Origin of the sequence: Microbacterium ureisolvens (genome assembly GCF_015278315.1) — a bacterium.
Taxonomy (GTDB): Bacteria; Actinomycetota; Actinomycetes; order Actinomycetales; family Microbacteriaceae; genus Microbacterium; species Microbacterium ureisolvens.
Map to the genome: position 1 here is coordinate 1 of NZ_JADIJE010000018.1, position 48,136 is coordinate 48,136.

A 48,136-nucleotide genomic window follows, 5' to 3' on the forward strand; every position below is an offset into this window, starting at 1 on the left:
GATCGCCCGGATCGCCGAGTACGGCGAGGAGCGCGAGCGTCTCCTGGCCGAGCTGACGGCGGCGCAGAGCGAGGTCGAGGCGCTCAGCCGCGGCGGGCGCAGCCGGAGCAGCCGGACGGGCCGGGCCGGGCTTCGCAGCCGGACCGGGCCGGGCCGCGGGCGCGCCGGGCTTGGCCGCGGGCGACGCAGCCGCGGGCTTGGCCGAAGCGGGGGCCGCGTCAGCGGACTTGGCCGCGCCGTCGGCCTCGAGCGCGGCGCGGAGCTTCCGCGCCACGGGGGGTTCGATGGTGGACGAGGGGCTCTTGACGTATTCGCCGAGCGCCTTCAGCTTCTCGAGCGCGACCTTGCTGTCGACTCCGAGCTCGGAAGCGATCTCGTGCACGCGTGGTTTGGCAGCCACAAATTCTCCTGTCTGGGTCTACCCAGGCAGGGCAGACCGTTAATTGCGGACGGGTCTCATTTCGAGCCGTTCACTTTGTTTCCATAGCCGTTCAGCCTTTTCGCTGGATGTGCTTTTCGATGGTCTGCGTGTCAAGCGGGCCTGACACACGCAATGCCCGCACGAAGGCGCGACGCCGGATGGCGGCATCCACGCACTCCCGCGTCTCGTGCACCCACGCGCCTCGTCCGGGCATCGACGCACGCTCGTCGGGGACGAGGACGGAATCGATGGAGACCACCCTGAGAAGGGTGGACCGGGGAGCACGCGTACGGCATCCGACGCACGTTCGTACAGGCTCCATTCTACATGCCGGGGCGCTATGCCCCGGACCCCCTTCTTCTACATGCCCCGGCTGAGGACTCGGCGACAGCCGGTCAGCTGTCTTCGAGGATCGAGTCGGGCTGGATGTCGATCTTGGCGCCGGTCAGCTTGGCGGCCAGGCGGGCGTTCTGCCCCTCCTTGCCGATGGCCAGCGACAGCTGGTAGTCGGGCACGAGCGCGCGGACGGCCTTGTTCGAGGCATCCAGCACGAAGCTCGACGTCACCTTCGCCGGCGACAGCGCGTTGGCGACGAACTTCGCGAGTTCGGGGTCGTAGTCGACGATGTCGATCTTCTCGCCGCCGAGCTCCTCGGTGACGGCGCGCACGCGGCGGCCGAGCTCGCCGATGCACGCGCCCTTCGCGTTGATCGACGGGTCGTTGGCCTTCACGGCGATCTTCGTGCGGTGCCCCGCCTCGCGGGCGAGCGACACGATCTCGACGAGGCCGGCCGGGATCTCGGGCACCTCGAGCGCGAACAGCTTGCGGACCAGTCCAGGGTGCGTTCGCGACACGGTGATCGCCGGTCCCTTCGCGCCCTTGGCGACCGAGGTGACGTAGACGCGCAGGCGCGAGCCGTGCGCATAGTCCTCGCCGGGCACCTGCTCCTCGGGGGGCAGGATCGCCTCGACCGTGCCGAGATCGACGTGGACCATGCGGGGGTTCGGCCCCTGCTGCACGACGCCGGCGACGATGTCCCCCTCCTTGCCGCGGAATTCGCCCAGCACGGCGTCGTCGGCGATGTCGCGGAGCCGCTGGCTGATGACCTGCTTCGCAGCGAACGCGGCGATGCGGCCGAAGTCCTCGGGGGTCGACTCCTCTTCGCCGATCACGGCGCCCTCGTCGTCGAGCAGGGGGATGAACACGGCCACGTGACCGGTCTTGCGGTCGAGTTCCGCGCGGGCGCCTTCGGGCAGCTCGCCCGTGGGCGAGGTGTGCTTCGCATAGGCGGTCAGGATCGCCTGTTCGATGATCCGCACGAGCTCGTCGAAGGGGATCTCCTTCTCGCGCTCGACGGTCCGCAGCAGTCCGAGATCGATGTCCACAGTGGCCTCCGTATTCAGCTCTCACCAGCGCGTCGCCGCGCGCCGGAACCCTCCAACATTACCGGATGCCCCGTCCCACGGTGCTGTGCAGTCCCCGAGGCCCGATCGTGAAGGGCCCCGCTCGGTGGGGCGGCGGCGACTACGACGACGCGCAGTCGTCGACGTGGGTGGCGGCACGGCCGAGCCGCGCATCCGTCCAGTCGATGAGGACCGGCACGAAGTGCGAGCCGGGCAGCAGGGTCCGCAGATGGTCGTAGCCGCGGTACTCGAGGCTGCGCACCTGATTGCCCTCGGCGCAAAGCCGCTCGACGAACTGGCGCTGCAGGTGCGGCGGGATCACCTCGTCCTCGTCGCCCCACGCGATGAGGATCGGCTGCGACCACGGGCCGGTCGGCGTGTTGTCGGCGAGACGGCGGCCGAGCGCGCCGGCAGTGAGGTCGCCGACGAAGAGCGGGCGGTCCTCCGAGACGCCCAGCGCCGTGGCGACGGAGACGATCACGCCGGGCTCGGTGGGACAGCGCTGCGTCATCTCCCGCACGATCGCCTCGGAGCCCGGCGCGATGTAGCGCGCCAGGTCGACGTCGGCGTACGTGTCGGCGTACGGCACCAGCACCCACGAGATGAGGATCGACAGCAGCGCGTTGGCGTCGCCGCTGGTCAGCTCCTCCGCGAGCTCCACAGGCTCCGCGGCCGGTGCGAGCACCGCGGTGCCGCGCACGTCCAGTCCGGGCGCGTAGTCCTCCGCGATCTGCGAGGTCCACAGCGCCGCATGCCCACCCTGCGAGTGGCCCCACACCGCGGTGCGGCTCGACAGCGTGACCCCCTCGAGTTCACGCGCCGCGATCGCGGCGTCGAGGGATGAGCGCGCCTCGCCGCGACCGATCAGATAGGGGAAGACGCCCGGCGCTCCCTGGCCCGAGTAGTCGGACGCGACGACCACCCATCCGCGCGAGATGGCCTGATCGAGGCCCGGGATCGCCCACCTCGTGGCGGACGCGTCGCGCAGGCTCGGCGCGCATCCGCGCGCGACCCCGGTCGTGCCGTGGTTCCACACCACGACGGGCCGTGGGCCGGGCGGGGGGTCCTGCGGCACGATGACGAGTGCGCTCGCGACGGCCGGCTGGCCGACCGCGTCGCGCGTCGTGTACAGGATCCGGTGCACGTCGGCGCCTGCCGGCTGCTGGCCCGAGAAGTCGTCGGCGCGGATCAGTCGTCCATGCTCGTACGGCACCACAGCCGGCGGGTCGTAGAACGCGTCGACCACCTGCGCGCCGTCCTGGAGCCACGCGTTCGCCCACCATCCCCCCGCTGCCAGCGCGATCAGCAGCGCCGAGAGCGCGTACCGCCCCGCGGCGAGCCACGCGGCGCGAGCCCTGCTGCGCCGAGGCGCAGCATCCGCCCCTCCTCCCTCGCCACTCGGGCGACCCGCGGCCGGCACCGACCGCCTGCCCTCCACGAACGCGCGGACGGCTCGCATCAGCAGCGTCGCGCCGAAGACGATGGTGCGCACTCCGAAGATCACTGCGACCACGAGCACGGTCACGTCGGGCCAGGCGTACGACAGGATGGCGAAGGTGACCTGCGTGGCGCCCCACACGCCCGCCAGCACTCGCTGGCTCACCGTGCCGCCCGCCACAGCGTCGTAGAACGATGCCAATCCCCCGAGCACGAGCAGGATCGCGATGATCTGCGGCAGGAGCTCGAGGGTGCGGCCGAGACCGAGCAGGATCGCCAGCCCCAGCACCATCCACGCCACGCCGAACGCGACACGGGACCACAGCGGCGTCTCCGGCGCGGCGAACATGCGCGCGAAGCCGGAGAAGACCGCGCTGAGTCCCACGTAGACGGTGAGCAGCACGAGCGACGTGAGCGGCCGCGTCACGATGAGCAGTCCCACCAGCAGCGAGAGCGCACCCACCAGGACCAGCACGACCGGCGGTGCCCCGCGCACGAGGCGCGGCACGATGCTCCACCCGGTCGCGGGCTGGCGAGGGGCCTGCCGGATCATCCGCCCCATGATAGGCGCGCGTCCTGTGGCGCGACTGAGCCGTCCGCTCGGCGCAGTCCGTGTCGCGATCGCGCGCCGGGGTTGCCAGCCGACCGCCGGCGCGTCAAGTCCGTGCCCACCGGCCGCTCGCGGTCTACCGTGAGGGGGTGAAGAGCCGGGAGAGCGTCAAGGCGAATGCGAAGCAGTTCGCCCGCGACGCGGAGTCCAACTCGGCCTTCGAAGTCCTGGCGCGCGCAGGGTATGTGGCGAACGGCATCATCCACGCGCTGATCGGGATCATCGTGCTGGTGATCGCATCCGGCGGCCGCGGCGAAGGCGATCAGGCGGGCGCCATGAAGGCGGTGGCCGGCGCTCCTGCCGGTTTCGTGGTGCTGTGGCTGATCGCCATCGGCCTGTGGGCGCTCGGCGTGTGGCACGCGGCGGAGGGGCTGCTCGCGCGCGACCGCTCCGGCGACACGAAGGGCGCGGCACGCAAGTGGGGGCGGCGGCTCGCCGAATGGGGACAGGCCCTGGTCTTCGTCCTCCTCGGATTCATCTCGGCCGCGGTCGCCATCGGCGCACGACCGGATGCGGAGCAGACGGCCGAAGACGCGAGCCGCAGCCTGCTCCAGCTTCCCGGAGGTCCGATCCTCCTGGCCCTCATCGGCGTGGGGATCGGCATCGGCGGTGTCGCCTTCATCGTCATGGGCGTGCTGCGCAGCTTCCGGAACCGGATCGAGACTCCGGACGGCAAGCTCGGGCGCGCCGTCGTGGTGCTGGGCATCGTGGGCTTCGTCGCGAAAGGGGTGGCGCTCACGATCATCGGCGTGCTCCTCATGGTCGCCGCGATCGGCGACGACGCCGACACCGCCGGCGGTCTCGACGGCGCCGTCGACGCGCTGCTGGATCTGCCGCTGGGTCCCGCCTTGGCATGGATCGTCGGTGTGGGCTTCCTCGCCTACGCGGTCTTCACCGTCGCCCGCGCGCGCTTCGCACGGATGTGAGCACGGGACGGCCGCCCCGCGCGGCTCGCTGCCAGGCGCCACAGCGGAGATAGGTCGCGGCATCCGTCCTGTCAATACTCTGGCGAAGGCGACCGTCCGCGACGAGCCTGAATTTATGACGAACACAGAGGAAGATCTCGTGACGGGACCCGAGGCGATCGCGCGGGTCAAGGAGCTCGTCGAGGACATCGACTTCACCATGCTGACCACCCGGGATGCGGAGGGGAACCTCGTCAGCCGCCCGATGAGCACACGGCAGATGGATGACGCCGGCGACATCTGGTTCTTCACGCTGGCGGGCACCAGTAAGGTCGCCGAGTCGCAGGCCGATCCGCAGCACGATGTGGGGCTGGCGTACCTCGACTCGAAGGGCCACCGCTACGTCTCCGTGGCCGGGCGGGCCGAGGTCGTTCGCGACGAAGCGAAGATGAAGGAGCTCTACTCCCCCGACCTCGACATCTGGTTCGAGGACGGTCTTGACACCCCCGGCATCGTGCTGCTGCGCGTCACACCGGTGGAGTGCGAGTTCTGGGAGCCGAAGCACGGCAAGCTTGTGACGGCCGCGGGCATGCTGAAGGCTCTCGTCACCCGCGACACGCCCGACGACACCATGTCGCACGGCAAGGTGCACTGCTGAGACGCCGAGGCGCCGCGCCCCCGGAGACAGGGGCGCGGCGCCTTCGTGCGTATCGGCGGGTCAGGCGCGGTACACCTGGACCACCGACGGGCGCGGCGCGTTCGGCACGTCACCCGGCTCGGCCGAGCCGTAGTCGGGGAACAGCGACGTGGGCGCTGCGAACGAGCCGCCCTCACCCGGATGCTGCACGGCGACGAAGACCATGCCGTCCTTGTCGTGGATCACCGGGCCGCAGGTCTCGGCTTCGCGGGGCACGGCCAGGAACTGCTGGACGTGACCGCGCTCGGCGCCCTCCAGGGGCACCAGGAACAGCCCGTCGTTGTAGCCGATGGTGCTCGGGGCGCCGTCGGTGGAGATCCAGAGGTTGCCCGCCGAGTCGAACGCGACGTTGTCGGGGCAGGAGATGGGCGACACGAGCTCCTTCGGGAAGCCCGCGAAGTACGAGTTCGCGAACACGGCGGGGTCGCCGCACAGGAGCAGGATGCTCCAGCCGAAGGTGGTGCCTGACTGCCCGGCCGTCTCGGTGAGCTCGATGACGTGGCCGTAGCGGTTGCCGGTGACGGGGTTCGCCTCGTCGAGGGTCGCCGCCGACCGGGCCGAGTTGTTGGTCAGCGCGAGGTAGACCTTGCCCGTCTTGGGGCTGGGCTCGACATCCTCCGGACGGTCCATCTTCGTGGCGCCCACCGCGTCCGCCGCCAGACGGGTGTGGACGAGCACCTGCTCCGTCGTGAAGCCGGGGACGACGGACTGGCCGTTCTGCGTGAGCGGCTCCCACGTGCCCGAGCCATCGAACAGCCCGTCGGAAGGAAGTGCGCCGGTGCCGGTGATCTCGCCCGTCGAGTTGCCCTTGAACTTCGCGACGTACAGGTCGCCTTCGCTCAGCAGCTCGAGGTTCTTCTTGCGCGAGCCCGAGATCTTGTTCTTCGAGACGAACTTGTAGAGGTAGTCGTTGCGCTCGTCGTCGCCCATGTAGGCCACGACGCGGCCGTCCTCGCCGACGATGACGTTCGCACCCTCGTGCTTGAAGCGACCCATCGCCGTGTGCTTGCGCGGCGTCGAGGTCGGGTCCTGCGGGTCGATCTCGACGATGTAGCCGAAGCGGTTGGGCTCGTTGACGTAGTCGGGGTTGTGCGCGTCGAAGCGCGGGTCGTACTTCTCCCAGCCCGTCTCGGTCGAGGTCGACGCCGTCGACTGGTAGCGCCGCTGGGCGGGGGTGTCGGCCGCCCACGCGAAGTAGCCGTTGAAGTTCTCCTCGCCCGAGAGGATCGTGCCCCACGGGGTCGTGCCGCCGGCGCAGTTGCCGAGCGTGCCGTGCACCCACCGGCCCTCGGGGTCGGCGGCGGTCTTGACGAGGTCGCTGCCGGCGGCGGGACCGGTGAGCTCGAACACCGTCTCGACGGTGATGCGCCGGTTGCGCTTGCCGTCCACGACGTACGACCAGGGCGCTCCGGTGCGCTTGCGGGTGATCTCGACGACCGACATGCCCTGAGCCGCCTTGAAGATGTCGCCGCGGCGGCGGAGCTCGGCCGGGTCGGACGACGGCGGGAACATGATGCCCGGGTTGCAGTACTCGTGGTTGTTGACCAGCACGCCGGTCTTGCCGCTCGGGTCGGCCACGATGTCGAGGTAGTCGCTGTTGTAGCCGAACTGCACGGCCTGGGCGGCGGGCGACTGCGCGTTGATGTCGAAGGCGGGAGCGTTCGAGAACAGCGGGTCGCCCCAGCGGATGATCGGCTGCCACGTGTAGCCGGAGGGGACGACGAAGTCGTCGACGAACCGGTTCACGGGCGAGATCGCGTCGAACGGGAGGCTGCCGTTCACCGGACGCGCGAAAGCGGCGCCCGCTCCCCCGATGCCCGACGAGCCCGGCCCCGAGAGCGGCGTCTGACCGCGCAGGCCGCCGACCGCGATGGCGACGGCGCCCGCGGCGCCAAGCCCGAGGAGCGCGCGGCGCGACAGCGCGGCCGAGGCCACCTCCTGGAACGTCTCGTTGTGCGACGAGTTGCACTCCGGCCCCAGGCACGCGTTCGCGCACTTGAGCTGGCACGTCACGGCGAGGCGCTTGCCTCGCGCGTGGTCGGCCAGGGGAAGAGTACGGCGGAATCCTTCGACGATGCTCACGGGCGTCCTCTCTGCGTGCACAACGGCATGTGTGTCGGGGTGGCGCCAGCCTGATCCCGTGCCGCGACGGCGGAGGTAACCGCAGGTGAACGGCGGGCGACGAGAACATGAGAACGACCTCATGAGCAGAACGGATGCCTCGCCACACGCCGTGCGCGTGCGGCGGCGTCTGCGAACCCTGGGCACGCCCATGGCCCGGGCGGCGGCTGCGAACCCCGGGCACGTCCCATGCCCGCCGCGACCGCGGACGCTTGCTCCGACCGCGCGAGGCGACCGCGCCAGGCGACCGGGCGAGGCGACCGCGCCCGGCGACCGGGTCAGGCGACCGCGCCCGGCGACCGGGTCAGGCGACCGCCGGAGCCGACTCCAGCGCGTTGATCGCGGCGATGAGCCGGTACAGCTCGCCCACCCGGAACTGGTTGAGCCGGAGCACCAGCCGCGGCAGGTCGACGCGGTCGTCCGCCTCGCGCTCGACGGTCAGCGGACCCCGCAGCTCGATCTCGCCCTCGGTGAGCAGGAACCCGAACTCGGCGTTCAACGCCGCGACCTCGGCATCCGTCGGTGTCGCCTTCAGTCTCAGGACCAGACGCTTGCCCACCCACCGCAGCGAGTCGTAGTTGCGGTAGAAGCCGATGAGCTCCTGCACCGCGGCCTCGACCGAGTCGGTGACGAGCACACGATCGAAGTCACCCTCGGAGATGACGCCGGAGGGCAGCAGGTGGTCGTCGACGAAGCGGCGCAGGCCCGACCAGAAGTCGCCGCCGGGCGCGTCCAGGAGCACGATCGGGGTCGGGTCGGCCTTGCCCGTCTGCTGGAGGGTGAGCAGCTCGAACATCTCGTCGAGCGTGCCGAATCCGCCAGGGACGCACACGAAGCCGAGGGACTCCTTCACGAGCATGAGCTTGCGGGTGAAGAAGTACTTCATCGCGACGTTGCGCGCGTTCGACCCGACGATCGCGTTGGGCTTCTCCTCGAACGGAAGCCGGATCGAGACCCCGAGCGAGGCGTGCGCGCCGGCGCCTTCCGCGGCGGCCTGCATGATGCCGGGGCCGGCGCCGGTCACCACCATCCAGCCGTGCTCGGCCAGCGCCGCAGCCACCTCGGACGCCTGGCGGTAGAGCGCGTCGTCGGCACGGGTGCGCGCCGAGCCGAAGATCGTCGCCTTCGGCACGTCCTCGTAGGGGTCGAAGAGCTGGAACGCGGCGCGCATCTCCGTCAGCGCCGCGCTCGTGATCTTGAGGTCGAGCCGGGCCGCTCCATCGAGCCCGAGTCCCACGCCGGTCGCAAGGATGCGCGCGACCAGGTCGGCGTTCTCGGTGATGCCCGCGTCGGACAGGATCCGGCGCAGGTCCTCGGTCACTTCCGGCGGCACCGCGGCGCTGTGGGTCATGACGCCAGCGTGCCACGTCGGAGCGTCACACGGGACGAACGGCAGCGGAACGTCCGCGTGCCGCTGCTCAGCGCGCGCTGAGGCGGGCCACCACGTCGGCGACCGGAAGTGTCTCGCGGTCTCCCGTGCGGCGGTCCCACAGCTCGGCCTGACCCTCCGCGGCACCGCGGCCGACGATCACGATCTGCGGCACGCCCACGAGCTCGGCGTCGCCGAACTTCACCCCCGGCGACACCTTCGGGCGGTCGTCGTAGAGGACGTCGAGACGTGCCGCCTCGAGGTCGTTCGACAGCTGCTCGGCGACCTCGAACACGACCGCCTCGCGGCCCGTCGCGACGACGTGCACGTCGAACGGCGCGACGGAGGGCGGCCAGATGAGGCCCTTGTCGTCGTTGTTGAGCTCGGCGATGATCGCGAGGATGCGCGTCACGCCGATGCCGTACGAGCCCATCGTGACGGTCACGAGCTTGCCGTTCTCGTCGAGGACCTTCAGTCCCAGCGTCTCGGCGAAGAAGCGGCCGAGCTGGAAGACGTGCCCGATCTCCATGCCCCGCGCGAGCTCCACCGGCCCCGATCCATCGGGCGCCGGGTCGCCGGGTCGCACGTTGGCGACCTCGACGAAGCCGTCACCGGTGAAGTCGCGGCCGGCGACGAGCGTGTGGACGTGCTTCTGGTCGATGTTCGCCCCGGTGACCCACGCGGTGCCGTCGACGACTCGCGGGTCGAGCAGGAAGCGGATGCCCGTCGCCGACTCCTCGCCGAGCACCGCACCCGTCTCGGACCACGGACCGATGTAGCCCTTCACCAGGAGCGGGTTGTTCTCGAAGTCCTGCTCCGTCGCGGCCTCCACGGCGGCCGGGGCGAAGGCGACCTCGGCACGCTTGTCGTCCACGTCGCGGTCGCCGGGAAGACCGACGACGACGAGCTCGCGAGTGCCGTCGAGGTGCGTCAGGGCGAGCACGACGTTCTTGAGCGTGTGAGCCGCGGTCCACTCCGTCGCCTCCGCGGTCGCAGGCCCCGCGATTCCCGGGGCGGGGGCGTCGAGATGCGCGTTGGAGTGGTCGACCAGCGTCTGGATGGTGGGGGTGTTCGGCGAGTCGAAGATGACCGGCGCACCCTGCCCGTCGAAGGAGATGGCGTCGGGCGCGGTCGTCGTGTAGGCCTCGACGTTCGCGGCGTAGCCGCCGGCAGAGCGCACGAACGTGTCCTCGCCGACGGGCGTCGGGTGGAGGAACTCCTCCGAGCGGGCGCCGCCCATCAGCCCGTTGTCGGCCGCGACGATGACGTACTCGAGACCCAGCTTCTGGAAGATCCGCTCGTACGCGTCGCGCTGCGACTGGTACGAGGCATCCTGCCCCTGGTCGGTGTAGTCGAACGAGTACGCGTCCTTCATCGTGAACTCGCGCCCCCGCAGCAGCCCCGCGCGCGGGCGTGCCTCGTCGCGGTACTTGTCCTGGATCTGGTAGATCGTCAGGGGCAGATCCTTGTACGAGGAGTACAGATCCTTCACGAGGAGCGTGAACATCTCCTCGTGCGTCGGCGCGAGCAGATAATCGGCACCCTTGCGGTCGTGCAGGCGGAAGATGCCGTCGCCGTACGACGTCCACCGGCCGGATGCCTCGTAGGGCTCACGCGGCAGCAGCGCCGGGAAGTGCACCTCGTACGCGCCGGCCTTCGTCATCTCGTCGCGGATGACCGCCTCGATCTTCGCCTTGACCTTCAGGCCCAGCGGCAGCCACGTGAAGACGCCCGGCGCGGCGCGCCGGATGTAGCCGGCGCGCACGAGCAGGCGGTGGCTCGTGACTTCGGCGTCGGCGGGGTCTTCACGGAGCGTGCGGAGGAAGAAGTGCGACAGACGGGTGACCACGAGGGTCAAGTCTAGGACGAGCGGATGCCGCGCCCCCTCCCCGCGCTCGCATCAGTACGGGTCACGGCAGGCGCCCGCGACGTCGTCGCTGGCGGCGATGGTGCCCGGAACGGCATCGGCGTCGATCACACGGATGAAAGCGACGGTGTCGGCGGCGTCTCCCCAGTACGACACGTCCGAGTTGGCGACTTCGATGATCAGCTGACCGCCCGGGCTCGCCCCCGGCACGATCCAGATGTTCGAAAGCGCGCCTGGCTGCTCCACGGCATCGGGGTGAAGGCGAGCCACATCGGCCCCGGACATCCCGATACGAAGGCCCGCCTGCGTCGGGATGCTCGGCGTCAGCACGTCGATCCGCTGGATCGCGCCGGACTCGTCGCCCGACAGCGTGAATGCCGGACCGCCCGTGGAACCGTAGCCGCCGTCCGCGACGACGTACCGATCGGCAGTACGCCAGTAGGTCGTGAGGCAGTCCTCGTTCGTCAGCTGGGCCATCAGCAGGCCCGCGTCGGCGAGCGGCTCGCCGATCCGCACCGGTCCGAGCCCCGAAGGCGACACCACGAGCTCATCGATGGCGGGTGGTGTCGGCTCACTCGGGGTAGTCGGCGTCGGATCCGGCGTAGGCGACGGCGTTGTCGGGGGCGGCGTCGCGGATTCCGTCGGCGTGGGCGCCGGGGGCGTCGGCGTGACCGCGGGAGCGGGCTGCGCCTCGGAGCCGAGCAGCGCCGCAGTCGCGATCGCTCCGCCCGTGATGCCTGCGACGAGCGCGAGCGCGAGGGCACCGGCGACGAACTGCGTGCGATGCCTGCCCGCGGGCCTGATGCGCTGCGAGCCCGCGAGCACGAGATCCCTCATCTCGGTCCGCTCGCGCGGAGTGAGTTCGTCGTTCATGCCCATGCTCCCTCGATCGAGACCATCTCTTCCCGCAGCCGTGACTTGGCGCGGGCGAGACGGGACTTGACGGTGCCGACAGGGATGCCGAGGGTCTCCGCCGCCGCGCGATCCGGGTATCCCTCCAGGACGGTCAGCACGACGACGCTCTGCTCGCGGGCAGGCAGCCTCTTCAATGCCGCGAGAACTCCCGTCTCGTCTGTGCCTTCGGGGGCTCCCGGATTCGACGCGATCGGCGTCCGGGCCAGCAGCGAACGGTATCGCCGGCCCGAGCGCTCCAGGTTGCGGGCGGTGTTCGAAACGGCGTTCAGCAGCCAGGGCAAAGGCGACCCGTCGACGAGTCGCACCGACTCGCGCTTGCGCCACAGCTCGAAGAAGCCGATCGTCACGGCGTCCTTCGCGTCTTCCCGTGCGGTCAGCAAGCGGCGCGCGTGACGGAAGAGACGCGCCTCGTGGCGATCGAACAATCGCGCCAGCGCGGCCTCGTCACCGGCGAGAACCCCCTGCCAGAGGGCGGCGTCATCTTCTTCCATACCCTGTAGTGTCCGGGTTCGCGCGAAAGGTTCACAGCTGGTCGTTTTCGCCACGTTCGAGGCTCTACCGCCCTCGACGCAGCGAAGAGCCGGTAGAGCGCCTGCCTACACTGATCGGGTGCCCGCACGCCGCCCTCGACTGGTCCCCGTCAGTGCCCACGACGAGCTGGTGGCCTCTCTCGCGCAATTGCGCCGGGACCTGGAGCTCCCCACAGCCTTCCCGCCCGACGCGGAAGCCGAGGCGGAACGCGCGTCGCGCGACGTCTCCGTCGACCCGTCGGCCGCGCAGCTCGACGACCTCCGCGACGTGGAGTTCCTGACGATCGACCCCGCGGGTTCGACCGACCTCGACCAGGCGCTGCACCTGGAGCGCACGGCCACCGGCGCCGTGCTGCACTACGCGATCGCCGATCTGCCGGCGTTCGTGGCGCCGGGCGGCGCCGTCGACGAGGAGGCCCGGCGGCGCGGGCAGACCCTCTATGCCGCGGATGGCCGCCTCCCCCTGCATCCGGTCGCGCTCAGCGAGGGGACCGCGTCGCTTCTTCCTGGCCGCGACCGGCGTGCGTTCGTGTGGCGGTTCGTCCTGGACGACGAGGCGCGCCCCGTCGAGACCACGCTGCGCCGCGCGGTCATCCGCTCGCGCAAGCAGTGGAGTTACGCCGACGCGCAGGCCGCCCTGGACGCGCGCACCGCACCATCGGCCCTGGAGGCACTCGCGTGGTTCGGCGCGCTCCGCCTGGAGCGCGAGGCCGAACGCGGCGGCGCGAGCCTCAACGTCCCGGAGACGCGCATCGTCGCCGATGACGGCGGCTATCGGCTGGAGCGCGCCGCGCCGCCTGCGGTGGAGGAGTGGAACGCCCAGGTTTCGCTCCTCACCGGCATGGCGGCGGCCGACATCATGCTGCGCGGGGGCGTCGGAATCCTCCGCACCATGCCCGCCGCGGAGCCCGACGACATCGCGGCGTTCCGGAGGCAGACGGTGGCGCTGGGAATCCCGTGGGCCTCCGGGGTCGCCTACGGCGACTATCTGCGCGGCCTGGACCGCGATGCGCCGGCCGCGCTGGCGATCCTCGATGCCGCGGCCGGGCTGTTCCGCGGCGCCGGCTACGTGGTCTTCGACGGCGCGCCGCCCGAGGATCCCGTGCAGGCGGCGATCGGCGCCCCATATACCCACACCACCGCTCCCCTGCGCCGGCTGGTGGACCGGTGGTCGCTCGTGATCTGCGAGGCGATCGCGAACGGCCGCGAGATTCCGCAGTGGGCGCGAGAGGGGCTGCCGTCGCTTCCGAAGATCATGGCCCGCAGCGACGGGCTCGCGAACCGGCTCGACGCGGCAACACTCGATCGCGTGGAGGCGGCGCTCCTCACCGGGCGCGAGGGACGGGTGTTCGAGGCGGTCGTGCTGGGCCGACGCGAAGACGGGGCGCGCGTCCAGCTCACCGACCCGCCCGTCGCCGCGAAGGTCGCCGGGCTCGACACCGCGCCCGGTGAGACCGTGCGCCTGCGGCTGACCCGCGTCGACATCGCCACGGGCGCCGTGGTCCTCGAGCCGACCGCCTAGCCTGGGATGGTGACGACCACTGCGCTGCTGACCGGGTTCGAGCCGTTCGGCGGCGACGCCGCGAACCCCTCGGGCGAAGCAGTGCACCTGGTGGCTGCGGGCTGGCGCGGACCTGAGAACCTCGTCACCGCGGTGCTCCCGGTCACCTTCGCCGGCGCCCAGGCGCGGCTGCGTGAGCTCTTGGCCGAGCACCGACCCGACGTGGTCGTCGCGGCGGGGCTGGCGGGCGGTCGCGCCGCGATCGCGATCGAGCGCGTGGCCGTGAACCTCATCGACGCCCGCATCCCCGACAACGACGGCGCTCAGCCCGTCGACGAGCCCAGCGTGCCCGGCGCCGGCGCGGCCCATTTCGCCACGCTCCCGGTCAAAGAGATCACGCGCCGCATCGCGGCAGAGGGCATTCCGGCCGAGCTCTCCTACTCTGCGGGTTCATTCGTCTGCAACCACGTGTTCTTCAATGCGCTCGAGGCGGCGGCATCCGGAACCCGTGCCGGGTTCGTGCACGTCCCCTGGTCCGCGGAGCACGCGCCGTCGCCCGATGCCGCGACGCTGCCGATCCACGACATCGCGACCGCGCTCGAGATCGCCGTGCGCACGAGTCTGGACGTCACGACCGACAGCGCGGTGCCCGGCGGCACCCTGCATTGAGGGGCTCCACGTCACGGCGGAATACCCGTCGGCTCGACGCGCTTGCACGACTCATCGCCTCGCCGGCTGCAAGGAGCCCCATGAACGACACCGTCACCGAGACGCCCGCCGTCGACACGACCGCCGAGTCGGCGCCCGCCCCGGCCGCGCCCCCGTCGGTGCACGTCCGTGCCGTCGTGACGTGGCTCGCGATCTTCCCGCTGGTGTCGGTCGGAATGCTGCTGCTGGCCCCGATCTCGGAGTCGTGGCATCCGATCCTCCGCGCTCTCGTGCTGACGGCCGTCGTGGTGCCGCTCGCCGTCTACGTCGTCGTGCCGCGCCTTCTCGGTGCATACGGCTCGCTCCACCGGCGTCACGCCGCGCGACGTCGCTGAGCCGCCGCGTCACCGCGGGCGACGGCCGAGGTGGAGCGCCTCGCGCACCACGAGCCCCGCGATCAGCGCCCAGAACGCGGCGCTGACCCCTGCGATCGCGACGCCCGACGCCGCCACCAGGAAGGTCACGACCGCGGGCAGCCGCTCCCCCGGATCGTCGATCGCCTGCTGGACGGCGGAGCCGAACGCGCCGAACAGCGCGATGCCCGCGACGGCGGGGATCACCGCCTCGGGTGCCACGACGACCAGCGCGACGAGAGCCGCCGAGAGCCCGCCGAGCACGATGCCGCTCGCGCCGGTCGAGACGCCGGCGACCCAGCGCCGCCGCGGATCCGGATCGGCGTCGGGTGCGGCCGCGAGCGCCGCGCTGATCGCGGCGAGGTTGATCGCGTGGCCGCCCGCCGTCGCTCCGATCGCGGTGCCGAGGCCCGTGACGAGCATCGACGGACGCCACGGCACCTCGTATCCGAAGCTGCGCATGATCGCGACGCCCGGCACGTTCTGCGACGCCATCGTCACGAGGAAGAGCGGCAGGGCGAGACCCACGACCGCGCCGAACGTCAGGGTCGGCGCCGTGAACTCGAGCCGCGGCACGAGGAGGGCGGGATCGATCGCCGCGCCCGTGACCGCGACCTCCACCGCGACGACGACGGATGCCGCGACGAATGCCAGCGGCACCGCCCACCGCGGGGCGAACCGCACGAAGACCAGCCAGGTCACAAGCACGGGGATCACGCCCCACGGGTTGGCCACCAGCCCGGTGATGGGCGCGAGGCAGAGGGGCAGGAGCACGCCGGCGAGCATGGCCTGCGCGATCGACGGCGGGATCCGGGCGATCAGGCGGCCCAGCTGGGGCCACAGCGCCGTGAGCAGGATCAGCGCCGCCGTCACGAGGAATGCGCCGACGGCGGCGGGCCAGCCGCCCTCAACCGCACCCGTGGCGGCGAGGACGGCGGCGCCCGGCGTCGACCAGGCGACCGTGATCGGCATCCGGTACCGCCACGCCAGGATGATCGCCGAGACGCCCATCGTGAGACAGAGCACCAGCAGCCCGCTCGCAGCCTGCGCGCGAGAGGCGCCGACCGCGTCCAGGCCGGTGAGCACCACCGCGAACGAACTCGTGACCCCCACCAGCGACGTCACGATGCCCGCGACGATCGGGCGCGACAGCGGTGCGGACGCCTCGGCCGGTGCGGAGGCGTGATCGGCGCTCATCCCGCCTGCCTCCCGCGGTACACCGCCGTGCGCAGCTCGACCGCCCAGACTGCCCGCTGCGGCATGCCGACCCGCTCCGCCTCCGCGACCTCGGCGTCGACGTCGTACGGCACGCGCACGAAGCGGACCTCGAACGGCGCGGGCTCAGCCGTGTCGAGAACGCCCTCCAGGATCACATAGCTCGGCGTCGGCTCGTCGAGGGGATTGCCGACGCTGCCGGCGTTGAACAGGGTGCGGCCGTCGCGCGAGTGGATGTAGGCGTCGTGGACGTCGCCGTATCCGACGACCGTCGGCTCGGGTCCGTCGCCGGTCATGGCAGTGGCGCGGAACATGCCGTCGAACTCCTCGTCGGTGTGACGGAAGCGCACCCGCACGTGGGGGCTCTCGGCCGAGGCGTGGAAGAGGCGGATCAGCCGGCCGCTCATCAGGAGGTCATGGCTGAGCGGAAGGCCGCCGAGCCACTCGCGCTGCGCGGCGGACAGCTCGTCGCGCCACCAGCGCATCTCTTCGGGCTCTTCATCGCCGAGCCGGCCGATGAAGTCATCCCAGTTGCCGCGGATGTTCACCTCGCACACCTCGCGCAGGCGCTCGGTCGTCGGCGAGCCGCGAGGTCCCTTCCCGACGTTGTCGCCGAGGTTCACGATGCGGGTGATGCCGCGGGCGCCGATGTCGGCGAGCACCGCTTCGAGCGCGGTCAGGTTGCCGTGGACGTCGGAGATGACGGCGATCCGGTCGAGAGGCACTCTCGGATCATGCCATGCCGCGACACGCCTCGATGAGCCTAAGGTCGGGGTGTGCGTCGCCTTCCGCTGATCCCGGCCTTGGCGATGGCGGCCGCCGCTGCGGTGGGCGTGCTGGTGTGGGCGGAGATGGTGCACCGGCGCGCCTCGCGCCGGGCGCTGGGTCACGCGCCGGCGCCGGGAGGCAGCGAGGCGGTGGTCGTGCTGGGCTACCGCGACGCGGGGCCGCGGGCGAACTTCGTCAACCGCTATCGCGTGCGGGTCGGCCTGCGATCGCAGAGCCCGCACGCCTCCGAGAGCGTCCTGGTGATGTGCGGCGGCGCCGTCGGGGGCCTCGTGCCCGAGGCCGAGCTCATGGCGCGGTACGCCCGCGCGCGCGGTCACACCGGCCCGATCCTCCTCGACACCGACAGCCGGACGACCGCCGAGAACATCCGCAACGCGATCCCGCTCATCGCGGGCGCCGATACGATCCGCATCGCCTCGAACGCGCCGCATGCCCTCGTCGGGCGGGAGTGCCTGTGGGAGATGCGCCCCGATCTCGCTGCGCGTCTCGCCCGGGCGGACGACGATCGCCTCGGCGAGGCCCCGATCCTCAAGGTCGCCGCGGCGATCATCGCCATGCGCCACCGCCGCCGAAGCGCGCGCTGAGCCGGGCGCGGGCGCGTGCACAGAATCGGAAGTTCTTGCCGACGCGCCGGAGAACGGATGCCGCGACCCGGGGTGTCGGAGAAAGGTTCCGACGTTGTGCACCGAGCGTCACGTCTCGCGGCGCCCGGATCCGCAGTGCCTCAGCCCGCCTCGATCTCGGCGAGCGCCTCGGCGATCATGCGGTGGCCCTGCGCTTCGAACTCCGCGTCGCCGACCTGGTGCGCCCAGCAGGCCGTGCCGACCCCCTCGCGCAGCCGCATGAGCCGCCACTGGGCTGGCGTTCGCGGATCCGGCCCGTAGCCGTCGAAGAACGCGGCCTCGCACGCGGGGCTCTCGCGCCACTCCTGCGCGGCCAGCCGTGCGAAATCGCTCGCCGCCGGCCTGAAGGCGAAGCGGCCGAAGTCGATCACCCGCACCGCGCCGTCGTCCACGAGCCAGTTGCGGGGCTGCCAGTCGCCGTGCGTCGGCACGAGGTCGGTCTCGACCGGCGGAAGCGCAGCGAACGCCGCCCGCACCCGGGCTTCGACGTCGGGCGCGACCGCGTGATCCCCGTCGAACCATGAGAGAGCGCGGCGGGTGGCCGCGGCATCCGTCCCCTCCGACGGCCGCGTGGCCTGCGCGTGGAACTCGCGCAGCAGCGCTCCGGCGCGACGATGGACCTCGGGGTCGACGGCCGCAGGCGTGCGATACGCGAGGTCGCCCGGCAGCCACTCGAGCACGAGCAGGCGCGCGTCGCGGTCGGCGTGCCGCAGATGCGCCGCGTGACCGGCGCGGGCCCACGAGGTGACGAAGCCCCCCTCGTGCGCGTCGAGCTCGCGACCGAGGTGATGATCGGTCTCGCCGGCCGCCTTGACGATCAGGTCGTCTCCGCCGTGCCGCACGTGGAGGACCGTGGTCTCGACCTGGTTCCAGCTGAGGTCGGCGACGACCTCGAGCCCGGGCAGCCACGCGCCGAGCACGGCGCGCTGCGCGGCCGACAGCCGGCCGAGCGTCATCAGGACGTGACGACCTGCGCGGTGCCGACAGGTGCCGCCGGACCCATCTCGTCGGCGATCCGGTTCGCCTCCTCGATGAGCGTGGCGACGATCTCGGCCTCGGGCACGGTCTTGATGACCTGGCCCTTCACGAAGATCTGGCCCTTGCCGTTGCCCGACGCGACGCCGAGGTCGGCCTCGCGGGCCTCGCCCGGGCCGTTCACGACGCAGCCCATGACCGCGACGCGCAGCGGCACCGTCATGTCTTTGAGGCCCTCGGTCACCGAGTCGGCGAGCGAGTAGACGTCGACCTGCGCGCGACCGCACGACGGGCAGGAGACGATCTCGAGCTTGCGCTCGCGGAGGTTCAGCGACTGCAGGATCTGGTGCCCGACCTTAACCTCTTCGGCGGGCGGCGCCGACAGCGACACGCGGATGGTGTCGCCGATGCCCTCGGCCAGCAGGATGCCGAACGCGGTCGCGGACTTGATCGTCCCCTGGAACGCGGGCCCAGCCTCGGTCACGCCGAGGTGGAGCGGCCAGTCGCCCCGCTCGGCGAGCAGCCGGTAGGCCTTCACCATGACGATCGGGTCGTTGTGCTTGACCGAGATCTTGAAGTCGTGGAAGTCGTGCTCCTCGAAGAGCGATGCCTCCCACACGGCGCTCTCGACGAGAGCCTCGGGCGTCGCCTTGCCGTACTTCTCAAGCAGCCGCCGGTCGAGCGAACCCGCGTTCACGCCGATGCGCAGCGAAACACCCGCGGCCTTGGCGGCCGCCGCGATCGCACCGACCTGGTCGTCGAACTTGCGGATGTTGCCGGGGTTCACGCGAACGGCGCCGCAGCCGGCGTCGATCGCCTGGAAGACGTACTTCGGCTGGAAGTGGATGTCGGCGATGACCGGGATCTGGCTCTTCGCCGCGATGATGTGCAGCACGTCGGCGTCGTCCTGCGACGGGACGGCGACACGCACGATCTCGCAGCCCGACGCGGTCAGCTCGGCGATCTGCTGGAGCGTCGCGTTGATGTTCGTGGTCGGCGTCGTGGTCATCGACTGGACGCTGACGGGCGCATCGCCGCCGACGAGCACCTTCCCGACCCTGATCTGACGGGTCTTGCGGCGGGGGGCGAGCGTTTCGGGGACCTTGGGCATCCCGAGATTCACGGCTGGCACGGCACCAGCCTACGCGGCCGGACTGACCGTCGGCTCCGAGCCGCGGTGGCGGAACGAGGCGGATGACGGATGCCGCGACCCCCGGCATCCGTCCGCGTACGAGCGCGTCCCGCGGACGGTGTATCTTCCCGCCATGACGGTGAACCACGTGTACGCCCGGATGACGGGGCGTGACCCGCACGAGAAGCACCGGGCGGCCACACCTCTGGAGCTGCTGTTCGACCTCGTCTTCGTGGTCGGATTCAGCCAGATCGGCTCGCAGATGGCGCACTACCTGGAGCTCGGGCACACTTCGACGGCGCTGCTCGGGTGGTGGTTCGCGACGTTCGCGGTCGTGTGGGCCTGGATCAACTACTCGTGGCTGGCCTCGGCCTACGACACCGACGACGTCTTCTTCCGCCTGGCGACGATGGTGATCATGGTCGGCGTGCTCATCGTCGCGCTCGGAGTCCCGGATGTGTTCCACTCCATCGACGAGGGCGTGTACCTCGACAACAGCGTGATGGTCGCCGGGTACGTGATCATGCGCCTGGCCACGATCGCGCTCTGGCTGCGGGTCGCGAGGCAGGACCGGGCGCGTCGTCGCACCGCGCTGGCCTACGTGGTCAACATCTCCATCGCCCAGGTCGGCTGGATCGCCCTGATCTTCCTCAATCTGCCCATCGGCACGACGCTCGTGTTCACCACGGCGCTCACATTGTTCGAGATGGCGGGGCCCCTGTTCGCCGAGCTGCGCTTCGGCCGCACGCCGTGGCACGCCCACCACATCGCGGAGCGCTACGGGCTGCTCGTCCTCATCACCCTGGGCGAAGTGATCCTCGGAACCATCCTCGCGATCTCGGCGGTGGTCGAGGAGCAGGGTTGGACGCTCGAGGCCGCCCTCGTGGCGTTCGCCGGGGTCGCGCTCGCCTTCGGGATGTGGTGGATGTACTTCGCGATCCCGTGGGGCGCCGTCATCGAGCGGCATCGCATACGCGGATTCGGCTGGGGGTACTTGCAGATCCTGCTGTTCGGATCACTCGTCGCGGTGGGCGCCGGACTCCACGTGGCGGCGTACGTCATCGCGGGCGACGCGCATGTGGACGCCGTGTTCGCGACGCTCGCGATCGCGATCCCGGTGCTGGCGTTCGAGACGCTCCTGTTCCTTTTGTACGCGCTGCTCGTGATGCAGTTCGACCTGTTCCACCTGTGGCTGTACCTGGGCGTGATCGCCTTCCTCGTCGCGGCGGTGGCCGCCGTCGCCGCCGGTGCGACGCTGAGCATCGGCATCCTGCTCATCGCCTGCTCGCCGGTCGTCGTGGTCGTCGGCTACGAGACGGTGGGCTGGCGCCACGGTCAGGAGATGATCGCGCGCGCCACCCGCTGACGGGCGCCGGCCGGGGCGCCGCACGGGTTCCGTCTCCCCGGGATCGGTCAGCGTGCGACCGGCGCGGCGTCCACCGGATCCACTCCCGTCCACAGCTCGTCGAACGCGATGCTGTCGTAGAAGGCCACGCCGTCGACCACCTTGCCGTCGCGCATGCGCAGGAACCACGCATAGGTGTTCGCGTACTCCGTGCCGGCGATCGTGGTCCCCCTGCCGTCCCACACGACGATGACGGTGTCGCCGTCGGCATACAGCGCCCGCACCCGAACCGGACGGAAGGGATCCCGCGACGAGAATCGGCGCCCGAACGGCACGAGCACGTCGTCGATGAACGCGGCGGCATCGGGATACCGGCGCGACGCCGCCGAGCGGCCGACGATCTCCCACGTCATGTCGTCGGCGAACAGCGACGAGATGTACCCCTCACCTGCCGCCCACGCCGTGAAGGCCGCGTCGACGATGCTGCGGTGGTCCATTCGATGGCTCTCCTTCCGTGGCCGCGCGCGAGCCTCCGTAAAAGCGGGCCGGGCGCGCTCACGCCCAGTATGGTGCGAACCACGCACGGATCACATCGAAGATGGAGGTGCCCGATGGCCGCCCAGAGTCCGCGCACGGTGGTGCTCACCGGCGCCACGAGCGGCATCGGTCTCGAGACCGCACAGCATCTGGCCGCCCAGGTCGACCACCTGGTCGTACAGGGACCGGAGCCCGCCGATGCGGTGCGCGACCAGCGGACGGCGATCGCACAGTCGGGAGGTGCGGCGGTGACGTACGTCGCGGCCGACTTCAGCAGCCTCGCCGACGTCGCGCGCGCGGCGGCGGCGATCCGCGAGGCGACGGGCGGCGCCATCGATGCCCTGATCAACGATGCCGGGGTCCCCGGCGCGCAGCGCCGAGTCGTCACGGGCGACGGGCATGAGCGCACGCTGCAGATCAACTACCTCGCTCTCGTGCTGCTCTCCGAGCTGCTCCTGCCGTCGATCGCCCCGTCCGGGCGGATCGTCAACCTCGCCTCGGCGACCCATCAGTCCGCGTCGCTCGACCTCGGCGACATCGAGCTCGCCCGCGACTACTCCCCCGTGCGCGCATACGCCCGATCCAAACTCGCCATCGTCATGTACACCCTCTGGCGCGCCCGCGTGCACCCGGACGGTCCGACGTTCGTCAGTCTCCAGCCGGGCGTCATCAACACCGGCCTGCTCGACGCGATGTTCGGGCGCATCGGCACGAGCGTCGACGTCGGCGCGAGCAGCGTGCTGGCCGCGCTTTCCGCACCGGCGCGCGGCGGTGAGTACTTCGACGAAGGGCGCATCGCCCGCGCGAGCGCCGAAGCGCGTGACGTCGCACTCGGCGACGCCCTGATGGCATGGACGTTCACCGCGCTGTCGCCGCATCTGCGCTGACGGCGCCGGCGACGCCCGGCGCCGTGCGGCTCCCTGACAGCCGGCGACGGACGGCCATGGTCGGCGCGGGCCGTGTGGTAGGTTCGGCCCATGTCCGCGCAACTCTCCTGGTGGCTCACCGCATAGGCGGTGGGTCTCGCGCGACTCCGACCGCCCCCGGGGCGGTCTTCTTCTTCGTAAGGGATGCCTCCCCCACGACGAAAGAACCACAGCCATGACCGGGTCCGCCCACCCCACGCTCCGCGAGATCGCCGATCGCGGCATCCCGTTCGCCCTCATCGCGCGCGACGGCGCGACCGTCGAGCTGCTCACCGGCGACGTGGTCGACGTCGAGCTGCTGGCAGACATCCCACTGACCGACGAGTCGGGCGCGCCGCGCGAGGTGCTCGCGCTGGTGCCCTTCCGCCAGGTGCGAGAGCGCGGGTTCGAGTGCCACGACGACGGCGCTCCGCTGCGCTGCCTGATCGTTTCGGACCGGGTGTCGATCCCTCGTGACGAAGCGCTCGCACAGCTGCCGACCGCGCCCGTCGCGCTGGAGGACCCCGGCTTCGACATCGCCGACGAGGAGTACGCCGGCATCGTGCGCCGCGTCATCGCCGACGAGATCGGGCGCGGCGAGGGCGCCAACTTCGTGATCCGCCGCGATTTCACCGCGGGGGTCGGAACGGATGCCGCCACCGCCGCCCTGACGTGGTTCCGGGCTCTGCTCGCGCACGAGCGCGGCGCCTACTGGACGTTCGCGGTCGTCACTCCGGGCCACGTGGCGGTGGGCGCGAGCCCCGAGGCGCACGTGAGCGCGCGCGACGGCGTCGTGACCATGAACCCGATCTCGGGCACGTTCCGCCACCCGGCGGGCGGCGCGACCGCCGAGACGCTCACCGAGTTCCTCCGCTCGACGAAGGAGACCGAGGAGCTCTTCATGGTCGTCGACGAGGAGCTCAAGATGATGAGCGCCGTGTGCTCCGACGGCGGCCGGATCACGGGCCCCCACCTCAAGGAGATGTCCCGGCTCACGCACACCGAGTACGTGCTGCGCGGCCGCAGCCGGCTCGACCCGCGCGACATCCTCCGCGAGACCATGTTCGCGCCCACTGTCACCGGCTCGCCGATGCAGAACGCGTGCACGGTCATCACGCGCCACGAGACGACTCCGCGGGGCTACTACTCGGGCGTGGCCGCGCTCTTCACGCCGCGGCTGACGCTCGCCGCCGGCGAGCCCACGCATGACCTGGACGCCCCGATCCTCATCCGCACCGCCTATCTCCAGGACGGCCGCCTGCGTGTGCCGGTGGGCGCGACGCTCGTGCGGCACTCCGACCCCTACGGCGAGGTCGGAGAGACCCACGGCAAGGCCGCGGGCGTGCTCGGAGCGATCGGCGCGGTGCCTCGCGACGCGGCGGCCGAGGCCACACCGAAGGCCGCGCGGACGTCGCCGGGCGAAGTCATCGACGAGGATGCGCCCGCGCCCGCGCCGCGCCGTCTCGCCGACGATCCCGGCATCGCCGAGCTCCTGGCCTCTCGCAACGCGCGGCTGGCGGAGTTCTGGCTGAACCCGCAGGGCTCCGACGAGCCCGGGCCGTTCACCGGCCGCTCCGCGCTCGTCGTCGACGCCGAGGACCGCTTCACCACGATGCTCGCCCACCAGCTGCGCCACCTCGGCCTCCAGGTCGAGATCGTGCCGTGGAGCCAGGTGACCGACGCGCAGGTCGACGCCGCCGAGCTCCTCGTCTCGGGGCCCGGTCCGGGTGACCCCCGCGACACCTCGAGTCCCCGCATCCGCCGCGTGCGGGAGGTCGTCGCGCGCCGCCGCGACGCCGGTCGCCCCCTCCTCGCCGTGTGCCTCAGCCACCAGATCCTCGCGGACTCGTTCGGCATCGGCCTGGCGCCGCTGGAGGCCCCTCACCAGGGACTCCAGAAGTCTGTCGACGTCTTCGGCACGCCGGCGTCGATCGGGTTCTACAACACCTTCACCGCGCGAGTGGCACCGGGCACGACGAGCGCCGGCGACGCCGAGATCTCGGCCGACGCGTCGGGCGACGTGTATGCCCTGCGCGGACCCGGCTTCGCGTCGGTGCAGGGGCACCTCGAGTCGATCCTGTCGCGCGACGGCATGACGACGCTGCAGCGCCTGGTCGAGCAGGCACTCACGCCGGTCCCCGCCTGAATCGCGGAGCATCCAGCCGCGTCCGGGTTCGGGTCCGGGTTCGGGTCGCACCGCGAACGTTCGGGGCGCACGGTCCACGCCCCGAATGGCCGCCCCGCGCCCCGAAACGCGAGAAAAGGACGACGGATGCCGCAGCTCAGCGAGCTGCGCGCGCCGCGAGCAGGCGCCGCTCGGCGTCGTTCGCGGTGAGCTCGAGGGCGCGCAGGTCCGCGGCGAGCGCCTCGTCCTCCCGGCCGAGGTCGCGCAGCAGCGACGCCCGCACCGCGTGCCACAGGTGGGACCGCGCGAGCGGATCCTCGAGCGCGTCGACCTCGGAGAGCGCCACGGCCGGCCCTTCGATGCGCGCGAGCGCCACGGCCCGGTTGAGCCGCACAACGGGCGACCGGTCGTAGGCGAGCAGCATGTCGTAGAGGGTCAGCACCTGCAGCCAGTCCGTCGATGCTGCGTCGGCGGCATCCGCGTGGCACGCCGCGATGGCTGCGTGGAGCTGCCAGCGCCCGGGCCGCCGCAGGCGTGCCGCCTGCTCGAGCGATGCACGCGCACCCGCGAGAAGGGCGGGATCCCAGCGCGCGCGGTCCTGATCGGCGAGCAGCACGAGTTCGCCGTCGACGGACCGCGCCGATTCACGCGCGCGGTGGAATTGCAGGAGCGCGTGCAGCCCGTGGGCCTCGGCGGCGCGCGGCAGCGCGTCGGCGATCACGCGTGCGAGCCACAGCGCGTCGTCGGCGACATCGCGGTCGGCGTCGGCGTCGGCCCCCGCGACGAAGTGCGCTTCGCTGTACATCACCGAGACGATCGTCAGCACGAGATCCAGCCGCGCGGCGGCGTCAGGCCCCTCCGGCACCCGGAGCGGGATGCCGCTCTCGGCGATCTTCCGCTTCGCCCGCGAGATGCGCTGTCCCGTCGCCGGGTCTGTCGAGAAGGTCGCGCGGGCGATCTGCGCGGTGGTCAGACCGCACACCGCACGGAGCGTCAGGGCCAGCTGTGCTTCCGGAGCGAGCGCGGGATGGCAGCAGCCGAACAGCAGCGGCAGTCGCTCGTCCGCGGGGCCGCCTTCGGTCGCGGGCGCCGGGGCGAGCAGCGCCACCTTGTCGCGCAGCACGCGCTCGCGCCGCACACGGTCCAACGCGTTGTGCCGAGACGCCTGCATCAGCCACGCACCGGGCCCCGGCGGTATCCCCCGCGCCCGCCATTCGCGCAGCGCCTCCTCCACGGCCTGCGCGACGGCTTCCTCGGCGACGTCGAAGCTGCCGAACGACACCGTGAGCGCGGCTGTGATCCGCGCAGACTCCTCGCGGACGACCGCGGCGAGGAGACGATCGGATGCCGCGACCGCCGCGCCGCCCGGCGGTTCGGGGTCGCTCGGGGTCGCGGCATCCGTTGCGGACATCACTCGAACTGGCTGTAGTCGACCACCATCGGGCGGATCTCGACGGCGACCCCCGGCAGCTCGAGCGAGGGCCAGGTCTTCACCAGCTCGATCGCGGCGTCGAGGTCGGGCACGTCGATCACGCTGAACCCGCCGACGACCTCCTTCGCCTCCGAGAAAGGCCCGTCGACGACGACCGGTCCTGCGCCGTCGCCCGAGCGGACCGTCGTCGCGGTCGTGACGGGGTGCAGCTCCGCACCCGAGTCGTCGATCTTGTCGGCGTTCGCGCCGAACCACTCGTAGATGCGCCCGTAGACCTCCTGGGCGCGCTCCTCCGGCACCGCCGCGTCGAGCTCGGGGGTCGAGGTGAACATGATGACGTACTTCACGGTCGTCGTCCTTTCGTCAGTGGAACCGTTGCACCCCTACAGCGAACGGACAAGACGGTTTTCGACACCCGTGCGAAGAATCTCCGCGAACACCCCTGTGGTCAGATCAGCGAGACCGGGTTGAAGAGATCGGCGAGGATCAGGATGCCGCCCATCACGAGGAGCGCGACGAAGACCGCGAACGTGAGCGGCACGAGCTTCGTGGCGTCGACGGGCTTCGGCGGCGGACGACGGAACACCTTCGCCCACACGCGCTTGATGCCCTCCCACAGTGCGACCGCGATGTGGCCGCCGTCGAGGGGCAGCAGCGGGATCATGTTGAAGACGAACAACGCGATGTTCAGCGACGCCAGCAGCGACAGGAAGCCGGCGACACGGTTGAGGATCGGCGAGTCCGCCGCCGCGACCTCGCCCGACAGGCGGCTGGCGCCGACGATGCTGAGGGGGCCGTTCGGGTCGCGCTCCTGCCCGGTGACGAGGTCGACACCGGTCTGCCACACCTTGACGGGAAGCTGCCAGATGATCCCGACGACCGCCTGGACGTTCTGCCCGGTCATCTGGGCGCCCGCCCAGATCGGCTGCTGCACGTACTCGACCGTCGGGCCGATGCCCACGAACCCGACCTCCTCGGTCGTGGTCGTTCCATCGGCGGCCGTCACCTCCGCCTCGATCGTCGCGGGTGTGATCTGCAGTGTCTGCTCCGCGCCGTCGCGCTCGATGACGACGGTCAGCTGCCGGCCGGGCGACGATCGGATGATGGCCGTCGCCTCATCGAAGTCCGCGACCGGCTGGCCGTCGATCGAGACGATGACGTCACCGGGCTGGATGCCGGCGGCCTCGGCCGGCGCGGTAGCCGAGGAGTCGGTGCACTCGCTCGAGGTGCTCGACGGAACGCATTCCGACAGCCGCGCGACCTCGGTCGTGGCTGTCTGCACGCCGATGCCGCTCAGCAGGATCGTGAACAGCACCACTGCGAACAGCAGGTTCATCACCGGCCCGCCGAGCATGACCACGATGCGCTGCCAGATCGGCAGGCGGTAGAACACGTGCGTGTCGTCCGCACCGTGGACCGTCTCGTCGTTCGCGTCGCGCGCATCCTGCACCATCGTCGCGAAGAAGCCGCCCCCGGCCCGCCCCGCTCGACCGTCCGATTGCTGCGATTCGACGCGCTCACCGGCCCGTCTGCGGGCGGGCGACGGCGGATACATGCCGGCCATCGAGATGTAGCCGCCGAGGGGAATCGCCTTCACGCCGTACTCGGTGCCGCGCCAGCGCTTGGACCACAGCGTCGGGCCGAATCCGACCATGTACTGGCCCACGCGCACGCCGAACTTCTTCGCGGGCCACAGGTGACCGAGTTCGTGCAGCGCGATCGACACGGCGAGGCCCACGACCATGAGGGCGACACCGATGACGAACGCGAGGATCTCCACACGCTCACGGTACCCGCGTGAGGCTTTGAGTTGGGTGTGACGCCCGTCACGGCAGGGGTGCCGGCCTCCCGTAGGCTCGATGCGAGGAGGACCTGTGACCCCACGCCACGTGCGCGCCCTGCGCGGCACCGCTGCAGCATGGGTCGCGACGATCGTCGCCGCCACGGCGCACACCCTCGCCGGTGGCGGAGCCCCGCCTCCCGCTCTCGTCGCCACGGTCGGCATCCTGGCCTCTCCGTTCGCGGTCGCCCTCATCGGCCGCCGGCTGACCGGCTGGCGCATCGGAGTCACGGTGCTGGCGAGCCAGGCTTTCTTCCACGGTGCCTTCGCGCTCACCGCCGGCGCCGATCCGGCCGCCTTGCACGGCCACCACGTCACGCACCTCGGCGGCGACCTCAGCGCCGTCGTGCTGCCCGATGCGCCGATGCTCCTCGCCCACGTGCTCGCCGCCGCCCTGACCGTCTTCGCCCTGCACGGCGGAGAGCGGATGCTGCGTGCCCTGGGTCGCGGCATCCGCTCGCTCTTCTCGCGCGCCCGCGTGGCACGTCTGCCGTCGCTCCCCCGCCCCGTCGCGGTGGGGGCCGCCCCTCGGCACGTCGCCGCGCGCATCGTCCTGTCGGACCTGTCGCGCCGCGGACCTCCCGTCCTCGTCTGAGCGGCGCTCTCGCGCTGCGCCCGTCGCCGGCCCGCGCCCGTCGCGCGCGCCGGAACCCTCTTGCGTGGCCGCGACCGCGGCGCGCTCCCGTCGGCGTCCGTCGACGGCTCAGACGAAAGACGAAAGCACAGACATGACCACTACCTCTCCCACTCGTGCCCGCCGCACCGTCATCGGCGTCACCGCCGGACTCGCGCTGGCGATCGGCGCGCCGCTGGCCGCTTCGGCGCACGTGCACGTCGACCCGGGCACAGCCTCGGCCGGCAGCACCTCGACGCTCACCTTCTCGTTCTCGCACGGCTGCGACGGCTCGCCCACCACGGCTCTGGCCGTCGACATCCCCGACGGGGTCGGCAACGTCACGCCGGTCGCCCAGGCCGGCTGGACCATCACGCGAGACCTCGGCACCGACGGCGTACCGACGCGCGTCGTCTACACGGCCGACCAGCCGGTCGAGAACGGGCTGAAGGCGACCGTGTCCATGGACGCGCTGTTCGCGGAGGATGCCGTCGACACGACGATCGCCTTCCCGGTGACGCAGTCCTGCGTCGCCGGAGAGACGGCCTGGACGCAGATCGCCGAGGACGGCGAGGACCCGCACGACCTCGACGCTCCGGCTCCCGTGGTCGAGGTCGGCCCCGTGGCCGACGACGCCGAGGACGGGCACGGGTCGTCCGATGCCGCAGCCGCTGACGGGGGCTCGCACGACGACGCCGACGCGGCTGACGCGGCGGGCGCTCAGGATGCGGCATCCGTCCCCTCCGCCGATCCGGTCGCTCGCTGGCTCGCCGCGGGCGGACTCGCGGCGGGCATCGCTGCGCTCGCAGTGGCGCTGGTGCGCGGCCGCCGCAAGGCCTGACCCCGACCGCGGGCCGGCCGTCCGGTCGTCGAGCGAGCCTGCGCGAGGAACGTCCCGGAGATTCCGCGACGTCCGCGCGCGCTCGACGACCGGCGCGCCGGGGGCCTGCGGGCGCCGTGCGAAGATGGATGCGCCATGCCGACCGACGCGCCCTCCAACCTGCCCCCGGTACTCCGCCCCGACGCGCCGCCGACCCACGACCTCGCCGAGCTCGCGACCCGTTTCGCCGTCGACGTTCGCGGCGAGGTGGAGGGCGTCAGCCTCACCGGACTGACTCTCGCGACCGCCGATCTGCGCCCCGGAGACGTCTTCGTCGCGGTGCAGGGCGTCAACCGCCACGGTGCCGAGTTCGCCGCGGCGGCCGCCGAGAAGGGCGCCGTCGCGGTGGTGACGGATGCCGCCGGAGCCGACGCCGCAGCCGCCGGCGGGCTCCCGGTGATCCTCGTCGAGAACCCGCGCGCGCTGCTCGGGGAACTGTCTGCGTGGGTGTACAGCACCGGCCGCGACGACGACCTGCCGACCCTGTTCGGCACGACCGGCACCAACGGCAAGACGAGCGTGTCGCACCTGCTCGAGGGCATCCTCTCCCAGCTCGGCGTGACGACCGGACTGTCGTCGACCGCCGAACGCCACATCGCCGGTCAGGTCGTCGTGTCGCGGCTGACCACCCCCGAGGCGTACGAGATGCACGCACTCCTCGCGCTCATGCGCGAGCAGGGCGTCGAAGCCGTCGCCGTCGAGGTCAGCGCCCAGGCCTTGAGCCGCCGTCGCGTCGACGGCATCGTGTTCGACGTCGCCGGGTTCACCAATCTCACCCACGACCACCTCGACGACTACGCCGACATGCGGGAGTACTTCGAGGCCAAGCTGCCGCTGTTCCGCCCCGACCGATCGCGTCGCGCCGTGGTGTGCGTCGATTCAGCGCCCGGCGCCGAGGTCGTCGCGCGCAGCGAAGTGCCGACCGTCACGGTGGGCACGCCGGTGCTCGCGTCGGATCCGGATGCCGCGGCCGCCGCGGACTGGGTCGTCGAGATCCTCGACGAGCGACAGGTCGGCACCGAGTTCCGCCTCACCGCGCGCGACGGGCGCAGCCTGACGACGCTCGTCCCGGTGATCGGCCGGCACATGGCCGCCAACGCAGGACTCGCGATCGTGATGATCCTCGAGGGCGGCTACGCGTGGGAGCGGCTCGTGGCGGCCCTGGACGGCGGCCGCATCGAGGCCTACCTCCCTGGCCGCACCGAACTGGTCTCCGGCGAGACCGGCCCGGCGGTCTACGTCGACTTCGGCCACTCCCCCGACGCGTTCGAGAAGACGCTCGCCGCCGTGCGCCGCGTGACGCCCGGCAAGGTCGTGATGCTGTTCGGCGCGGACGGCGACCGCGATGCGACCAAGCGGCACGACATGGGCCGCACCGGCGTCGAGGGCAGCGACATCCTCGTCATCACCGACCATCACCCGCGTCACGAGGACCCTGACTCCATCCGAGCCACGCTCATCGAGGGCGCGCGCCGCGCGCAGCCCGAGGCCGAGATCCACGAGTACTCGCCGCCCGAGCGCGCCATCATCGAGGCGGTCGCTCTCGTCGGCGACGGCGACGCGATCCTCTGGGCGGGGCCCGGGCACCAGGACTACCGCGACATCCGCGGCGTCCGCACGCCGTACTCGGCGCGCGAGCTCGCCCGGCGCGCCCTCCGCGAGGCCGGCTGGTCCGTGCCCGAGCCGCACTGGCCGGTGCCGTACCCGGAGGACCGGACCCCGGCATCCGACCCCCTGCGCCCGGTCCATCCCGAGGCCTGAGCCGCGCCACTCCCCGCCGGTCGAGCCCCGTCGGGCGCCCGGTCGGATCGGTCCTCGAATGAGGACGGTTGCCGGAATGAGGAGGCGATCGGCAGTCGCGGTCCGCATCTCGGCCCTGGTCCTCAATTGAGGACCAGCGAGCCCGCAGGGTGACGAACGAGCGTCGACGGATCAGGATGCCGCGGCGATGACCTTGTCGGCGGTGCGGCGCGCCCAGTCCTCGGCATCCGCGAGCGCGGCCCGGGTGAGGGCGTCCGGAGCATCGTGCGCGTCGACCACGCGATCGATGACGTCGATGATGCCGAGGAAGCTGAGCCGACCCTCGTGGAAGGCGTCCACCGCCTGCTCGTTCGCGGCGTTGAAGACCGCGGGGTAGGTGCCGCCGGCGCGGCCCACCTGCTTGGCCAGGCGCACGGCGGGGAAGGCCGCGTCGTCGAGCGGTTCGAAGGTCCACGAGGTCGCCGTGGTCCAGTCGAGCGGGCGCCCCACACCGGCCACACGGCTCGGCCAGTCGAGGCCGAGGGAGATGGGCAGGCGCATGTCGGGCGGCGAGGCCTGCGCGATGGTCGAACCGTCGACGAATTCGACCATCGAGTGCACGATCGACTGCGGGTGGACGACGACGTCGATCTCGGAGTACGGCACCCCGAAGAGCAGGTGCGCCTCGATGACCTCCAGTCCCTTGTTCACGAGGGTGGCGGAGTTCGTGGTGACGACGCGGCCCATGTCCCACGTGGGATGCGCGAGGGCTTCCGCGGGGGTGACGCTCTCCAGCGACGCGCGGGTGCGGCCCCGGAACGGTCCGCCGGAGGCTGTCAGAACGAGACGTCGCACCTCGGCGCGCTCCCCCGCCCGCAGCGCCTGCGCGATCGCGGAGTGCTCGGAGTCGACCGGGACGATCTGGCCCGGGCGAGTCAGCGCGGTCACGAGATCGCCCCCGACGATCAGCGACTCCTTGTTGGCGAGCGCCAGAGTGCGGCCGGTCTCGAGGGCCGCCAGCGTCGGCCCCAGGCCGACCGAGCCGGTGATGCCGTTGAGCACGACATCCGCCTCGACGTCGCGGACCAGCTGCTCGGCCTCGACGGCTCCGAGTGCGGTGTGCTCGACGCCGAACTCGGTCGCCTGCGCGGCGAGAGTCTCACGGTCGGAGCCGGCGGCGAGGCCGACGACCTCGAACCGCCGCGGGTTGGCGCGGACGACGTCGAGTGCCTGCGTGCCGATGGAGCCGGTCGAGCCGAGGATGAGGACGCGGCGCATCCGGCCAGCCTATCGCCGGGCCGGATGCGGCCGCGTGCTACTGCTGGGCGGCTGCTCGCTGCGTGCCGAGCACGTCGACGACGAAGACGAGGGTCTCTCCGGTGAGGTCGGTCTCGTTGATCTCACCCTCGCCGTAGCCGAAGGCCGGCGGGATCACGACGAGCACCTGCGACCCGACCTTCTGGCCCTCGAGCGCCTGCTGGAAGCCCTCCACGACGGCGGTGGTCTGGAACGAGGACGGCTCGCCGCGGCTCCAGCTCGAGTCGAACTCCGAGCCGTCCGACCACTTCACGCCGAGGTACTGAAGGAAGACGGTGTCGCCGGACTCGACGGTCGTGCCCTCGCCGAGCTTGAGCTCGGCGATCTGCACCTCGGCCGGCGGGTCCGCGTCGGGGATCGTCACTGTCGGCTGACCGTTGTCGGCGAGCTCTACCTCCGGCATCCCGTCGACCGGGTCCTGCTCGGCGCCCGTGGCGACCGTCGGCAGCTGCTCGATCGACTGCGCGACGACGACCGCGTTGGTCGCGCCCTCGCCCAGAAGCGACCCCGGGATCGTGAAGCTCGTCGAGGAGCCCAGCGGCGTGCAGAGCACCGCACTGCCGAAGATGCCGCCGCCGTTGACGATGATGGGGACCAGCCCGCTGTCGTCGGGCGACGTCGAAGCAGAGTCGAGCATGGTCTCGCCCGTGCTCGGATCGATCACCAGGTACTGGCCCGTGACGAGCTGCCCGATGGCGAGATCGTCGCCGTCGCCCTCGGTGGCGATCGTGCGCTGAAGGTCGGCGAACTCGAGATCGGCCGGGACCTCGGCGGTCAGCTCGGGCGCATCGCCCGAGACGACGATCGCGTCGGAGTCGGCGCCCGGCTTCGGGTCGAGCCCGCAGTCCGATCCCGCGGCCGAGGATGACGGCGTGGGGTCGGCGTCCGGCTGGGCCGACCCGGAGCACCCTGCGAGCAGGAGGGCCGACAGCGCGGCGACGGACAGGGCGGCGAGCGGGCGAATGCGCACGGGGAGAACCTCTGATCAGGTGAAGGGACACCCCATCATTTCGCATCTTTGCTCCGTTCACGCTGGGAAAGGGGCCATGCCGAGAGCGGAATGCGAACGGGAGTACCCTCTACGGGTGACTTCCGACCTCGTTCCCGGCGCCGACGACACCGCGGACGAGACTCCACCCGACGCGCTCACGCCGCGGCGGATGGGCGCCACTTACGCCATCGGCCGCCTCCTGATCACGCCCCTCGCCCGCCTGATCTACCGGCCGCACATCGAGGGAAAGTCCCACGTGCCCCGCACCGGGCCCGTCATCTTCGCGAGCAACCACCTGTCGTTCATCGACTCCATCGCGATCCCCGTCGCCGCTCCCCGGCCGGTGCACTTCCTCGCCAAGGCCAGTTATTTCGAGGAGCCGGCCTCGCGCTGGTTCTTCACCGCCATCGGCGCGATCCCCGTGCACCGTGGGGCCGGACAGGCGGCGCTCGACGCCCTCGACCAGCAGCGCGAGCTGCTCGAGGCGGGCAGCGCTGTCGCGCTGTACCCGGAGGGCACGCGCTCGCTCGACGGCCGCCTCTACAAGGGCCGCACCGGAGTGGCCTTCCTCGCGCTGCAGACGGGGGCGCCGGTGGTTCCGGTCGGCCTCATCGGCACCGACAAGGTCATGCCCGTGGGCGCGAAGGCGCCGTCGCTCAAGCACCGCATCACGGTGAGGTTCGGCGAGCCGCTCGACCTCGCCCACCACGGCCCGGCGTCTTCGGGCAAGGCGCGCCGCCTGGCGACCGACGAGATCATGTCGGCCATCCACGCCCTCTCGGGCCAGGAGCTCGCGAACGCCTACAACGAGGTGCCCGCGCAGAACCCCATCGACCGCATCAAGCAGGTCCTCCCGCACGAGCGCCGCTGATCTCGCGGTTTTCGCGAGACTGCGTGCAGCGGATCCGAACGCGGCCCCGTCCCCTTCTGCGATATCGCGGAGGGATGTCGGGCGTCAGACGCTCAGGCGCCTGCGACCATGATCGTCGGCTCGTGGCGGACCGGGAAGTTCACCGAGTTCGCGATGAAGCACCACTCGTGAGCCTGCGCGTGCGCGGCGGTCGCGGCATCCGTCATCGACGCGTCGGCGACCGTCACCCGCGGCCGGAGGACGACATCGCGGAAGGCGCCGCCGCCTCGCCCGTCCTCGACCATGAGCCCGGATGCCTCGTCTTCGTAGCCGACGACCACGACACCCGCCTGCACGCACGCGTGGAGGTAGGACAGCAGGTGGCATTCGCTCAGCGCGGCGAGCAGCATGTCTTCGGGATTCCACCGCGACGGGTCGCCGCGGAACGGCTTGTCGGACGAAGCCAGCAGCGCCGGCTTGCCGTCGATCTCGATGGTCGCGGCGCGGTCATAGTCCCGGTAGCCGGAGGTGCCGGTGCCTCGGTCGCCTGTCCACGTTGTCCGGACGGAGTATCGATGCTCGCCCCACATGAAGCACAGTCTGTCATGCGAGGCGGCGGCGTCCGCGGCGGTAGGCTGTCGGGGTGCCGCAGACCTTCGCCGCAGCCGACGCCGTCGAGCTCGCCGTCGTCGAACGAAGCGGTTTCGTCGAGTCACGGCACGCCGGAATCGCCATCGTCCTGGCCGCCGACGGCACGATCGCCGAGAAGTTCGGCGATCCCTCGGCGCTGATCCTCCCCCGCTCGAGCCTCAAGCCTCTGCAGGCCCTCGCGTGCCTGTCGGCGGGTGCCCCGCTCGAGGGCGAGCGTCTGGGGCTGGCCACCGCCAGCCACTCGGGGACGGACCGCCACGTCGCAGTCGTCCGCGAGATCCTGGCGCTCGCAGAGCTGGGCGAGGACGACCTCGGATGCCCCGCAGCGTGGCCGAGCGACACCGCGACGCGCGACGAGCTGGTGCGGGAGCTGGGTCAGCCTGCGCGCGTCCGCATGAACTGCTCGGGCAAGCACGCGACGATGCTCCTCACCAGCGTCGTCAACGGCTGGGATCCCACGGACTACCTCTCGCCGGAGCACCCGGTTCAGCTCCTCATCCGCGAGACCATCGAGCGCCTCATCGGCGAGAAGGTCGCCGCCACCGCGGTCGACGGCTGCGGCGCACCCGTCTACGCGATGACCCTGTTCGGCCTCGCCCGGGCGATCCATCGCATCGGCAACTCCTCTACCACGTCGCCGTTCGCGCTCCACCGCAGCGCCGGCACTCTGGTCGAGGCCGTGCGCGCGGCGCCGTGGACGATCGACGGTCCCGGGCGCGCCGACACCATCGCGATCGAGCGCCTCGGCGTCTTCGCCAAGGGCGGCGCCGAGGGCGTGATGGTGATGGTCGCGCCCGACGGCACGACGGTTGCGCTCAAGATGCTCGACGGCAGCGGGCGTGCGGCCACCGCCGTCGCCCTCCGACTGCTCGAGCGCCACGCGGCGCTCGCGTCGGCGGACGTGGCCGACACCTTCTCGAAGCTTCCACTCGCCGTCAGTGGCGGCGGGCAGGATGTCGGGGCCATCCGCCCCGCTTTCTAGAGGCGCTCCCACGAGGAGCCCGAGCGCTCCAACGGCGGAGCGGAAAGGATCACGCGATGAGGATCAGCGTCCCCACCGAGGTCAAGAACAACGAGTATCGGGTCGCCCTCACCCCTGCGGGTGTGCATGATCTCGTGGCCGTGGGCCATGAGGTGTTCGTGCAGCGCGGCGCGGGCGAGGGATCGTCGATGCCGGATGCCGAGTACGAGGCCGCGGGCGCGGTGCTCCTCGACGACGCGGCCGAGGTCTGGGACCGTGCCGAGCTGCTGCTCAAGGTCAAGGAGCCGATCGCGAGCGAGTACAGCCACTTCCGCGACGACCTCGTGCTGTTCACCTACCTCCACCTCGCGGCCGACCGCCCGCTCACGGAGCGCCTTGTCGCGGACGGCGTGACCGCGATCGCCTACGAGACCGTGCAGCTTGCCGGCGGCGGGCTGCCGCTGCTGGCGCCGATGAGCGAGGTGGCCGGCCGGCTCGCGCCGATCGTCGGCGCCGCCACGCTCATGCGGTCGGCGGGCGGCCTCGGGCTGCTCATGTCGGGCGTGCCGGGTACCCGGCCGGCGACCGTGACCGTCATCGGCGGCGGGGTCGCCGGGGCCAACGCCGCGGTGATCGCGGTGGGCATGGGCGCCGACGTGACCGTCTTCGACACGAATGTCCAGCGCCTGCGCTACCTCGACGACCACTTCCAGGGGCGGGTGAAGACAGCGGCCTCCAATCCCCTCGACCTCGACCGCGCCGTGGCCGCGTCGGACCTCGTGATCGGGTCCGTCCTGATCCCGGGCGCCAAGGCGCCCAAGCTCGTCACCAACGACATGGTCTCGCGCATGCGTCCCGGGTCGGTGCTCGTCGACATCGCGGTCGATCAGGGCGGCTGCTTCGAGGACACCCACCCGACCACCCACGCCGACCCCACCTTCCCGGTGCACGGCAGCATCTTCTACTGCGTCGCGAACATGCCCGGCGCGGTGCCGAACACGTCGACCTCGGCGCTCACGAACGCCACGCTCCCCTACATCCGCCAGATCGCGCGTCGGGGCTGGAAGGAGGCGCTGCGGGCGGATGCCGCGCTCGCCGGCGGACTCAACACGGTCGGCGGCGCCGTCGTCAACGCGGGGGTGGCCTCAGCGCACGAGTTGGAGCTCACCCCGCTGGAGGCCGCGCTGGCCTGAGCAGGCCTGTCGTTCCGCGCCTACAGGCGCTGTTTGGGGCGGGGAACGCGCCCCGTGTCGGCGGGGCGGAGGAGACTCGGTCCATGGCCGAGCCGCGCGAATGGACCGTTGAGGACCATCTGAGAGATGCCGACCCGGGCGCGGTGCGGCTGTGGCACCGCATCGACGAGCTCATCCTCTCGTTCGGGCCGGTGACCCGCTCGGTCGCGAAGACGACGATCACGTTCAAGGGCCCGCGCCGGGGATTCGCCGGCGCGCGGCCGTGGCGCACCGGCGTGCGGGGCTACTTCGACCTGATGCGCGAGCTGCCGCCCGATCCGAGGATCCTCAGCGCCTCCCCGTACGGCCGCAAGCTGTTCGTCCATCAATTCCGTCTGGCAGACGAGAGCGAGTTCGACGACGCCGTTGCGGGCTGGCTGCGCGAGGCCTACGACGTCGGCTGCGGAGCGCACCTCGGGCCGTGACGCCGACCGCGTGGGCGCCTTCGCCGTCTGAGGTGACCGCGACAGCCCCGGGCCCGTCCGGCCCGGGGCTGTCGCGGTCGTGCGGGACCGTCCGCCTCAGGCGAGTCCGCCGTCGATCGATCGGGCGAAGTCGGCCGCGTCCTCGGGGACGAGGACCGGCGTGTCGCGGTTGAGGCTCTCGCCACGGAAGAACGCCTTGGCGCGCGGGAAGAGGAACCACAGGAGCATGAGAAGCACGCCGAACGCCAGCGATCCGATGCCGAGCACGAAGGTGCCGCCGATGCCCAGCAGCACCGTGTACCCGTAGTCGACGTCGTACATGTCGATCGCCGACTGCACGAACGCGTAGGTGAGCATCAGCGCGCCCAGAAGCGGGAACAGGAACCGGTAGAAGAAGTTCCGCGCGCTGTCGAACAGCTCGCGCCGGAAGTACCACACGCATGCGTAGCCGGTGATCGCGTAGTAGAAGGCGATCGCGAGTCCGAGCGACAGGATCGAGTCCTGCAGGATGTTGTCGCTGATGAGCGTCATCCCTATGTAATAGACGATCGCGACGATACCCATGACGAGGGTGGAGAACGACGGCGTCTTGTACCGCGGATGCACCCGCGCGAACCGGCGCGGCAGTGCCTTGTAGGCGGCCATCGAAAGCGTGCCGCGCGCGGTCGGCAGGATCGTGGTCTGCGTCGATGAGATCGCCGAGATCATGACCGCGACGACGAGCACCCATCCGACCGGGCCGAGGAGGCCGTCCTTGATCGCGAGGAAGAAGTCGTCGGCGTTCGCCTCGTTGCCGAGGCCTGTTCCCGTGTCGCCGAGGCCGGCGTACATCATGGCCGCCACGGTCACCCCCACATAGGTGAACAGCAGGATGACGGTGGTGAGCAGAGCGGCGCGACCGGGGATGCGCTTGGGGTCCTTCGTCTCCTCGTTGAGGGCGAGGCAGGTGTCCCACCCCCAGTAGATGAACAGCGCGAGCAGGACCGCCTCGACGAATCCGCCCCACTCGGTGAAGGCGAAGGGATTGAACCAGGACCAGTCGAACGGCGTCGGGTCGGGGGCGCTTCCGGCGAAGAACTGCCACAGCGCTGCGACGACGAAGATCGCGAGAGCGATGTACTGGATCGCCAGCAGCACGTTCTGGATGCACTCGCCGATCTCGACCCCGCGCCAGCTGACCCAGGTCATCGCCGCGATGAAGACGACGCCGGTCGCGGTGACGAGCGGCACGTTGTCGGCGAGGAGCGCCTCCTCGGGCGAGCCGACGATGCCGTCGACGAGTGCCCAGAAGTAGATGCCGGCGATCTGCGCGAGGTTGGCGAGCACGACCATGCCGGCGACAGCGACGCCCCAGCCGCCCATCCAGCCCACCCACGGGCCGAACGCCTTCGTCCCCCACGTGAAGGTGGTGCCGCAGTCGGGCACGTCGTTGTTGAGCTCGCGATAGGCGAACGCGATGAAAAGCATCGGGATGAAGGCGATGACGAAGGCGATGGGAGCCTGCGCGCCGACCGCAAGGACGACGAAGCCGAGCGTTGCGACGAGGGAGTAGACCGGCGCGGTGGAGGCGAGGCCGATGACGGTCGAGCCCCATAGCCCGAGCGTCCCTGCTGCCAGCCCCTTGCCGTCCGGCCTTTGGAGGTCGATCGGGGAAGTAGCCACAGAGCGACGTTAAGTGCCGCGGCGAGGACCGGTCAACGCGCCGGCCCGACGATTCGGCCGGACATCGGGTCGGGGAGGACAATGCGGACGGGGTCGGCGCCCGCCGAGACGAGCCATCCTCGGGCGAGGCCCGGCTCGCAGTAGGGCGGGACGCCGCGGAATCCCGCCAGCACGCGCAGCTCCGATGCGCAGCTCGTGTCCACGACGAGATCGTGGTCGCCACGGAGGTCGGCGAGCAGGCGCCAGTGCCGCTGCCAGTCGTCGGGCTCACCAGTGACGATCACCGGTCCGCCTGCGTCGGACGTGGGGTCGGCGACGTAGTCATCGACCGCGATCACTCTCGCCCCATCTCGCTCCCACTCCGCGAGCGCTCGGCGCGCCCCTGGTGAGCGTCGCGCGATGAACCCGGTAACCCGCCGACGCGGCGCCCATGGCTGCTCCCGTAGCGGCGGGCCGACCGCAGCGGTGCGTTGCCCGTCCGCCACAGCCGGCGCGAGCGCCACCTGGATGGACCGGCCGTCGAGCCGCCCGCGGCCGGGTGGCGCGGAGGCATCGAACCCCGCGGCGTCTCCGCTCGCCGCCGTATGGTCCACGCGGGTCGGATACGGCAGGACGAGCCGACGCGCGAAGAGCTCCGCGACGCGCGACACCGGGCCGGTCATCCGGTGCGCTCCTGCCACCACGAGGACACCGGCCCCGCCCGCCCGGCGCACGACCCCCTCGACGCGCTCCAGGACGACGTGCGCGTACTCGGGCGGCAGACGCAGGGCCACCGCATCGAGGTCGTCGAGGAGCACCGCGGTCCCCGGTTCCGGCAGCGACTCGTGCAGAGCGGCCACCGCGTCCCACAGCCGCTCGGGATCGGCCGGCACGCGGATCGCGGCGCCGCGCGCCTGCACCTCCACGACGTCGAGCACGTTTGAGACGCCCGACCCCGGCCCGCCGAGCACGAGGAGCGCGCGGTCCCGCCGCCCGACGACGGTCACCGGCTGGCGCTGATGCTCGGGCTCATCGGCGATCCCCAGCACGAACCCGTCGATCGGCGATGAGGCGCCGCCGGACTCTGCGCGCGCCCGCAGCTCGTCGATCGTCACGCGCGACGGGAGCTCGGGCAGCCATGGGCGGATCGGCGCATGGTGTCCGGAGCGCAGCGCGGCCGCGGCCACATCGTCCGCATTCGACAGCGCGACCCGCACGCGCTGGGGCACGGAGTCGCCCGCCCGCCGCACCAGTGCGACGCCTCGGCCGACCGCTCCGCCGGGAAGGCGCGCGGCATCGTCCGCGCCGAGCAATGCACGGCTGTCGGCGGGGTCGGTGACGCGCAGGCTCACCCGCAGAGGGCAGTTCGCGAGCAGATTGTCGCGAATCACGCCTGCGGCCCGCTGCGTGCCGAGGATGAGGTGGATTCCGAGCGCGCGTCCGCGCGCGGCCACGTCTGCGAACAGCGCGTGGAGCTCGGGATGATCGGCCAGGAGAGCGGCGAACTCATCGACGACCACCACCAACCGCGGCAGCCGGACGCGCGGATCGAGGATGTCGCGGGCGCCCGCCGCCGCGATCCCGGCCTCGCGCCGTCGCAGCTCAGCGCGCAGGCTGTCGATCGCCCGTCGTGCGCCGGAGCCGTCGAGGTCGGTGATCACGCCCGTGACGTGCGGAACACCGGCGAGACCGTCGAACGCGGTACCGCCCTTGAAGTCTGCGAGCAGGAACGTCACCTCGTCGGTCGACCGCGTGCCGCACAGGGCGAGGACCCACGTGATGAGCAGCTCGCTCTTGCCGGAACCTGTGACGCCGGCCACGACGGCGTGCGGTCCGTCCGCGACGAGGTCGACCAGCGCGGGCTCGCCTTCGGCCACGCCGATCGCCGCGGGCAATCCCGCCGACTCCACCGGGACCGCCGCGAGCAGCGGCGACAAGGCGACCGGCTCCCCGTCGTCCCGCGCGAAGCCGAGGCTGCGCTCGGCGCGGGCCGCGAGATCGCCGGCGATCTCCTCGGCCTGCTGCCGGGAGATCGCCTCCACGCTGACCCGGACCGACTCACCGGCGTGCTCCACGCGTGCGACATCCGGTGACGCGACGGTCAGCACCGCCTCGCAGCGGGGCGGCAAGGGCTCGCCGGGTCGGCACCGGGCGATGACGACGTCGGCCTCCGAGGGGACGAGCTGGCCCGGCTCGAGGACTGCCAGCGCCGTCCCGGCGCGCGCGGCCCGATGAGGCAGCGCCTCCGTCCATTCGAGACCGCGGCCGAGCGCCCCGACGAGCCTGAGTTCGCCCGGAGGGAAGGCCAGACACAGCTGGAGCACGAGCGCGCGCTGCACGCCGGCGGCGAGCGTGTCGCCGCCGACGACGGCGACCCCCGCGGTCAACGGAACCGTCACCGGTGCACCCGAGACGCGAGCAGCCCGGCGGCGGAGGTCTACGGCATCCGGGTCTCCCTCCCCTCCCGTGACGCGCACCGCGCTCGGCCGCTCGCCCTCGCCGACCGCGATCGACTCCGGCCGGCCGCCACGCCAGATGTCGTCGTCCTTCGTGATCATCCGCAGCACGTCGGGATGGCGGGCCCGCATCAGACTCTGCTCGGCGCGGTGGCGAACGGCGACCGCCGCGGCGACGCGCTCCCTCGCACGAGCGGCGTCGGCGGCCGCCCGCCTGCCGTCGCGCTTCGCGGACCGCCTGGCATCGAGCATCGTCGCGGCGGCGATGAGCGGCCCGAGCAGCGCGAACCACAGAGCGAACACCGAGCCGGTGACGAGCCACAGCCCGACCGCACCGATGACCGGCACGACGGCGGCGACCAGCGGGAACGGCGGCCGTGGGGGCGGCACCCAGGCCGCCGGAAGCGTCAAGGGTTCGTCGTCGATCGCCGAGGTGGCGTCGAACGCCCCGACGGGTCCAAGCCGTGCGACGGGATCCGGCCGAGCGGCGGGGCGGGCTGTCGAGGCAGCGGTCGAGCGCATGCGCCCAGTCCACCGGTTCGGACGCGATCCAGATGAGCCCCGGCGACGATCCGTGGAGACCTCGCGTCACTCCCCCACCTGTGGAGGAGGCTCGTGACTCACGGCTCAGGCAGAGCTTCGTGCCGGCTCCGAGCCCGGATCAGTCCTCGTCGGTGACCGGCTCGTCGGCGGGCCGCTCAGCCGGATGCCCCACGTCGAGCACGATGATCGTGATGTTGTCGCGCCCGCCGTTCTCCAGCGCCGCCTCCAGCATCGCCGATGCCGCGTCGGCGGGGTCGGCATTCTCGTCGAGGAAATGCCGGATGCCGTAGTCGGTGAGCTCCTTGGTGAGTCCGTCGGAGCAGATAACGAACCGGTCGCCCTGCGCCACGTCGAGGCGGACGTAGTCGGGCTTGACGCCCTCGCTGGGTCCGACGGCGCGGGTGATGACGTTGCCGTAGGGGTGGTTCTCGGCCTCCTCGGGGCTCAGCCTGCCGGCGGCGACCAGTTCCTGCACGACCGAGTGGTCCGTCGTGACCTGGGCGATGGCGCCTTCGCGCACCAGATAGACACGCGAGTCGCCGATGTTCAAGGTGACCCAGTGTGCGGCATCCCCCGACGTGTCGAGGAAGACGCCGGTCACCGTCGTGCCTGTGCCGTCGTCGGTGGCCTCGGGGTGCGAGGCGATGTCTTTCACCGCACGCGCCAGGGCCTTCTCGATCGTCTTGGGATTCACATGGCCGCTGTCGGCGACCGCCCGCAGTCGCTCGATGGTGCTCGCGCTCGCGATCTCGCCGCCGACGTGACCACCCATGCCGTCAGCGACGACGAACAGCGGGTACGCGGCGAAGACCGCGTCCTGGTTCACCTCGCGACGGCGTCCGGTGTCGGTGACGGCGGCCCAGGAGAGCTCGAGCACACCGCCAGGGACCGGAACATCGATCGACTGGGTGGATACGTCGGGCACGCCCTGTCCTCCCCGTCGGATTACGCCGGAGCCGTTCGCCCCCGCGTCCTCACATACTAGTGGGTTACTCGACGGCATCCTCGGACTCGGCGAGCGCTTCGACCACGATCTGCGCCGTCGTCGGCGGGGGCGCGAGCGGCACGGCCGGCACCGGCACCGCGTCATCGTCGCCCGCGGCGCCCTCGAACTGCGCGTTGTAGAGACGCCAGTACGCGCCCTTGGCGGCGAGGAGCTCGTCGTGCGAGCCCTGCTCGACGATGGCGCCGTCCTCCATCACGAGGATGAGGTCGGCGTCGCGGATGGTCGAGAGGCGGTGCGCGATGACGAACGCCGTGCGGTCCTCCCGCAGCCGCGACATCGCCCGCTGGATGAGCAGCTCGGTGCGCGTGTCGACCGACGACGTCGCCTCGTCGAGGATCAGGATGCGCGGGTCGGCGAGGAACGCCCGCGCGATGGTCACGAGCTGCCGCTCCCCCACGCTGAGGTTGCTCGCCTCGTCATCGAGCATCGTGTCGTACCCGTCGGGCAGAGCGTGCACGAACCGGTCGACGTACGCGGCCGTGGCCGCCGCAACCATCTCCTCCTCCGAGGCCCCGGGGCGCCCGTGGGCGATGTTCTCCCGGATCGTGCCGGCGAACAGCCACGTGTCCTGCAGCACCATGCCCGTCCGCGCCCGCAGATCGTCGCGTGTCATGCGGCGGGTGTCGACGCCGTCGAGAGTGATCCGGCCCGCGTCGGCGTCGTAGAAGCGCATGATGAGGTTCACCAGTGTCGTCTTGCCCGCGCCGGTCGGACCGACGATCGCCACCGTGCTTCCCGGCCGCGCGGCGAGCGTCAGCCCGTCGATCAGCGGCTTGTCGGCGACGTAGCGGAACGAGACGTCGTCGAACTCGAGGCTGCTCGCCGAGTCCGGCGCGGTCTCGGCAGGGTCGTCATCGGGCGTCTGCTCCTCCTCGTCGAGCAGCTCGAACACGCGCTCGGCGCTGGCCACGCCCGACTGCAGGAGGTTCGCCATCGATCCCAACTGGCTGAGCGGCTGCGTGAACTGGCGCGAATACTGGATGAACGCCTGCACGTCGCCGATCGACATGAGTCCCGCGGCGACCTGGAGCCCGCCGACGACCGCGATCGCGACGTAGACCAGGTTTCCGACGAACATCATGGCGGGCATGATCACGCCCGACAGGAACTGCGCACCGAAGCTCGCGCGGTAGAGCTCGTCGTTCTCCGTCCGGAAGTCCGCCTCGACCTCCCGCTGATGACCGAACACCTTCACGACGGAGTGACCCGAGAAGGTCTCCTCGACGCGGGCGTTGAGGACGCCCGTCGTCTTCCACTGCTGCACGAACAGCTTCTGCGAGCGCCGGGCCACGAGCACCGTGATGACGATCGTGAGCGGGATGGTCACGAGGGCGATGACGGCGAGCAGCGGCGAGATGAGGAACATCATCGTCAGCACACCGATGACCGTCAGCAGCGAGATGACCACCTGCGACAGCGTCTGCTGCATCGTCTGCCCGATGTTGTCGACGTCGTTCGTGACGCGGCTGAGCAGTTCGCCGCGCTGCACGCGGTCGAAGTACGACAGCGGCAGGCGGTGCACCTTGTCTTCCACCCGGAGGCGCAGACGGTGCATCGCCCGCTGGACCACGCCGTTGAGGATGCGCGCCTGCAGCCAGCCGAAGATGCTCGCGAACACGTACACCGCGAGCACGAGGGCGACCACCCGCGCGAGCTGCTCGAAGTCGATGCCGGCCCCTGGCACGAAGTCCATGGCCGCGATCATGTTCGCCTGGTCCTGATTGCCCGACGCGACGAGCTGGTCGACCACCTGCTGCTTGGTGGCCCCGGCCGGCATCTGCAGGGAGATGAAGCCGGCGAAGACGAGGTTCGTGCCTTCGCCCAGCAGCTTCGGGCCGATCACCGAGAGGGTGACCGACAGGACGCTGAACACGAGCACGACGGAGAGCAGCGGCATGTCGGTGCGCAGCGTCGCCAGCAGGCGCCGGGCGCTCGGACCGAAGTTCTGCGCCTTCTCGCCGCCGGACGCCTGTCCCATAGGGCCGCGCTGCATCGGCATCCGCTGCGGGCCGCGCGCCGGCGCGCTCATGCCGCCGCCTCCGCCGCGAGCTGCGATTCGACGATCTCGCGATAGGTCTCGCAGGTCTGGACCAGGTCGTCGTGTCTGCCGATCCCCACGATGCGTCCGTGATCGAGAACGACGATCTGGTCCGCCTGCTGGATGGTCGACACCCGCTGCGCGACGACGAGCCGGGTCGCGTCGGGCAGGTGCGTGTCCAGCGCGCGGCGGAGCGCGGCATCCGTCCGCAGATCCAGCGCCGAGAACGAGTCGTCGAAGATGTAGGCCTCGGGGCGTTTCACGAGGGCGCGCGCGATCGCCATCCGCTGCCGCTGGCCGCCCGAGAGGTTGGTGCCGCCCTGCGCGATCGGGGCCTCGAGCCCCTCCGGCATCGCGCGGACGAAGTCTGCCACCTGCGCGAGTTCGAGCGCCTGCCACAGTTGCTCGTCGGTCGCGTCGTGGTCGCCGTAGCGCAGGTTCGACGCGATCGTGCCCGAGAACAGGAAGGCGCGCTGCGGCACGAGCCCCACCCGTGTCCAGAGCTCGTCGGGATCGTACTCGCGCACATCGACCCCGTCGACGCGCACGCTGCCGGCCGTCACGTCGAACAGCCGCGGCACAAGGCTCACGAGGGTGGTCTTGCCCGCTCCCGTCGAGCCGATGACCGCGGTCGTTGTGCCCGGCTCGATCGTGAACGTCAGGTCGTGGAGCACCGCCTCCTCGGCGCCGGGGTACGCGAAGTCCACGTGATCGAATTCGATCCGCCCGGCGGGGGCGGGAGCGGATGCCGCGGCCCGCGGCGCCGATACCGACGGCGTGGTCTCGAGCACCTCGCCGATGCGGTTCGCGCAGACAGCGGCACGCGGGATCATCACGAACATGAACGTCGCCATCATCACGCCCATCAGGATCTGCATGAGGTAGGTGAGGAAGGCGAACAGCGTGCCGATCTGCACGCCGTTCTCCTGCACCTGGAACGCGCCGAACCAGATGACGGCGACGCTCGAGACGTTCATGACCAGCATGACCGCCGGGAACATCAGGGCCATCAGGTTGCCGGCGCGCAGCGCGGTGTCCTTCACGTCGTCGCTCGCGGTCTCGAACCGTGCCCGCTCGTGGCGCTCGCGCACGAACGCGCGCACGACCCGGATGCCGCTCAGCTGCTCGCGCATGATCTGGTTCACGCGGTCGATCCGAACCTGCATCTGCGTGAACGCCGGCACCATGCGCCACACGATCAGGCCGACGATGACGAGAAGCACCGGGATCGCCACCGCCATCAGCCACGACAGCCCGGCGTCCTGGCGCACCGCGAAGATGACGCCCCCGATGGCGAGGATCGGCGCCGAGACCATCAGCGTCGCGGACACCTGCACCAGCATCTGCACCTGCTGCACGTCGTTGGTGTTGCGGGTGATGAGCGACGGCGCGCCGAACTGGCCGACCTCGCGCTGCGAGAAGGCCACGACGCGGTGGAACAGATCGCCCCGCAGGTCCCGGCCCATTCCCATCGCCAGGCGCGACCCGAAGTACACCGCGACGATCGCGCACACCACCTGCACCAGGCTCACGATCAGCATGACGCCGCCGGTGGACCAGATGTAGGGGATGTCACCGGTCACGACGCCGTTGTCGATGATGTCGGCGTTCAGCGTCGGCAGCCACAGCGAGGCGATGGACTGCGCGAACTGGAACACGACGACGGCCACGATGAGCGGCCACGCGGGGCGGAGATAGCGCACCAGGAGCTTGCCGAGCACGGCGGTCCTTTCCGGGGCGCGGCGTCCTCCGCTCTCGCGGACCGCGCACGGAAAGCGACGCTACGCCTGCCCGGGTCCGCCCGACAGCCCGTCTCCTACGCCTTCGGCGAACTGTGGTCGGACGATGCCCGAGAAGCGTCAGGCGGCGGGCTGCGCGGGCCCGAAGAACTCGTCGATCGTGGTGAGATCCGCAGGCTCCGGCGTCCACGCCGTCGCGGCCGCCGCGTTGGCCTGCACCTGCTCGGGCGACGTCGCGCCGGCGATCACGCTCGACAGCGCCGGCTGTGCCAGGAGCCAGCCGAAGGTCGCCTCCAGCATCGTGATGCCGCGCTCGTCGCAGAACGCCTGGTACGCCTCGAGCGCGTCCCACGGGGCGTCGTCGTAGAGGTGGCGGCGCTGCCGGATGATGCGGGTGTCGGCGGGTGCGGCATCCCGCGTGAACTTGCCGGTCAGCAGGCCGTTGTACAGCGGGAAGTAGGGGAAGAAGCCGAGCCCGTAGCGCCGAACGGCAGGCAGCACGTCTCGCTCGACGCCACGCGAGAGCAGGCTGTACTCGTTCTGCGCCGAGACGAACGGCACGCCGTGGCGCATCAGCGCGGTGAAATGCCCCTCCGCGATCTGCCAGCCCGAGAAGTTCGAGTGCCCGATGTAGCGCACCTTGCCCTCGCGCACGAGGTCGCCCAGCGCGTCGAGCGTCTCTTCGAGAGGGGTGTCGTCGTCGGGTACGTGCAGCTGGTACAGGTCGATCCAGTCGGTCTGCAGACGGGTGAGGGATGCCTCGACAGCGCGTCGCACGTACGCCCTCGACCCCTTGGCACCCGACGGCGGATACCCCATGTCGCGGCCGGGGTGGCCGAACTTCGTCGCCAGTGTCACCTGGTCCCGGCGGCCCTTGAGCGCCTCCCCCATGAGCGTCTCGGATAGGCCCGGCTCGCCGCCGTACATGTCGGCCGTGTCGAGGAACGTCACGCCGGCGTCGATCGCCGCGTCGAGCACGGATCGCGTCCCGTCGATGGTCTCGGTGCGGGTGCCGGGCCGGCCGAAGTTGTTGCAGCCGAGGCCGACGGCGGACACGAGGAGGCCGGACGCGCCCACCCGGCGCAGCGGAACAGTCGAGGTCATGCGTCCACGTTAGCCGGGCTCGCGGACGCCGCGGCCGGCGAACGCGACAGCCCCTCGCCGCAGGGCGAGGGGCTGTCGATGCGAGCGTTACGGTCGCGGAGCGCCGGGGGCCGGCGGCTCGTCGGCTCGCGGCTCGTCGGCTCGCGGCTCGGACGCCGGAGGCTCGGAGGCGGGCGGGGCGGACGCGGGCGGGG

The 48,136-nt window shown here is 71.3% G+C and carries 42 protein-coding genes; 16 read left to right on the forward strand and 26 right to left on the reverse strand.

What is annotated here, in order from left to right; genetic code table 11:
• From IM767_RS19275 to IM767_RS19290, 4 genes are all read right to left on the reverse strand, one after another.
• On the reverse strand, positions 1–400 hold a 400-nt coding region (locus IM767_RS19275; RefSeq protein WP_422613787.1), incomplete at its 3' end, for a translation initiation factor IF-2 N-terminal domain-containing protein.
• A 91-nt stretch (positions 401–491) separates the two neighbouring features.
• Positions 492–743, reverse strand: coding sequence for a YlxR family protein (locus IM767_RS19280; protein WP_109212039.1), 252 nt, complete (start codon positions 741–743; stop codon positions 492–494).
• Positions 744–816: 73 nt separating this feature from the next.
• Entirely contained in the window at positions 817–1,806 is a 990-nt protein-coding gene (gene nusA, locus IM767_RS19285; RefSeq protein ID WP_109212038.1) for a transcription termination factor NusA, read from the reverse strand.
• Positions 1,807–1,945: 139 nt separating this feature from the next.
• On the reverse strand, positions 1,946–3,814 hold the full coding sequence (locus IM767_RS19290) for a lipase family protein (protein ID WP_239453486.1): 1,869 nt from the start codon (positions 3,812–3,814) through the stop codon (positions 1,946–1,948).
• Positions 3,815–3,960: 146 nt separating this feature from the next.
• On the opposite strand from IM767_RS19290, the gene IM767_RS19295 reads away from it, so the two are divergent.
• Both IM767_RS19295 and IM767_RS19300 read left to right on the forward strand, forming a co-directional pair.
• Positions 3,961–4,797, forward strand: a complete 837-nt coding sequence (locus IM767_RS19295; RefSeq protein WP_109212036.1) for a DUF1206 domain-containing protein — start codon at positions 3,961–3,963, stop codon at positions 4,795–4,797.
• A 115-nt stretch (positions 4,798–4,912) separates the two neighbouring features.
• Positions 4,913–5,434: a pyridoxamine 5'-phosphate oxidase family protein gene (locus IM767_RS19300; RefSeq protein WP_109212035.1), complete on the forward strand. Its 522-nt coding sequence runs from the start codon at positions 4,913–4,915 to the stop codon at positions 5,432–5,434.
• Positions 5,435–5,494: 60 nt separating this feature from the next.
• Here IM767_RS19300 and IM767_RS19305 read toward each other — a convergent pair whose 3' ends face one another.
• The 5 genes from IM767_RS19305 to IM767_RS19325 form a co-directional block, all read right to left on the reverse strand.
• The gene (locus IM767_RS19305) at positions 5,495–7,555 is read right to left on the reverse strand and encodes a PhoX family protein (RefSeq protein WP_239453485.1); all 2,061 of its coding nucleotides are present in this window, start codon (positions 7,553–7,555) and stop codon (positions 5,495–5,497) included.
• A 343-nt stretch (positions 7,556–7,898) separates the two neighbouring features.
• Positions 7,899–8,945, reverse strand: coding sequence for an LOG family protein (locus IM767_RS19310; RefSeq protein WP_109212033.1), 1,047 nt, complete (start codon positions 8,943–8,945; stop codon positions 7,899–7,901).
• A gap of 67 nt (positions 8,946–9,012) precedes the next feature.
• A complete protein-coding gene (locus IM767_RS19315) occupies positions 9,013–10,812 on the reverse strand; it encodes a proline--tRNA ligase (protein WP_109212032.1) in 1,800 nt (599 codons plus the stop codon).
• Between the two features lie 51 nt (positions 10,813–10,863).
• Positions 10,864–11,703 (reverse strand): hypothetical protein, encoded by an 840-nt coding sequence (locus IM767_RS19320; RefSeq protein WP_194398950.1) that lies wholly within the window; start codon positions 11,701–11,703, stop codon positions 10,864–10,866.
• Positions 11,700–12,290, reverse strand: a complete 591-nt coding sequence (locus tag IM767_RS19325) for an RNA polymerase sigma factor (RefSeq protein WP_162564399.1) — start codon at positions 12,288–12,290, stop codon at positions 11,700–11,702. The genes IM767_RS19320 and IM767_RS19325 overlap by 4 nt, the downstream gene beginning before the upstream one ends.
• 64 nt (positions 12,291–12,354) lie before the next feature.
• On the opposite strand from IM767_RS19325, the gene IM767_RS19330 reads away from it, so the two are divergent.
• The 3 genes from IM767_RS19330 to IM767_RS19340 all read left to right on the forward strand — a co-directional run bounded on the left by IM767_RS19330 (position 12,355) and on the right by IM767_RS19340 (position 14,819).
• Positions 12,355–13,797, forward strand: coding sequence for an RNB domain-containing ribonuclease (locus tag IM767_RS19330; protein WP_109212029.1), 1,443 nt, complete (start codon positions 12,355–12,357; stop codon positions 13,795–13,797).
• A gap of 9 nt (positions 13,798–13,806) precedes the next feature.
• On the forward strand, positions 13,807–14,445 hold the full coding sequence (pcp, locus tag IM767_RS19335) for a pyroglutamyl-peptidase I (protein ID WP_239453484.1): 639 nt from the start codon (positions 13,807–13,809) through the stop codon (positions 14,443–14,445).
• Between the two features lie 80 nt (positions 14,446–14,525).
• Positions 14,526–14,819, forward strand: coding sequence for a hypothetical protein (locus IM767_RS19340; RefSeq protein WP_109212027.1), 294 nt, complete (start codon positions 14,526–14,528; stop codon positions 14,817–14,819).
• 9 nt (positions 14,820–14,828) lie between these two features.
• Here IM767_RS19340 and IM767_RS19345 read toward each other — a convergent pair whose 3' ends face one another.
• Together IM767_RS19345 and IM767_RS19350 are read right to left on the reverse strand one after the other, a co-directional pair.
• Positions 14,829–16,034, reverse strand: a complete 1,206-nt coding sequence (locus IM767_RS19345) for a benzoate/H(+) symporter BenE family transporter (RefSeq protein ID WP_109212026.1) — start codon at positions 16,032–16,034, stop codon at positions 14,829–14,831.
• Entirely contained in the window at positions 16,031–16,777 is a 747-nt protein-coding gene (locus IM767_RS19350) for a metallophosphoesterase family protein (RefSeq protein ID WP_109212025.1), read from the reverse strand. Before IM767_RS19350 ends, IM767_RS19345 begins: the two co-directional genes overlap by 4 nt.
• A 51-nt stretch (positions 16,778–16,828) precedes the next feature.
• Between IM767_RS19350 and IM767_RS19355 the strand changes: the two genes are divergently transcribed.
• The gene (locus IM767_RS19355) at positions 16,829–17,425 is read left to right on the forward strand and encodes a YdcF family protein (protein ID WP_239453483.1); all 597 of its coding nucleotides are present in this window, start codon (positions 16,829–16,831) and stop codon (positions 17,423–17,425) included.
• A gap of 140 nt (positions 17,426–17,565) precedes the next feature.
• Here the strand turns inward: IM767_RS19355 and IM767_RS19360 are convergent, their stop codons facing one another.
• Together IM767_RS19360 and ispG are read right to left on the reverse strand one after the other, a co-directional pair.
• A complete protein-coding gene (locus tag IM767_RS19360; protein ID WP_109212024.1) occupies positions 17,566–18,420 on the reverse strand; it encodes a phosphotransferase in 855 nt (284 codons plus the stop codon).
• Positions 18,420–19,571: a flavodoxin-dependent (E)-4-hydroxy-3-methylbut-2-enyl-diphosphate synthase gene (ispG, locus tag IM767_RS19365; protein ID WP_194398951.1), complete on the reverse strand. Its 1,152-nt coding sequence runs from the start codon at positions 19,569–19,571 to the stop codon at positions 18,420–18,422. The genes IM767_RS19360 and ispG overlap by 1 nt, the downstream gene beginning before the upstream one ends.
• A gap of 133 nt (positions 19,572–19,704) precedes the next feature.
• On the opposite strand from ispG, the gene IM767_RS19370 reads away from it, so the two are divergent.
• Complete coding sequence (locus IM767_RS19370; RefSeq protein WP_109212022.1) at positions 19,705–20,937, forward strand: low temperature requirement protein A; 1,233 nt, start codon at positions 19,705–19,707, stop codon at positions 20,935–20,937.
• 47 nt (positions 20,938–20,984) lie between these two features.
• On the opposite strand, the gene IM767_RS19375 is transcribed toward IM767_RS19370, so the two are convergent.
• Positions 20,985–21,413, reverse strand: coding sequence for a nuclear transport factor 2 family protein (locus tag IM767_RS19375; RefSeq protein ID WP_109212021.1), 429 nt, complete (start codon positions 21,411–21,413; stop codon positions 20,985–20,987).
• A gap of 114 nt (positions 21,414–21,527) precedes the next feature.
• Between IM767_RS19375 and IM767_RS19380 the strand changes: the two genes are divergently transcribed.
• Entirely contained in the window at positions 21,528–22,340 is an 813-nt protein-coding gene (locus IM767_RS19380; RefSeq protein ID WP_109212020.1) for an SDR family NAD(P)-dependent oxidoreductase, read from the forward strand.
• 214 nt (positions 22,341–22,554) lie between these two features.
• The gene (locus IM767_RS19385; protein ID WP_109212019.1) at positions 22,555–24,504 is read left to right on the forward strand and encodes an anthranilate synthase family protein; all 1,950 of its coding nucleotides are present in this window, start codon (positions 22,555–22,557) and stop codon (positions 24,502–24,504) included.
• A gap of 136 nt (positions 24,505–24,640) precedes the next feature.
• On the opposite strand, the gene IM767_RS19390 is transcribed toward IM767_RS19385, so the two are convergent.
• From IM767_RS19390 to IM767_RS19400, 3 genes are all read right to left on the reverse strand, one after another.
• Positions 24,641–25,894, reverse strand: coding sequence for an RNA polymerase sigma factor (locus IM767_RS19390; protein WP_109212018.1), 1,254 nt, complete (start codon positions 25,892–25,894; stop codon positions 24,641–24,643).
• Positions 25,894–26,262 carry a YciI family protein gene (locus IM767_RS19395; protein WP_109212017.1) on the reverse strand — a complete coding sequence of 123 codons (369 nt, stop codon included), beginning with the start codon at positions 26,260–26,262 and terminating at the stop codon, positions 25,894–25,896. The genes IM767_RS19390 and IM767_RS19395 overlap by 1 nt, the downstream gene beginning before the upstream one ends.
• Before the next feature lie 101 nt (positions 26,263–26,363).
• On the reverse strand, positions 26,364–27,695 hold the full coding sequence (locus IM767_RS19400; protein ID WP_109212016.1) for a M50 family metallopeptidase: 1,332 nt from the start codon (positions 27,693–27,695) through the stop codon (positions 26,364–26,366).
• 94 nt (positions 27,696–27,789) lie between these two features.
• Here IM767_RS19400 and IM767_RS19405 point away from each other — a divergent pair, with 94 nt between their 5' ends.
• The 3 genes from IM767_RS19405 to IM767_RS19415 all read left to right on the forward strand — a co-directional run bounded on the left by IM767_RS19405 (position 27,790) and on the right by IM767_RS19415 (position 31,009).
• Positions 27,790–28,350, forward strand: a complete 561-nt coding sequence (locus IM767_RS19405; protein WP_239453481.1) for a hypothetical protein — start codon at positions 27,790–27,792, stop codon at positions 28,348–28,350.
• A 133-nt stretch (positions 28,351–28,483) separates the two neighbouring features.
• Positions 28,484–29,209: a YcnI family copper-binding membrane protein gene (locus IM767_RS19410; protein WP_109212014.1), complete on the forward strand. Its 726-nt coding sequence runs from the start codon at positions 28,484–28,486 to the stop codon at positions 29,207–29,209.
• A 135-nt stretch (positions 29,210–29,344) separates the two neighbouring features.
• Entirely contained in the window at positions 29,345–31,009 is a 1,665-nt protein-coding gene (locus IM767_RS19415; protein ID WP_109212013.1) for a Mur ligase family protein, read from the forward strand.
• 171 nt (positions 31,010–31,180) lie between these two features.
• Here the strand turns inward: IM767_RS19415 and dxr are convergent, their stop codons facing one another.
• Together dxr and IM767_RS19425 are read right to left on the reverse strand one after the other, a co-directional pair.
• Positions 31,181–32,266: a 1-deoxy-D-xylulose-5-phosphate reductoisomerase gene (dxr, locus tag IM767_RS19420; protein WP_109212012.1), complete on the reverse strand. Its 1,086-nt coding sequence runs from the start codon at positions 32,264–32,266 to the stop codon at positions 31,181–31,183.
• 37 nt (positions 32,267–32,303) lie between these two features.
• The gene (locus IM767_RS19425; RefSeq protein WP_109212011.1) at positions 32,304–33,275 is read right to left on the reverse strand and encodes an FKBP-type peptidyl-prolyl cis-trans isomerase; all 972 of its coding nucleotides are present in this window, start codon (positions 33,273–33,275) and stop codon (positions 32,304–32,306) included.
• Between the two features lie 190 nt (positions 33,276–33,465).
• Here IM767_RS19425 and IM767_RS19430 point away from each other — a divergent pair, with 190 nt between their 5' ends.
• Entirely contained in the window at positions 33,466–34,167 is a 702-nt protein-coding gene (locus IM767_RS19430; RefSeq protein WP_239453488.1) for a lysophospholipid acyltransferase family protein, read from the forward strand.
• 92 nt (positions 34,168–34,259) lie between these two features.
• Here the strand turns inward: IM767_RS19430 and IM767_RS19435 are convergent, their stop codons facing one another.
• On the reverse strand, positions 34,260–34,736 hold the full coding sequence (locus IM767_RS19435) for an OsmC family protein (RefSeq protein WP_109212009.1): 477 nt from the start codon (positions 34,734–34,736) through the stop codon (positions 34,260–34,262).
• A gap of 53 nt (positions 34,737–34,789) precedes the next feature.
• Between IM767_RS19435 and IM767_RS19440 the strand changes: the two genes are divergently transcribed.
• The 3 genes from IM767_RS19440 (at position 34,790) to IM767_RS19450 (ending at position 37,415) form a co-directional block, all read left to right on the forward strand.
• A complete protein-coding gene (locus IM767_RS19440) occupies positions 34,790–35,779 on the forward strand; it encodes an asparaginase (protein WP_109212008.1) in 990 nt (329 codons plus the stop codon).
• A 56-nt stretch (positions 35,780–35,835) separates the two neighbouring features.
• Entirely contained in the window at positions 35,836–36,951 is a 1,116-nt protein-coding gene (gene ald, locus IM767_RS19445; RefSeq protein ID WP_109212007.1) for an alanine dehydrogenase, read from the forward strand.
• Between the two features lie 83 nt (positions 36,952–37,034).
• Positions 37,035–37,415, forward strand: coding sequence for a DUF5655 domain-containing protein (locus IM767_RS19450; protein WP_109212006.1), 381 nt, complete (start codon positions 37,035–37,037; stop codon positions 37,413–37,415).
• 96 nt (positions 37,416–37,511) lie between these two features.
• Here the strand turns inward: IM767_RS19450 and IM767_RS19455 are convergent, their stop codons facing one another.
• From IM767_RS19455 to IM767_RS19480, 6 genes are all read right to left on the reverse strand, one after another.
• The gene (locus IM767_RS19455) at positions 37,512–39,077 is read right to left on the reverse strand and encodes an APC family permease (protein WP_109212005.1); all 1,566 of its coding nucleotides are present in this window, start codon (positions 39,075–39,077) and stop codon (positions 37,512–37,514) included.
• Between the two features lie 32 nt (positions 39,078–39,109).
• A complete protein-coding gene (locus IM767_RS19460; protein WP_109212004.1) occupies positions 39,110–42,034 on the reverse strand; it encodes an FtsK/SpoIIIE domain-containing protein in 2,925 nt (974 codons plus the stop codon).
• Positions 42,035–42,173: 139 nt separating this feature from the next.
• Complete coding sequence (locus IM767_RS19465) at positions 42,174–42,980, reverse strand: PP2C family protein-serine/threonine phosphatase (RefSeq protein ID WP_109212003.1); 807 nt, start codon at positions 42,978–42,980, stop codon at positions 42,174–42,176.
• Between the two features lie 64 nt (positions 42,981–43,044).
• Entirely contained in the window at positions 43,045–45,090 is a 2,046-nt protein-coding gene (locus IM767_RS19470; RefSeq protein WP_109212002.1) for an ABC transporter ATP-binding protein, read from the reverse strand.
• Positions 45,087–46,820 carry an ABC transporter ATP-binding protein gene (locus IM767_RS19475; protein WP_109212001.1) on the reverse strand — a complete coding sequence of 578 codons (1,734 nt, stop codon included), beginning with the start codon at positions 46,818–46,820 and terminating at the stop codon, positions 45,087–45,089. The genes IM767_RS19470 and IM767_RS19475 overlap by 4 nt, the downstream gene beginning before the upstream one ends.
• A gap of 138 nt (positions 46,821–46,958) precedes the next feature.
• A complete protein-coding gene (locus IM767_RS19480) occupies positions 46,959–47,942 on the reverse strand; it encodes an aldo/keto reductase (protein WP_109212000.1) in 984 nt (327 codons plus the stop codon).
• Positions 47,943–48,136: the final 194 nt, after the last annotated feature.

Excerpts from the sequence above, each read along its gene's own strand:
- IM767_RS19480 (WP_109212000.1), bottom strand. The coding sequence starts at position 47,942 with ATGACCTCGACTGTTCCGCTGCGCCGGGTGGGCGCGTCCGGCCTCCTC.
- IM767_RS19310 (WP_109212033.1), bottom strand. The coding sequence starts at position 8,945 with ATGACCCACAGCGCCGCGGTGCCGCCGGAAGTGACCGAGGACCTGCGC.
- IM767_RS19300 (WP_109212035.1), top strand. The coding sequence starts at position 4,913 with ATGACGAACACAGAGGAAGATCTCGTGACGGGACCCGAGGCGATCGCG.
- IM767_RS19415 (WP_109212013.1), top strand. The coding sequence starts at position 29,345 with ATGCCGACCGACGCGCCCTCCAACCTGCCCCCGGTACTCCGCCCCGAC.
- IM767_RS19290 (WP_239453486.1), bottom strand. The coding sequence starts at position 3,814 with ATGATCCGGCAGGCCCCTCGCCAGCCCGCGACCGGGTGGAGCATCGTG.
- IM767_RS19380 (WP_109212020.1), top strand. The coding sequence starts at position 21,528 with ATGGCCGCCCAGAGTCCGCGCACGGTGGTGCTCACCGGCGCCACGAGC.
- IM767_RS19385 (WP_109212019.1), top strand. The coding sequence starts at position 22,555 with ATGACCGGGTCCGCCCACCCCACGCTCCGCGAGATCGCCGATCGCGGC.
- IM767_RS19370 (WP_109212022.1), top strand. The coding sequence starts at position 19,705 with ATGACGGTGAACCACGTGTACGCCCGGATGACGGGGCGTGACCCGCAC.
- IM767_RS19320 (WP_194398950.1), bottom strand. The coding sequence starts at position 11,703 with ATGAACGACGAACTCACTCCGCGCGAGCGGACCGAGATGAGGGATCTC.
- IM767_RS19360 (WP_109212024.1), bottom strand. The coding sequence starts at position 18,420 with ATGACGCTCGGCCGGCTGTCGGCCGCGCAGCGCGCCGTGCTCGGCGCG.
- IM767_RS19450 (WP_109212006.1), top strand. The coding sequence starts at position 37,035 with ATGGCCGAGCCGCGCGAATGGACCGTTGAGGACCATCTGAGAGATGCC.
- IM767_RS19460 (WP_109212004.1), bottom strand. The coding sequence starts at position 42,034 with ATGCGCTCGACCGCTGCCTCGACAGCCCGCCCCGCCGCTCGGCCGGAT.
- IM767_RS19410 (WP_109212014.1), top strand. The coding sequence starts at position 28,484 with ATGACCACTACCTCTCCCACTCGTGCCCGCCGCACCGTCATCGGCGTC.
- dxr (WP_109212012.1), bottom strand. The coding sequence starts at position 32,266 with ATGCGCCGCGTCCTCATCCTCGGCTCGACCGGCTCCATCGGCACGCAG.
- IM767_RS19435 (WP_109212009.1), bottom strand. The coding sequence starts at position 34,736 with ATGTGGGGCGAGCATCGATACTCCGTCCGGACAACGTGGACAGGCGAC.
- IM767_RS19390 (WP_109212018.1), bottom strand. The coding sequence starts at position 25,894 with ATGTCCGCAACGGATGCCGCGACCCCGAGCGACCCCGAACCGCCGGGC.
- IM767_RS19375 (WP_109212021.1), bottom strand. The coding sequence starts at position 21,413 with ATGGACCACCGCAGCATCGTCGACGCGGCCTTCACGGCGTGGGCGGCA.
- IM767_RS19280 (WP_109212039.1), bottom strand. The coding sequence starts at position 743 with ATGGAGCCTGTACGAACGTGCGTCGGATGCCGTACGCGTGCTCCCCGG.
- IM767_RS19340 (WP_109212027.1), top strand. The coding sequence starts at position 14,526 with ATGAACGACACCGTCACCGAGACGCCCGCCGTCGACACGACCGCCGAG.
- IM767_RS19430 (WP_239453488.1), top strand. The coding sequence starts at position 33,466 with ATGGGCGCCACTTACGCCATCGGCCGCCTCCTGATCACGCCCCTCGCC.
- IM767_RS19345 (WP_109212026.1), bottom strand. The coding sequence starts at position 16,034 with ATGAGCGCCGATCACGCCTCCGCACCGGCCGAGGCGTCCGCACCGCTG.
- ald (WP_109212007.1), top strand. The coding sequence starts at position 35,836 with ATGAGGATCAGCGTCCCCACCGAGGTCAAGAACAACGAGTATCGGGTC.
- IM767_RS19470 (WP_109212002.1), bottom strand. The coding sequence starts at position 45,090 with ATGAGCGCGCCGGCGCGCGGCCCGCAGCGGATGCCGATGCAGCGCGGC.